We start from the raw sequence: 53126 nt of genomic DNA, 5'->3' as shown, positions 1-53126 counted from the left end.
TCAAGTCCGCTCGACTTGCATGTATTAGGCATGCCGCCAGCGTTCGTCCTGAGCCAGGATCAAACTCTCCAATAAAGATGAATTTCATCAGCGTCGTTAAACACTGTGAAACTCATCGGGGTATTGAAAAGAGCGATAAGCTCATTTTGAATCTGACGATTCATTGTAAATCAAAAGTTACTATCCATTTGTTCAGTTTTCAAGGAACTTGTTCACCTTATCTTGTGACAACTTACGTCAACCGGACAGGAAATTTATCATATCATGTCAACTTAATTTCTGTCAACAATCTTTTTCGTCACTCTTCAAAGCTACTCAATACCTTCCGTTTGAAGCGACAAGAAATAATATATCACGCTGTCATTCTTTTAGCAAGTGTTTTATTCAACTTTTTTCATATTCCAGTAAGAACGTTGTAAGTTGCTAGGAATGAAAGATTGAAATGGAGCGACATTTGGCTTTGCAAAGCAAAACAAAAGAAGAAACAGCTCGAACAAGAACGAATTTGAAGTAAGTGATCCAAAAACTTTATAATAAGGTATCTTTAATTAGAGGAAGTAGCCTAGGTTGATAAAAGTTCTAACTGTGCAACACCGGGATCACATTTTATAAACAACCTTCCTGCACTCGTTTTAGATCCGCTTTTGATTTTTTTGAAAATCGATCTATCATGATTCTACTTTTAGCCTACGATTTCGATTTCTAGTTCAAATCCATGACGCGAGGTGAAAACATTTGAAACAATGGTTAAAAGTGATGCGTAAAGGCTACGGCAAGAAGCTCGTTTCTATTCATGCCTGGAATGCCTGGATTGTTGTGGTTCTTGCCATTACGGGTCTCATATTAATTGGTGGCTTTTGGCGTGAAACTCTGGGTATCGGACGTGTTTGGTTAAAATGGTTACATATTGCCGTGGGCATTGCTATGCTTGCGCCTGTCGTGTATTACTTATTTTTGGCCGGCAAGCATTGGAAGCAACTTCGCAATAAGCCATGGCAAAAGGCAAATACCATCATCGTTCTTGCACTTCTGATTGGATGGCTATTATCTGGCATCGTCTTATGGCAGTTCAAGCTTGTGGGGCCACGATGGTCCAATGCCGCACTTCTGATTCACGATTTACTCACATGGGTTGGTTTACCTTATATTATCTATCACTCCATCACACGTACGCGCTGGTTAAAAGACTCTACACGCCGTACGATCCATAATGAACCATCCATACAGAAACCAAGTGTGGAAAAAGCCGAAAGTCCCTATTCCAAGGAAGAGGAATCAGACACGGATAACAGACCAGCAGCCTCATCTGTTCTCCATGCACACAAAGACTCTAATAGAAATAACGTCCCAAACATAGAGAAACCGCAACCTGTATACACCCGTCGAGCCTTCATCCGTTCTGCTGTGGGTATAGGACTCGCCGTTACTCTTGGACCTACATTTGTATCATGGGTAGGTAAAAACCTCAAGTTTGATAACAGCATAGACAGCATGCTTGAGACTGACCCCAATCGGATGGTTCCACTTCCGCAACCTTTATCTTCTTCATCTCCTCCAATTGGCGGGGGCGCCGAGGGACATTTTCGTGTATATACGGTAACCCCCATTCCATCATTCTCTAATGCAAACTGGTCATTTCGGGTAGATGGTCTTGTAGAACGTGCTCAGATCTGGAATTGGGAACAGTTCGTCAAGCTTGCACGCACCGTGCAAGTCAGTGATTTCCACTGCGTTACTGGCTGGTCCGTGTACAAGAATACATGGGAAGGCATTCCTCTGAAGCATGTTCTGGAGAATGCCGGTATAAAGCCTGGAGCGCACAGCGTCAAATTTTATTCCGGAGACGGGGTATATACCGATGCGATCACACTAGAGCAGGCACAAATGGATGATATTATGATTGCGGTCATGCATGACGGCAAACCTATCCCTGCGGATCTTGGTGGACCTGTACGACTCGTTATTCCGCAGATGTACGCCTACAAATCGGTCAAGTGGTTGAACCGTATTGAAGTCATCGACAGCGAGCATATCGGGTATTGGGAAGAACGGGGATACGACAAAGATGCATGGTTATCCGGTGCTTCTCAGCGTTTTCCAAATATAACGGGTTCATAACAGATCTCCAGCGTATACAAAAGAAGCCTCCTGACACGACATTTGCGTGTTTTTGGAGGCCTCTTTCTTTACAAGCTACTTGTATCAAGTACCTAATTAATGCCTATGACACGTGCTGACGCAAAACTGTAGATATTAACGTTCTACGGATTCAGCAGGCGTACCAATTCGTCCTCATCTTCAATAGTCGGAATACCGAGATCATGAGCTTTCGTTAATTTGCTGCCTGCCTTCTCTCCAGCTATGACAAGATCTGTTTTTTTCGATACACTCCCCGTGACCTTCGCACCAAGCGCTTCAAGTCTCTGCGTTGCTTCTTCACGCGTCAATTGATGCAGTGTTCCTGTAAGCACGACCGTTTTACCACTAAAGAAAGAATCCTCCACCACAACCGCTGGCGCTTCTGGTGCCTGTGCTTTCACACCCAAATTCAGCATTTTCTCAATAGCAGCCTGTGTGAACGGATCGGCAAAGAAATTCACGATGCTCTCCGCAACAATCCCACCTACATCGGGGAGTTCAACCAGTTCCTCCACAGTAGCATTCATGATGGCATGCAGATCACGGTAATGATCGGCGAGCATACGCGTGGTGGATTTTCCAGTGTTGGGGATACCCAAGGAATACAGGAAAGAAGCCAGGTCCCGATCTTTACTCTGCTCGAGCGCTGCGAGAAGGTTATTCGCTTTCTTTTCGCCAAATCGCTCCAGCTTCACGAGATCATCGAACTGCAATGTATATAGATCAGCTGGTTCACGCACGTTCAATTCATCATATAGCTGAATCGCTGTTTTCTCACTGAAGGTCTCAATGTCCATCGCGTCTCTGGAGGCAAAATGCGAGATACGAGCAACCGTCTGCGGTTTGCATGCCAGCTTGTTATTACAGAACAAGTGCGCTCCGCGTTGCTCTAACGGGAATCCACATGCCGGGCATTGCTCTGGATAGATGATCTCTTCTCCGTCATTCTCCTCAGTCACTTTGCCGAGAATCTCAGGAATAACATCATTGGAACGACGAATAAAGACACGTGAACCCAGCGCAAATTTCAGATTTTTACGTTCAATATCACCCACATTGTTCAGCGTGCAGTTCTGCACGGTCACTCCAGCGAGTTCAACGGCTTCTACCCGCGCCAGCGGCGTCACTTTACCCGTCCTGCCAACATTCCACACGACTTCGTTCAGTACGGTTGTTGTCTCTTCCGCTTCGAACTTATAGGCAACTGCCCAGCGCGGGAACTTATCCGTGTAGCCTAACACTTCACGAGTTCGCATGTCCGTGAGCTTAATGACCGCTCCATCAATCAGGTAATCCAGTTGCCCCCGATTTTCCTGAATTGCTTCGAGTTGCTCCATAACGTCATCAAATTCTTGGAAATAGGTGAGTGAAGGATTAACTTTAAAACGGTTCTCACGCAAGAAGTCCATCATTTCCTGATGGTTGGCAAACTGGATATCATCCGAGTATCCAATGTTATAAAAATAAGCATTCAACCGACGCTCAGCTGTCGTTTTCGGATTCAGGTTACGCAGCGCTCCTGCGGCTGCATTCCGTGCATTTTTGAGCGGCTCGGCAGCCGTTTCATTATATCGGTTCAGTACAGAAAGGTTCATAATGCCCTCGCCCTGCACTTCAATCGTACCTCCGGTATAAGGAATTTTAAGCGGAACAGATTTGATGGTTTTCACTTGTGCCAAAATACCTTCGCCCACCGTTCCGTTTCCGCGCGTAGAAGCCTGCACCAACTCACCGTTGGTATAGGTCAGGTTCAAGGTCAGTCCATCAAACTTCAGCTCAATGACATAACCCGGTTCAGGCAACGGATTATTCGGGTTTTTGCTGTTATAGTCATTCACCAGCTTTAATACACGTGTATTCCAATTGCGAAGCTGTTCAATGTTCTGCGCTTTGTCCAAACTCCATAATGGGGATAAATGACGATGCGGGGTGAATCCCTTGAGCAGTTCGCCCCCTACACGTTGTGTGGGAGAATCCGGCAACACCATACCGCTCTCCTGCTCCAGCGTAACCAGTTCATCGTATAGAAGGTCATACTCCTTATCACTGATCTGCGGCTGATCCATCGTGTAGTACTGATAGTTGTGCTGGTTCAGCTCGGTAACGAGTTGCTCCATCCGGTGCATCGGGTCCATATTGGGCCATCCCTCCGTATATTTAATATATGTAGAACGAACATGCCTATTGTAATCGAGAGACATGGCAGAATCGATGTTCATGTCAGTCCAGTATCATACAATAGGCCGTTTATTCTTATTCCACTTTGGTAATCGGGGCAAATCCAGCGAGTAGACGTTTCACTCCGACTGGAGCCGGGAATGCAATCTGCAGTTCGGTATCATTACCACTGCCTTTTACTGCAACGATGGTACCTGTCCCCCATTTGCCGTGTTGCACTTTGTCGCCTGCCTTAAATCCTGCCGCACTTTCGGATGAGGCCGATTTTGAAGCCGATGTTGGTGCCGCAAAGGTTGGACGGGATGTACTCGTAGTTACCCGGGACGTTGGCCCAGATGAAGCTGTTGCGGATGAACCACTTCGGCTTTGTTGCTCAAACAGCTTGGACGCACTTGCAGCGCCGCCGAAATTGCTTCCACCACTGGAGCCTAAACCACGTCCTCCATATGAACCTCCGCCTGTGCTGGTTCCTCGGCGGTAACGGTCGCGTGCAATGGAAGTATCCTCCTTCAGCTCATCCGGGATTTCATCCAGGAAACGGGATGGCGGATTGGCCGTTGTACGCCCAAACAAGGTCCGCATCTGCGCACACGAGAGAAATAACTGCTCCTCAGCCCGTGTAATCCCCACGTAAGCCAGACGACGTTCCTCCTCCAGCTCTTCATTATCCATAAAAGCACGGCTGTGAGGGAAGACCCCTTCCTCCATACCTACGATAAAGACAACAGGGAACTCCAGACCTTTGGCACTGTGCATCGTCATCAACGTGACCGCATCGCTCTGATCCTCTTCGTCATCGTTCATGCTGTCGATGTCTGCAATGAGTGCCAGATCGGTGAGAAACGAAACAAGCGTTTTGTCTTCATTATTTTTCTCAAACTCCATCGTTACCGACAGGAACTCTTCAATATTCTCCAGTCTTGCGCGAGATTCAATGGTGTTTTCCTTCTGCATCTCGTCACGATACTGGCTCATCTCCAGAATCTTCTCGGTCAGTTCAGTCACGGACAGATATTCAACCATCTGGTGCAGAGCTGCGATCATATCATAGAACTCCACCAGTGCATTACGCGTGCGACCAGCGAAACCGAGATCATCAACCACTTGCAGTACACGGAAAATGGAAACCCCGCGTTCTCCAGCCGCTGCAGCCAGCTTAGCTACTGTCGTATCTCCGATGCTGCGCTTCGGCACATTAATAATCCGGGTCAAACTGATATCATCATCCGGGTTGGACAACAGACGCAGATAAGCCAAAATATCCTTGATCTCTTTCCGATCATAGAACTTGATGCCGCCGACAATCTGATACGGAATATCAGACTTGATCAAAATTTCCTCGATAACCCGGGACTGAGCATTGGTACGATACAGAATCGCATGTTGCTGATAGGATTTGCCGTTCTTCACATTTTTACTAATCTCGGAGGTTACAAAATACCCCTCATCATGCTCGGAATCGGCACGATACACCTTGATCTTTGATCCGCCTTCTTTGTCCGTCCACAGCTTCTTCGGCTTGCGGCCCGTATTCAGGCCGATGACTTCATTCGCTGCATTCAGGATGTTGGAAGTAGAACGATAATTCTGCTCGAGCAGGATCGTCTGCGCTTCCGGGTAATCTTTTTCAAAGTTAAGGATGTTGGTAATATCCGCCCCACGCCAGCGATAGATCGACTGGTCACTATCCCCTACGACGCAGATACGGTGGTGGCTGTCAGCCAGCATACGGCACAACATGTACTGTGCACGGTTCGTATCCTGATACTCATCGACATGAATGTATTGGAATTTCTTTTGGTAAAAATCAAGCACTTCCGGCACTTCTTTGAACAGTTGAATCGTGGCCATAATCAGATCGTCGAAGTCGAGTGAGTTGTTGGCTCTGAGACGTTTCTGATACATCGTATATACCTTCGCTACAATGCCTTCAAAATAATCGCCCGCCTGTTTCTCGTATTGCTCCGGACTAATCAGTTCATTTTTGGCCGTGCTCATCATCGCCTGAACAGCTTTGGGTTCGAACTTTTTCGTATCGATGTTCTGATCTTTCATACAGCTACGAATAACGGATAACTGGTCGGATGAATCCAAAATACTAAAGTTGGATGTAAAACCGATCCGTTCAATGTCACGGCGCAAGATGCGCACACACATGGAGTGAAACGTGGATACCCAAATATCGCGGCCCTGAGATCCGCCTACCAGTTGGGATACCCGATCCTGCATCTCCCGAGCAGCTTTATTCGTAAACGTAATCGCCAAAATTCCCCACGGGGGTGCTTTCCGTGTTGCGATCAGATAGGCAATCCGGTGTGTCAGCACCCGGGTTTTGCCCGAGCCCGCGCCAGCCATAATAAGCAGCGGTCCATCCGTTGCCTCAACAGCTTGCCGCTGAGGAGTGTTCAGCCGTGCTACGGCGTCATGTATATTTACAGGTTGCATGCATGCATGCTCCTTTCGTTAGTTGGTCATATAAGAGTACTATGGGTTACACAGGTCACTCCGAGTGCAGTAGCATCTTCCGATCGTCGTTATCCCCAGATTTTTTGATCCCCTTTGACAAAGGGAAAATCCGGTGATAAATACGAACACTTCGTTTCTCCAGATCGCTTCCGCACTCTCCGTTCATGTGTAAACGTAGTCGCCTTATACTTTGTGGGTAGGTAAGAATATCTAGAAAACTGTAATGAATCTTCAGTTTTATAAAGATTTCACTTCTTCAGATTACTCCGTATCTTCCGTTTCTGTGTATACATAGATCATTAAGAGATATTAGGCACCTGAAAGCATTATTACTTGAATGAAATTAAATCAATAAAAGCCAAAGTTCTATTTTAACAGATTCTACGGGGAATATGGGAGAATGGTAAACTAAACCGGTCAGGTGTCACTTCGATCGCCTTTCACAGCTTGTACCGTTTCCAATGCTTGACTCAAATGGCTGTACACAATATTACCAACAACAATGGTATCCGCAACTTGGGCAGCTTGTCCTGCTTTCTCTGCTGTATCGATTCCACCGCCATAAATGAGATGCGATCGCTCCAATTGTCTATGTGTCTCGCCAACCAGCTCCATATCCCCGAAAGTTCCGCTGTACTCCATATATATAATGGGCAGGTTCAGTAACCGTTCTCCAGCTTGAGCGTAAGCAACCGCAGCCTCTGTCGTCAGTTCCGTATCTGCTCCGGTTAACCTCGCCACAGTCGAGTCCGCATGAAGCACAATATACCCCTCGGTAATCAGCAAATCCCAAGGGATCAAATAGCCATAACGCTCGATAGCCTGCTGGTGCTGTCCAATCATCCATCTGCTGTCCGCTGTGTTCAGCACCATCGGGATCAGATACCCGTCAAACCCAGGCACAACTGCCTCCAGATCGGATACTTCCAACACACACGGCAGTTCATAGCGACGCACCCGGGACATCAGATCTACCGTATTATCATACGTAATACCTGATGATCCACCCACGATAATCGCATCCGTTCCAGACATGCATACCTGATCCAATGCCTCATCGGTAATTTCCCTGTCGGGGTCGAGCTTAAATACGTGTCTCCACTGCTTAATCATGTCTATCAACGAACATTCCTCCAGAGGTTCTTCTGCATCCTAAAAAGCTTGTAAACTAAGTCTAAGTCAGCAGACAGTAGGTGTCAATGTTCGTATAAAAGGCGAACAGAAAAAACACAGACTTTTTTGCTGTATCCATCCCTAAAAAGTCTATGTCTTAAAATTTGATTCTCTTACAAATGTTTTTTAGCATATATTGAGTCTCTTCTGGGTTTTGAATGATTTAAGGTTTCCAAGCAAACCTTGTATTCATATCTTCCATTTCCTGCTCTGTCAGGACATCGGAGTACACCCCATACACACCCCATTTTTCATAATTGACCGCCTGCTGGGTATCATTAATGGTATGCACATAGGTGACTGCCCCAGCCTTCTTCAGCTTAGCGACAAAGTTCTGGTTTACTTTATATTCCGGCATCGTTACAGCATCAATATCGTTATTTTGCACAAAATCAACAACTTGGCTCTCTGTATCTTGTGTAGCGTATAACGTGTAGATAATGGACGGGAAGTTGTAAACCTCCTTTACTTTTTCAAGCATAGGTTCATTATAAATCTGTACCACCACTCGACTTAGAGCTGATGAATCATGTTTCTTCGCTGCATTAACCAATGATCGAAGCACTTGCTGGATATCTTCGTCCTTCTGCTCTTTGGTATCCGTTACAATATACATATCCGGGTACTTGGATAACACTTTCATAATTCCATCGGCATCCATTGGCTGGTACATGCCAAGAATCGGTGTGTTCATGAATTCATCGTGTGTAAGCGCCCCGGCCTGCTTATGCTCTGGCAACTCTTCATCCTGTCCCAGCATTTTGCTCATATTAGCCGTCCACTCATGTCTGGCTACAGCTACGCGATCCGAAGTGAGCATGAAATCTATTTCGAATACCCGTGTACCTTTTTCATAATTGGCAATCATCGCTTCATACGCGTTGGTGTAAGGCTGTTCCCGAATACTGCCCATCGCATGGGCGATTAATCGGTAGTTTGCAAATCCATCACGTTGCTCCTCACTTTGACTGTCATGTGCCCAAAAGAGTGTACCTACGGTAACGAGCAACAGTGTCAAAACGGCGGCAATACGTTTCATATCATTTACACATCCTTTGCAGACGTATTAGTCAAAGTAGTTTACAAGTATCACAAATTAATTATTGCTGTTCACTTACTATTAACGACGGTACATGTTGTGTAACATTACTTTTTGGTAACTAACTACCCGAATCAAGCAGGGGCAAAACAAAAAAGCCGCCCTAGGGCGACTTTCAATGGTGTGAGACAAGGATCAGATAAGGGAAGCCAGAGAGATCATTCAATTCATCTGTCGTTATCTGGTGCCCCTTCTCATATCTACATGAAAACTCAATATGCATTTTTCAAACCATTGCGAATGGTTTCCCATATAATTTTAATATCAAATAATAAAGACCAGTTCTCAATATAAAAAATATCCTGTTCAATCCGATCCTCAATAGAGGTATCCCCTCGTAATCCCTTACTCTGCGCTAATCCCGTAATGCCTGGGCGAACATGATGTTTAATCATATACTTAGGAATTTCATCCCGAAACTGATTGACATAATACGGTCGCTCCGGTCTCGGACCCACCACGCTCATATGTCCTAACAACACATTGAAAAATTGAGGCAACTCATCTAAACTCGTACGCCTTATAAACGTTCCAAAGGCGGTACGACGTGGATCATTTTGAGTTGACCATCCTGTGTCTTCCAAACCTTCAGGCATCGCCTTCATAGAACGGAACTTATACATCATGAAGTTACGTCTGTTAAGTCCAACACGCTCCTGTTTAAAGATAACCGGCCCTGCCGAGGTCAAACGCACCCCCAACGCTACAATGAGCATAATAGGAGATGTGAAGATGATTGCCGCGAGCGAAAACACAATATCAAACGTACGTTTCATAAGACGATTAATGGTAATATCGAGCGGAATGTCACGCACATTAATCATCGGCATACCTGCAAAGTTATCAAAGTGAGGGCGTGCCGGTAGATAATCAAAGAAATCCGGAATAATTAGTGTGCGCACTCCAGCCTTCTCACACACATTGATAATATGCGAATATTTATCATGTGCATCCAGCGGCAAAGCCAGAATTACCTCATCTACATAGTGTGTAGACAAAAATTCTTCAAGTTCGTCGATTTTCCCTAGAATCGGGCTGTATCTCTTCTGTTCCACTTGATTCCAATGTCGGTAATCATCCAGAAAGCCCGTAACTTCATACCCGAGTTCAGGATAACTTTTGAGATTGTCATAGAAACGTTTCCCAAGTGAACCTGCTCCAAGGATCAGCACAAACTGACGGTTGAAGCCTTTTTTGCGCAAATGTTTTAATTGTAACTTCACCATGTAACGATAAATCAATGTGAAGGACACATTACCGATTATATACATCGCGAGATATGCGCGCGAGATATTTACTTCTTTGAAAAAGAACATTAGACTGAGCAACATGAAGAAGGCTATACCGTGAGATTGGACAATTTTCCAAAGTTCATCAACAAAGCGCTTTTTGCGTTTAGGTACATAAAGTGAAGATAACAAACCTGCCAATATAGCAAGTACCGCGTATACTAGGCTCCACATCAAGTACTTTTCTATAGGTAGCGGGTTCTGATTTATCAAGAGATCACTTTCAAATTTCAACCACCACGCCAGCAAAAATGAAAGCTGAATAACGCCAAAGTCAGATGCGATATACAATTGAGTTAAAAACCGTTGATTACGCCGAATCATGATTTCACCTCGGATGATACTTCGTTTTCCGTTCTCGTCGGTGTAACAGTTCTCTTCGAACGAGAAGGCAGAGATACCCAGTTACGCAGGAGGGATAACGTAAACTTTAAAGAAATGCCCATCCATACGGCTCCGTTCATCAGTGGATTATATTTCTTAGCGTAGTGCTTGCGGTGAAACACCCACATTGCTCTATGAAACTCATACGTAATTTTCAAAGGTTTGCGACGGGCACTACCACCCTTATAATGCACAATATATGTACGCGGATAGTAATAAATGCCCCACCCTGCCTCTTTAATACGATAACACCAGTCGATATCTTCACCATACATAAAAAACGTCTCGTCCAATCCACCAATCTGCTCAATGGTCTCACGACGTACCAACATAAATGCACCAACCAGACAATCTACTGGATATTCATCGTCTGGACTAAGATGCCCCAATTGATATTGATTAAACTTCGGCCGATCCGGAAAAAGCCGTGAAAGCCCAAACGCGTAGTAGAATGACGCAGATGGTGTGGGAAATCCTCTTTTGCAGGCTTTATCCAGTGAGCCGTCCGGAAGAATGACTTTACAACCGGAGGCCCCCATTTTGGGATGGCGATCCATAAAATAGACCATCGTATGGAGCGTATCTGGCTGAACGACCGTGTCAGAATTTAGGAGCAGAATGTAGCGTCCGCTGGCAACTTCCATTGCTTGATTGTTGGCTACAGCAAAGCCTGTGTTGGCAGAGTTAGCGATCATCCGCACATTCGGATAAGCATGTTGAATAGCCCCAACCGAATCGTCTCGCGAAGCATTATCTACGACAATAATCTCATATTGGTAAGAGGTCTGAGACGCATAAACTGAGGCCAAACAATCCAGGGTCAGTTGGCGTGTATTGTAGTTAACGATGATGATGCTAACGTCAACCTTATCATTTTTATTTATATGTGATACTTCGTTTGGTGAAGCATCAGTTGTATGAATCATTTTGAAAACTCCTGACTTCGTCTCATGTTTAACTATTGAAAGTATAGCATATGTTGGCATCAGAAGGGACTTAAAGTAGATTCAAGTTGCAACTTCAAACCTTCTTCATTACATATATGAGTTTGAGAACAAGGTTGTCCAGAGAGGCTTGACGGTAGAATGGCATATTCAGGACATACTTTATCCGATTAATAAAGCTATCTTCTAATCCATTCAAAAAATGTTTAATGTCTTTTGATTGAGTTGAAGTTAGATACCGTCCATATATGTCATCAAATAACCTTGCTTGCTCACTTAATTTGAGGCTTCCTACATTTATAAATCGATCAAATCTTCTTTTCCATTTTGTACTCCATCCTTCATTGCTACCTCCCATAACGTTCTCCTGATGCTGCCGATACAGAATGGAAGGCTCTTCATCAAAGATCACCTCTCCAAAAGTACTAACGTAAAGGTAAATCCAACGATCATGCATAAGGATACTTGTGAGATCAGAGGGTAAATTAGCCATGAGATGCTCAAATGCTACTGGATTCAGAACCATGGTACAACCCACACAACAATTTTCAACCAACGCGTTATACATACTGAGTGGTTTAGGGGGAAGCTTAGGCCATATGTTCAAATGGTTCAATTCCTGATCTACCATTTGAGTAGAAGAACAATACATCAGCGGAATATCAGATGACCTTGATTGAAGTTGTTCCACAGCCCTGCTGAGTTTGTAAGGCTGCCACACATCGTCCTGATCACAAAAGGCGTAAAAATCATATTTCGGCTGCGTTAAACACATCAGTTCAAAGAAGCTTCCGATTACACCTACATTCTCACCTTCAAAAATATGGATTCCGATCTCCTGGGGAATAGATCCAGCAAATTTACGGATTTTCAGGAGAGTTCCATCGGAAGAGCCATCATCCCGGATGTAAATATCCATCTCGATGTGGCGTTGTGCGATCAAACTTTCAAGTTGTTCCTCAATATACTTTGCACCGTTATATGTAGAAAGCATGACACATACTTTAGATTGGTTCACTCTGCACCTCAAATTTAAACTTTTCTTTTTATTATATACGAAAACTCCCGCCCGGAAATACAAGAGCGAGAGTTCATTATTGAGTACTAGATTTGTTTTGGTTATGACATAGAACGGATAAAATCACGTAAACCTTCCCGCCAAGGGCGGAGATCTGTCAAACCGTTAGTACGAATCGACAAGTGATCCATTACTGAATTAACAGGTCTAGGAGCCGGCCTTGGAAACTGCTCTGTTGTGCAAGGTTCCAATTCAGCTTGAATGGAAACCCCGACAACAGTTTGAGCTTCCTCAAATATAGCTTGGGTAAACTCATACCAGGTACAATCTCCACGATTAGAAGCATGATATATCCCATACATCTCTGTTCCCATTAGTTCGATAAGGAACAAAGCCAAGTCCACAGTATATGTGGGCGACCCTTTTTGATCATGAACAACCTGAAGTTTCGGTTTCTCCTGACCCAGCTTCAACATGGTTTTGACGAAATTATTACCGTGAAGGCCATACACCCAAGAGGTTCGTACTACAAACCATTTAGAGCACAATGATTGTACCAGCCACTCTCCGGCTCGTTTGGATTTGCCATACACACTTTGAGGATTTGTATCATCGTATTCCTGATAAGGAGTAGTCGATTGACCATCGAAGACGTAATCTGTACTGATGTAAATCAGCTTGGCTCCGACTTTCTCTGCAGCTACAGCCACGTTACGTGTGCCTACTGCATTCACCTTGTATGCACCATCCGTATCGGTCTCTGCTGCATCCACCGCAGTATACGCTGCACAATGTATAATGACCTCTGGATGATATGAAGATATAACCTCGTTACATTGAGCTTGATTGGTGATATCCATCTGATCCCGGTCACAAGCGAGAACGTCATGCCCCTCTTTTTCTAAAAGAAGCACAACATCCTTTCCAAGCTGGCCGCTTGCACCCGTTACGAGAACCTTCATGCCTTATCGTCTCCCAAACGAGCTCCATACTGCTTCTCATAGTACTCCTGATAAGCACCAGATTGAATACGTGTCCACCAATCCTTGTTATCCAAATACCACTGAATTGTTTCCTTAATTCCTGTCTCGAAGTTATGCTTAGGCTTCCAGCCAAGTTCGGTCATCGTTTTGGTTGGATCGATGCCATAACGCCGGTCATGTCCCAGACGATCCTGTACATATTGGATTAAAGACTCAGGTTTTCCTAACTGCTCCAAGATGGTCTTCACAATGTGTATGTTCGTCCGCTCGTTGTTACCGCCGATATTATAGACTTCACCGTTACGTCCCTTGTGAATAACAAGATCAATCGCACTGCAATGATCCTCTACATAAAGCCAATCCCGAATGTTCAAGCCATCTCCGTATACAGGTAGAGCTTCATCATTCAATGCCCGTGAGATCATAAGCGGAATGAGCTTCTCCGGGAACTGAAGCGGGCCATAATTGTTAGAGCAACGCGTAATGTTTACAGGCAAACCAAAGGTTTCGTGGTAAGCACGCACCAGCATATCTCCTCCTGCTTTGGAAGCAGAGTAAGGGCTGTTAGGTTGAAGAGGAGTATCCTCTGTAAACAAACCGGTTGGACCTAAAGATCCATACACCTCATCCGTCGATACTTGAACGAATTTGGTGATATTGTGTTTTTTAGCCGCTTCAAGCAGTGCCTGGGTTCCATTCACATTCGTACGTACAAAAACGTCCGGCTCCATGATGCTGCGATCCACGTGTGATTCTGCTGCGAAACTAACGACTACATCTACACCCTGGCCTATCAAACGATCCATCTGGGCAGCATCCGTAATATCTGCTTTGATAAAGGTATGTCGTTTGTTACCCTCAAGAGATTTTAAATTCTCTAAATTACCCGCATAGGTAAGTGCATCTACATTGACGATTTCATAGTCCGGGTACTGCTCAAGCATATACATAACAAAATTACTTCCAATAAATCCGGCGCCGCCGGTAACGAGCAGTTTCATGGGATGGGAACCTCCTAATTACTTCACTTCAAAAATTAAAATTGATCTCCGCGTCCTTCAGCAATGGATGCCTCTGATCCTTATCGGACAAGACAGGATTGGACGTAGGCCAATCAATTCCAAGTGCCGGATCACTCCATAATATGCCGCGATCATGCTCCGGGGAATAGTATTCGTCTACTTTGTACAAGACTTGGGTGTCTGGAACCAAAGTACAAAAACCGTGAGCAAACCCTTTTGGAACCAACAATTGACGATGATTATGCTCGCTGAGAATAAAACCTTCCCATTGACCAAACGTTGGGGACCCTTTACGAATATCTACGATAACATCGTAGATCGCGCCGGAAAGGACACGGATTAACTTGGTTTGAGCTTTCGGATTAAGCTGGTAATGTAGTCCACGAAGTACCCCGGGTTGAGCAGACAAAGATTGGTTATCTTGAATAAAGTCATAGTGAATCCCATTTTGTTTCATGACGTTATCGTTATAACTTTCCATGAAAAAGCCACGGTGATCACCGTGAACTACCGGTTCTAGTAACACAGCAGCCTGCAATTTGGCGGAAGTCACTTTCATTATTTGAACTCCCCTTTTACTATAATTTTAGCTTTCCAAACTCTTCTTCAAAAATAATATTATGCGCTAACTCATTTGCTTTAGCTAGAGAAGTATGCGTCCCAGCATCGGTCCACCAGCCCTCCAATATATCGAAGGTCAATTGTCCCTTTTGGATATATACATTATTGACGTCTGTTATCTCGAGCTCTCCACGTGCGGATGGTTCCAACGATTTTATAATATTGAAAACCTGACTATCGAACATATATATGCCGGTTACAGCATAGTTGCTTTTAGGTTGTTGCGGTTTTTCTTCGATCGATTTAATACGCGAACCTTCAATCTCAGGAACTCCAAATCGTTGGGGATCAGCAACACTTTGAATCAGAATTTTAGCCCCTATACCTTGATTACGAAAATTTTCAACATATGGGGTAACATTATCGGAAAACACATTATCCCCTAAAATTACCATCATTTGATCATCACCTACAAAATGCTCGGCAAGATCAAGAGCTTGAGCAATTCCACCAGCTTCATCCTGTACTTTATATGTGAAATTAACTCCCATTTCTCTACCACTTCCTAAGAGACTAACTACATCGCCCATGTGTTCTTTGCCTGTGACAATTAAAATGTCATGGATTTTAACTTCTTTTAGCTTATGCACTGCGTGAAAGATCATGGGATATTTACCTACAGGTAAAAGATGCTTATTAGTGACCTTTGTTAAAGGATACAAACGGGAGCCCGTTCCTCCTGCAAGAATTATACCTTTCATAAAAAAACCCCCTCACTAGTTAGCTGACTATGTTGATTTAAAAGTCCAGTATTTATTTGAAACAAAATTAAAAAATGGTACTATTATAATTGCTATAAATTGACCAATCATGTATTGACCACCAATATAATACTGAAAAATAAAAAGTATTGTTAAATTAATTAACAAACCAGCCAAAGAAACATAAGAATAACGAATAAATGAAGATTTCACATTCCTTGTATTAAAAGTAAACTTAATGTTGAGAAAATAAGAGACTATTAATGACAACGTGAATCCAATCGCAGATGATACTAGAGGGTTATAATGATAGAATTCAACCAGAAGCAGCAAGCTTCCGGTGTGTATAATTGTCCCCAAAACTCCTATAAGACCAAAACTGAAAATCTGGACAACCAAGTTTTTATCAATTTTTATCTTCATTATTTTCACAATACTTCCTAACTTTACTTTCTAATAAAGCGTTTCTCTGAACTAATTCTTTTAGAGTTGAATGCATAACATTAATCTGTTGACTTTGTCTAAGTAACAAAAACAAAATAAAAATCATAGATATTAAAAATAATAGAGAGGGAGGATAACTAATCCCTATTATTCGAGAAAAATAATCAACTATACTTGGGAATAAAGAAAGAGTCAAGAGGAATAATGAACCCACCATCCATAGCATACTTTCTTTTTCAGAAAACAAGTTTTTCTTAACACGAATGTATACATAAATAACCAGTAAAAGTCCTAAACTTAGAAAAAATATTTTTGCAATCATCTTACAGACTCCTTAAATTTATTATTATCTTTTGAAAGTCTTTGAGATTTCAGCAAAACAAACACAATCGCATAAAACATCTTAATCATATATTTAACGGGCTTAATGATACCACTATGCATACTTTCTCCAAATTCTCTATTCCTCATCCTAACTTGATATTCGGAAACTCTAAAGCCTCTTAATAACATATCAATAATCAAATTTGCATCGGGATATTCAGGATAATTGTTCATTAATGCATAATTTTGAAAAACAGACTTTCTTAAAACCTGAAACCCGGAAGTAGGATCGGTAATATCAACTTTGCAAACACTTCTTATAATTACTTTGAAAAAATTTGTGCCCATTTTCCTAAAAAAACTATGATTATAATCGTTTTCCTTCTTGAATCTTGATCCAATCACAATATCTGCATTTTCTTCAATTAATACATTAATAAGCGCTTTTGCCTCAGATGCTATGTGCTGCCCATCTCCATCAAATTGAATAACAATGTCGTAGCTGTTCTCTACGGCAAATTTAAATCCAGTCTGTAATGCACCAGAATATCCCAAGTTAACTGGAAGCGAAATAAGATTTACTCCCTTAACATTTTGGACTACTTCACGTGTCCTGTCTTTGGAACAATCATCAATAACCAGTATATCCGCACCAACTAAGTCTTCTTTTACTTCCTGAAGCACTTTAAGGATATTCTTTTCTTCATTATAAGCTGGTATTATAATTAATGTTTTAGTCATGGTTTTACCGCCTTCTAACTCACTATTTTGGCAATTTCGAAATTGCTATACGTTAGTCTCAGTCCCTCGTCTATTGTAGAACTTGGTTTCCAATTTAGATCTTCTAAAACCTTAGAATTATCCATATAACTGTGAGTAATATCTCCCATACGAGAATCGCAGTATACTGGTTCTAATGAAGAGTCCGCGATGCTTGCTAATTTATAGTACAAATCATTTATTGAAATAGGTGTATTTGTGCTAATATTGAAAATTTGGTTATTCCCCTTTGTCATAACTTGCATGTTAGCATCTACAACATCTTTAACATATATAAAATCTCTGGTTTGACTACCATCACCAAATATTTTAGAAGGAATTCCTCTGAGGAAGTTATCAATAAATATTGAAACCACCCCCCCTTCACCATGGGTAACTTGTCGTTCACCATAAACATTAGAATATCTGAGTATTGAGTAATCAAGATCACAAGAATCAGAAAACATTTTTATATAATATTCTGGAGTAAATTTGGAAATCCCATAGAAGGAAATAGGTATACTTGGGGAAACTTCTTTTATTGGAAGATCATAATTTTCGCCATATATAGCAGCAGAAGAAGAATATATTATTTTTGTTACACCAGAATTTTTACATGCTTGAAGAACATTTATAGAGCCTAATATATTTATTTCAGCATCCAAGTATGGATTATTAAGTGAAGTTTGTACATCGATTTGTGCAGCTAAATGGTATACAACTTCTGGTCTAAAGTTCATAAATACTTTTTCTAGATTTTTATCCCTTATATCAATTTTCATCAATTCGGCACTTTTATTCAAATTTTCTTCACTCTCAGGATAGAATAACGCATCTATTACTAGAACATCATGGTTCTCACTAATTAATCTGTCTACCAAATGCGATCCGATGAATCCACATCCTCCAGTAACGATAATTCTCAAAGTATTTCCTCCTTTAGATATGATTCATCAAACATTTGCGAACTCAGAAGTCAATTCTTAAAAGGTATAGTCAACTATATTTTGAAATGCAGTGTGGCATATATTCTAGTAAAGCGCATGATTATGGGTTTAAATTTACACCAACTTAATTTTCAAAAAATTATAATTCCCAATTGTTAATTCCTTCTAATGCGTCATATATAATAAAAATGGCGTAATTTTGAATAGCCCATCGGAAAAATATTACAAATAATTATTGCTATTCAAATGAGAAGATCACAATTTATTAAGATATCTTTCTTGGAGTCTTATAATAACATACATAACTCTCCAAACCATAAACTTCACTTCACTAATGATGTTAAATCGTTGTGATCTTCTAACTGGAGCGTCACAAAACTTAATTAAATTAGACACTGCCGAGGACCATGTAAAAACTTCAAGATTCTCTTCTGGATAGACTCTCTGTTTCCCTATGTTAATCATTTCAATAATTCTTTTAGATATCTCATCTATATTCTTTTCAGATACAACTGATCCTAGATTATATTTTTTTATAGTTTCTGCAAAGACATCGCCTTCGGAAGCAAGAATTGGGAGCTCGCACCACACATAATCAAGCAATCTAGTTCTATAAGAAAACCTAGTTTCCAAATGATTCTCGTGAAGAGAGACCCCAATGTCCGCTTCGAGGAGATAGTCACTCCGCTGATCGTAATCAACCCAATCATTGAAATAAACAGTATCTTCTAAATTTAAATCTTTTGTAAGGTTTATCAATTGGCTCAACTTTCTTGGTGTTCCTCCACTCGGAGGTTTAACCCCCATAAAGAAGCACTTAATATCATTACGACTACGCTTTACTCTAGCCATAGCTTGAATTAAAGATTCGGGATCTAACCAGTCCCAAATTCCTCCCCCCCACAGAACAACTTTATCGTTTTCACTTATAATTGGACATTTCCCTTTGATCACTTTATGCTGAGTTTTTCTCGGTTTCTCATTAGGTATCCCAAATGGAACAGTTCCTATTAATTCTTTAATGTCTTTGTTGATACTTGCATATAATTTAGGAGTAAGTCGTTTAGCAGAAATCATACCTAACCAATAATCCTTTTGTTTCTCGGAAGCACAATAAAAAAAGTCGCCTCTTTGAATCTGCTCTTCAATAACTGCCATAGTTGTTTTATATTTCAGATTCGCTATATATCCATGCTTTTCAAAACTTTCAAGGTTCTCTAGATTAAATGGATCATACAGGTCAATTGCAACTGCTTTGTTAAAATATTTAATGAAAGGATATTTCCAAATGGAAAGCCCTTGTAATAAAACGACATCACACTTCAACAAACTGTTCCACAAATTTATTCCTGTTAGTTTTTTCACAACAAAGCCCTCACCCTGTATGAAATCACTATTTGGAACTAACACTGTTACTCTTCTTTTTTCATGTGAAAGGTTTTTAGCTATCTCCCAATACCTAATTGCTGGACCAGACATTTTGTTTTTTATTGGAGAAGGAGAAATTATTAGAATATCTTTCATATATTATATTTTCCCGCTTATTTTTTTGAACCAATTTGAGTTTTTGTAAGTTGAAAATTCCCTTGTTATATCTTCATATTTTTCATTTTGTTTTTGTAAAGTATCTTTTAACATATTAATCTGATCTTTCAAAGTTTCATTTTCTAAAACGATACTCTCTAGCTTTTTGGAATCCTCATCTGTTGTTTTGATCATTAATTTTAGTTTAGTATTGTCATCTATTTGAGACTCGAGTTTTTTTCGAGAATTTTCGAGTTCATTTTCTAATAATTTGAATTCGGAATCTTTCCTATGAACCAAAGATTCAAGTTGCTCAGAGTAATCAATTTGCATTTTCAAAGAATCTTTTTGGTGATTAATGATATTCTGAAGTTCTAAAACTTTAGTTTCTATCTGACTCTTCTCCTTCAAAATTTCCTCATAGCGATTCTCTTCAGATAACACTTTTGAATAAAGAATAAATTGATAAGTGTCTGCTTCTGAATTATTTCTGTAGACATAATTAATAATCTCATCAGGATAGCTTTCAATATCTATAGAAAACTCCGAAAATTGAGGATATATCTTTACACGATCAACAATTTTAATAAAATAGCCTGATTCTTCGAAAAGTTGTACTATTGATTTTTTCGTATAGAATTTTAAATGTGTATTATCAAGCAAGCCAATATTTTGATAATTATAGTCTCCTTTTAGTAAATTAAATACTATCGAAGAATGAGCCATGTTGGGGATCGATGCGATTACCTGGCCATTAATATTCAACAAATCTTTGCATTTTTCCAATATTACTTTTGGATGCTTCAGATGCTCCAGCACGTCAGCAAATAATATATAATCATACTTCCCCCAGCTCTTTAAAAAACTAAAATCAATTTTCTCAATGTCTCCAATTAGCATTTCGTTACAGTATACTTGAGCTTTCAAGGCATCATCTTCATTGATTTCAACACAATCAATGACACAACCTTTCTCTTCTCGAAGTATTTTGGTCATATAACCGGATGCACAACCAATTTCAAGAACCCTTGAATTACCACTAATAAGCTTAATAATTTTTGATGCAGAAGTTTCTTTTGTTAAATCAACTTCATAGTCATACTTTGACATTCACTTCACTTCCCATTCATGCTTTAGTAGTACGACCCCTTCACCTTTGTAAGAGCTACTAATTATATTAAAGGAACCGGTATCTGCTTTATAATCCATACGACCAACTGCCTCTCTTTCAAAGAAGCCAACGTGAATAGTATAGGTTCCTGGGAATAAATTCAAATCACTATAGTGAATGAATAGTTCGTTTTCGCCTAAATTTGGTTTAATAGTTATACTGTCAAGTTTTGTGTTAAGTCCGCATATACTAGAGCCATCTGCCCCGAAAATAGCAACCCCTGCAACAATTTCATCGACAGATTTTAATAGCTCATAATTAACAGAGATGGTCATACTATCGTTGACTTCAAACTGTTGTTTAACATTTCTAGTTTTATATTCATAACAATTAGTTTCAACAATCTTCAACATTAATTCTTCAGACGTAGAAGTAGATTCGGTTTTATTGGAAACATTTGAATTTATATCTTTTTTCAGTTTCATATAGTCTTCAAAATGCGGCACTACTTGTACAGGATCACCTTGTTCAAATATATTGCCTTCCTTGATCCAAACTACATAATCACAAATATTTTTCACTGAATAAGTGTCATGAGATACATATATTATGGTTTTACCACTTTCTTTAAATTCTTTTATTTTTTCAATACATTTTAATTGAAAATATAAATCTCCCACTGCTAATGCTTCATCGACAATAAGTATGTCAGGGTTTACATTGATAGCAGAAGCAAAGGCAAGTCTTACATACATACCAGATGAGTAAGTTTTTACGGGTTTATCAATAAACTCTCCTATTTCTGCAAATCCCTCTATAATAGGCATTCTAACATCCATTTCAGCTCTAGTGAAGCCTTGGATGGCACCATTCATGTATACATTTTCTCTCCCAGTAAATTCGGGGTTAAAGCCCGCCCCAAGTTCCAAGAGCGCAGAGATTTTCCCTTCCACACTAACTACTCCAGTAGTTGGTTTTAGAATGCCACATATAAGTTGTAATAATGTGCTCTTTCCACTTCCATTCTCGCCAATTAATCCGATAGTTTGACCTCGAGGAATTCTCAAATTGACATTTTTTAAAACTGTAAATTTTTCTGAATATTCCCTATCTTCAAATAAAAGTTCCTTGAGTCTATTTATAGGATTAGCATAAGTTTGAAATTCTTTCCCTACATTAGATAATTCAACTGCATAATTATTCATATATAGCCCCTTTATTTTCTACTTTTGATTTGAATTAAATGAGTAAGCACCTTTTTCCCTATAACCATAACACCTTTGTTCTTTCTAAGATAATTTAACAATCTCCAACCTAATGTGTTGTATATGGCCTGAAGTTGCAGATCCTTGTATTGTAATTCTCTTTCCAGATGAATGTTATTTTGATTCAAAACAACTAGGCTTTCATACAATTCCTTATTTAATGTTGTTTTTTCAACTTGGGCTATCTCTCTAACTTCATCATTAATATTCTCTTTATAAATTCTCCTATAACTCGAGATCATATTCACTATAGTTGTTACTTTAAGATTATTTGAAACATAATCCTTAACATTCGAATACATATCATAGTCTTTACTAATTTCCAACAACTTGTTAAATAAATTATCACTCGATAAATTCTTAACAAGCCAGCCACTTTTGTTATCTTCTACCCTTGAGCCTAATGCTCCGCGATCATTAACAATTACTGGGATCCCTCCTGCCCAAGTTTCAGATAGAGTATAAGAAAAAGTTTCTGGTACCACAGACAGTAAACAAACAATATCAATCTGATATTGTTTTAAAAGCATTGATAAATTATTACGGTTGTATCCACCTATTTTATACACTGTTCCATTACTATATTCATCCAACAAACGATCTTGAATATCGCCTATAAGGAACCAATTTATCGCGATATCGCGGTTATTCTTAGCTAAAACTTCTCTTATGATATCGCTTCCTTTGTGTTTCGCGAAATTACCAACAAAAGCAACATTAATAAACCCTCTATCTGTAAAACTTTTGTTCGATACAGAATCCCTATTTTTGTCCTCTTCTTCTGTAACAACTATTCCATGCTCAGTAATTTTGAAGGGAATATTTAGTTTATTAATTTGATATTCCTTCTCAAAATATACTTTTACCGATTCAGAAGGATAGATCATCAAACTAATGAATTGTAAATTTTTCAATACCTCGTTACGCCATTGTTGTCTAAATGCCGTGCCGTAACCCATCTTTGATTGCAGGCAACTATTGCATTTTTCAATTGAAATATCATCGTAGCAGTATTCACCATTGTGATCCATTAATAGAATAGACGGACAAATTAGATGATAATCATGCGCAGTGTAAACTAAAGGAATGTTTAAATTATTAGCTATACCAAAAATATCATACGTATGCCTTTGTAGATGATGTACATGAATTAAATCTATAGACAAACCCTTTATTATAATATTCAGAATCTTTGCATAGTCGGCTTGATAAAAAGTGTGTGCCTCGATTGGATATTCAATAAAAAAATTATAATTCATTGTGACGTTATTACTGAATTTTTTAAGCAACACCCGTGTTCCATGTGTAGTCAATGTGTAAAACTCATATTCTTCCAACCCGTCTATTATATCTTTAACATGCATTTCAGTCCCACCGCGTTTGAACAACCAATCTTCATCAACAGTGTTGTGAGTCAATAATAGAATCCTTTTTTTAGGTATCTTTGAATATGCCGGTAGTTGTTTTTTTATATTTTCTACCAACGGAAAAACCATGTTTGACGCCAGAAAACTATTAACTCTATCAAAATAGTATGGATATTTCTTTCGTAAAACTTCCGAATTTCGAACGATTAAAGTTTCTTTATCATCTTTGAATGACATTGATCCTTTATGGTACACAAAGGTCGCATCATCAAGCACGTTAATATAGCCGTATTCAGTTGCTCGGCAACAAAAATCATTTTCTTCACCGTAACCTTTTGAATATGATTCATCGTCAAAAAGTCCAATCTCATCTAGAACTGAACGTTTAATATACATACAAAAACCAACAGCAGTGGGCAACTGTGGATATTTTCTCATAGATATGTCTTCTATCATTTCAGCAAATCTATTAATTGTAAATCCATTTGGAACCTCATTATCTTCACCGAAATTAGGCACGGAACAAATGGTACCATTATTTGTGAAAGGAGTGACAGTTGCTATTCTTTCATTTGAATAAGCACATTGGACAAGTTTCGATAGCCAATTTTCTGTAACAATAGTGTCGCTATTAAGCAAAATCACATCATTGTTAGAAATACTCATTCCTTTATTAACTGTTTTCACAAATCCTAGATTCGTATCATTAGAAACTTTCACTATATTAGAAAAATTCAAACTCTCTAAATAATGTTCTATTCTATTGTCTGGGCTGCAATCGTTAATAAGAAATAGTCTGAACTCATGCTCGGCTGTATTTAAAAATAGCGAATCAACACATTCAACCAAATCTTCAAACGCATTATATATAGGTATGATTATATCAACTGGACTGTTACTACGAATCATTTAAAAACACCGCTTTCCATTAAACTAAATATTAATGAGTATTTTTCCATTTTCAAATTTAGTGTTTGGATTCAAATATCTATCTTCTTCAAAACCGACTAGCAACTCTTTTCCATGTGGGGCTAATTGTCCATCGTTATCATAATCCATGTTTGAAGTAACAAACTCAAAATAAGGATTATAAATATTTCCAATATTTTCTGTGATTAAGTAAAGATTAAATCCATCAAAATCATGGAGGGACAAATTTTCAAGCATATAATTCTTAAATAAGGTAGATCTTACAGAAAAACAGTTTGAAGATGCAAATGTGACATTCTGCACCCTTCTTATCCTCCCCAAATACCCGAATTCATCCTTATTATCATTGAAGTTAGGATAAATCTTACAACCATTCTCAATAAAGGAACCCGAGTAACTTATTTTACCTGATTGTGACACTATTTTCCCAGAAACACAGCCAACATCATCTCGTTCTGAGTAAACTAGAAGTCCTTCTAGCCAGTTAGAATTTTGAGCAGCAATAGTATCTTTAATAAACACAAAGCTCTCTATATGTTCAAAATTGATGAGGTATTTATACATTTCAACAAAAAGCTTATTGTAACTGTAAGTTATATTTTTTATTCCCATTAAATCAATTGGGTCTGTAGAAAAAACAATAATATCATACTCTATGTCCGTATTTAACGACTCAATATCCCTAATTCTTTCTTGGATCAAACTTTTATTATTTGATAATGCGATTAAAAAAATCGCGATTGGATTTTTTTTGTTTAATCTCAGCAATGGACGATAATTCCCTCTTATAAATGGATCCTCTTCAACTCCAGAACAATTATGACCTCTTCGTAATAGAGACTGATAGAGCGCTATTCTTCCTCTATCATAAGCATAGCTCTTACTATTAACTTCTACAGCAGTTGAACCCGGTATCATTCTCCAATGGTAAAGAATTTTAGGTATATGATAAACACGATTTGTCTTCTCAGTAAATCTAAGTATTAGATCATAATCTTGGGCACCTTCGAACCCTACACGAAACCCACCTATTTCTTCAACAATTCTCCTTCTGTAAACACCTAGATGCCCAACATACATAAATGAAAACAAAAGTTCAGAATTCCAGTGTGTTTTGAAAGCAGGTTGCATCCTTTCAGATTCCATTGATAATTTATCTTCATCAGAATAGATTAAATCTATCATATTATCATGATTCAACACTGTTACAACTTCTAGGAGAGCATTCTCATGAATTTCATCATCGTGGTCTAACAGTGCAATAAATTCTCCAGTCGACAATTCGAAAGCCTCATTAGAAGTAATAGATATATGAGAATTTTTTTCTAAAAATTTAACTTTTATTTTCTCACTTTCTTTCATAAGGAGATATTCTCTAATCAGCTTGTTACTCGAACAATCATCAACAATGCACAACTCCCAATTGCTGTACCTTTGTTTCTCTACAGATTCTACTGCTTTCATAAGCCAATTAACATCTACATTATATACTGGCATCAATACAGAAATTTTAGGTTGATAAGAGAACTTACTGCTTATCATCGTTCTTTTTTCTTCATGTTTCTTTCTCCACGCATTATAGCTGTCTATATTCTCCATAGAATTATGCAATACCTTATTGTGAATCAATCTAGAAATTTTACTAAATACAAAGCCGAATTTCACCATTTATTTACTCCTACATACGTTTATTTGTTAATATATAAGTTCTTTATTGAAAACCTTTGATTGGTCTGAACTGGATCAATTCTAATAGAAATCATTGGCTTCAAGGATGCTTCAATCGGTATTTTTAAAGTCACCACGTTATCCCCGTTATGAACTAATGTTTTTAAAGAATGGATTTCATTAAAAGAAGAGTTGTCTTTATCGAGATAGAAAACCTGAACAGTGTCATCCTGTAAGACAGTTATATCAAAATTAATAGTAGTTACAGGCCCGTCATCTAAAGGTATAATTATTGAGGGATCATTATTCTCTCCCTCACCCGTTATTGAACTTTCACTGACTTTTATGTCTCTTATGTTTTGATAATTTGCTGTATTTAACTTTATACTCTTTTCAACATAGTTTATTTGAGTTGATGCATACCAAGCATACAATTTTGGATACACATTTGTATTATAGAAGAATACAATGAAAATCAACAAAATTAGGATAAAATACATTATTTTCCTCATGAACTAGACCCCACCTTTTCTCTGAAAAAAAACATCCCGCAGAACATAGAGAGCAAACACACCAAAGGAAGTCCGTATCTATGATTCACTAAGAAAGGTAAATATATTAATGTGTGATAAATAAATATTAATGTCACAGGGTTCACTAAAACCTGTTTTATATTTCTTACAAGCATTTCATATAACCCCAGCACTACGATAATTATCACACCCAGCATATTTAATAACCTAAGTGCCGATTTCCCAAAACCCAAATTGTGGTAATAATCAACAATATTATTAAAAGGAAAATACCAATAATGATTATTCCCAACGAGCAATCGTCCTATTTTTTTTACATCCCAGTAAACATACCCAAATAGATGATCTCTGATATTGTTTATTGCCACTTCCTTTAAACGATCATCACCTTCAGATTGAAGATGTGTATACGGTGCTGTTATCTCATAGGTAGAATACTCCTTGCCCCGATACGGCGGCTCGTCTCCTTCCGTATCAGCCCTTGAACCTAGAAACAAAACGGCGCCTGAGCCATTGTTTATAGCAAATCGGTCAAACAAAATATAGTTTTTAAGAATAAATGGACCGACTACTACACCGAAAGAAATTAATAATACCACTAAACCCCTAATTATCTTTCTGTTGCTCTTAAATACTAAATACATGACTAGAAGCAGAAAAAATGGGGCCAGTAAAAATGTTGATCTTGTTAATGTCGCGAGTGCCATGAATAAACCAGCATACACATATAACTTTACACCGTCTTGGCTAATAGCTAGCAACGACCAGTAACTTGCCATAAGTATAAAGAAAATATATATTGGCTCAGTTAATAATGTTGGAGCAATTTCAATTAAGGGAAAGTAGAGAGCCATAAATAATGAAGAAAAAACTGCAACTTTATGATTAAACAATTTAATAGCAATTTTGTAGATTGGAACTATGCTGAAAGCTGCTACCAAAATATTGAATATCCTAATAAAAAGAATAGGTTGACTTGTTACTCCAGATAGTAAGTAAATATATATCGGATTTAAAGGTGCAGTCCACAAAGATTGTTCATCCAATAGTGCATAAAAAAAACCTTTTTGTTCTATTAATAAATAATTGTTATAGTATACATTTTCATCAGGATAAAAGCTCAATAGTCCCTCTGGGTTCAATGGTAGTGGAGTCATATAAAAATATACACAGCGAACAATAAGTGCCAAAAATACTATTAAAATCAATACCGTCTTGTTATTTAGCTTATGCTTAAAGTACATCCGCAAACCCATCCTTTAACTTATTGAAAATTTTAAGACCGAAGAAAATACTAATAAAAGCCCAACATGACATATAGAGAAACGATGAAACATTCATCTCACCTGTAGCCAGCACAATCAGTCTAAAATTATTAATGAAATGATATAATGGGTTTATTTCAAGAAAAAATCTATATTTTTCTGGTATTATATTAATCGGGTACACTATCGGAGTAAGATAAAACCACACATTAAGAAACACTGATAAAAACTGATTTATATCCCTCAAGTAAACATTTAGTGCAGCTAAAGCTAAAGACAGACCGAACATAAATACGCTTAGCAAAATTAGATAAGGAGCAATCAACAATATTCCCCAGCTAACCGAAACTCTAAAAATGATCAGCAACAATATTACTACCAGAAAAAAAACGATAAAAGTAAATAATCCTGTTAGTAAATATGAAAATACTGTCCACTTTGTGTTAAATATAGTTTTTTTTATTAAAGATGCATTGTCAATAAGAGAACCAGTAGATCTAACAATAACTTCATTAAAGTACATCCACGGTACAAGGCCACTCACAAGCCAAACAGAAAAATTGAGTCCACCAAATTCTGGTCCTAATTTTGCTTTGAGCACAAAAGAAAACACAAATGTATAGATAAGAATCATTGATATTGGTTGAATAAAGAACCATAATAACCCTAGCGCGGATCCAGAATACCTTTGTCTTATATCTCTAACAACCATATTTTTAATGAGATATTTGTTTTGTTGTAAAGAGTTCAAAAATCTTAACATTCTTAGTCTCCATTCAATCTTTAGTTTATTCGATTCTAATATTCAATTTTTTAATTTGGCTACATGTGATAACTGTCTCTTCTAACTAATGAAAAATATTGATCTTTGGTGTAACACATTCGATCCACATATGCTAAAATAATGTCGTATCTACCAGAAAAGGAGAATCAAACTTTGTCGAATCCAGTATACGGAAAACAATTGAAAACGTCGAGTAAAGTTACAGCCAATTCGGCATCGGTGCTCTTATGGTCATTGTTCATAGGACTTATCTTATTTTTACTCTGGTCAGCGTTCCAAGTTGCGTTATTTAATGGTCAATTGTTGCAATTTGAAGCACCCATTTATTGGGCTGTTGCCATTACGACCCTCCTATTTATATTATGGGTGGCAATCTACTTTAAACAGATGAAGTTAGAAACACAGCAAGATTGGCTCAAAGTAGCCGTTATACTACTCCCTCTTACCTATGTATTATCACTAATTAATGCGGCATCAGAATACTTGGCGAATAATATGATTCTCATCCAATGTATTTATGCCATGATTTTCGTGATGACGATGTACCTGCTTCAAAACAACAAAATCAATCATATCATACAATCTTCCTTAATAGGAATTGCATATGTTATTGTCGGATATGGTTTGTTAAATTGGCTAGGAGCCTTTAGTTTTGCAGGTAAACTAGTTGGATGGTTTTCCGCAGGCGTAATCAATGGTGTATACAACCAGGCGATCTGGAACGACTCCAACGGTGCGAGGCTTGCGTCCGTGTTTCAGTATCCCAATACATACGCAGCATTTCTAATGGCCTTTCTGTTTATTTCCATCTTCGGCATGATTCGTTCCAAAAGAATAGTCACACAACTGTTGCATGGCTTCATGCTTGTACCCATTATCCTGTCGTTGTTGCTTACACTCTCTCGTACAGGACTCGTCATGTTGCCTATCGTATTTGTTATCTTGTTACTTTTGCTTAAACCAGCCAAACAAATTCTATGGTTTATCTATTGTGCCGTATCGGCTATTGGCACTCTGTTGGTTCTAAACCCGATTAACACTGCAGGAATTGAACTTCAAAAGCAGTTCACAGGTTCTCTTGCAGCCAAGAGCTGGGCGATCCTTGTTGGAGCCTCGCTTGTTGTTGCGTTGTTGTGTTGGGCGATTCAACGCTCTGTAGCCCCTAGACTTGAAGCTAAGCTTGAATCTTGGTCAGCTCGAAAAGCATCCAGTGTGTGGATTCCGCTAGGTTCTGTAGTTCTAACCGTTGTGATTGCTGTGCTTTTGCTCGGTACGGGCGTACGTAACATTTTGCCGGACAGTATTAGCACACGACTTGAGAATATCAACTTCCAGCAGCACAGTGTGCTCGAGCGTATCACATTCTACAAAGATGCCACGAAACTATTTGCTGATTATCCTGTAATCGGGGCAGGTGGCGGAGCATGGACTGCACTGTATGAAAAATATCAGAACAATCCTTATGTCAGTGCTCAGGCACATAACTTTTTCATGCAATATCTTGTCGAAGTTGGCCTCGTTGGATTTTTAGTATTTATGGCGTTTATACTATATGTTTTCTATCAATATGTACGCTCGTATGTCAGACGGAATGAAGAGGATCGCGAATCACATTTCGTGTACTTTATTCTTTCCATGTCCATCCTCGTGCTGAGTCTTCTTGATTTCAACATGAGTTATGTCTTTATTGGAATGCTGGTATTCCTTGGTCTTGGAGGCATGAGTGCTGCGATTGAGCCTCAACCCACTCGTCGTTTGAAAATGGGAGAAGCTGCGGCACGGGGAGTGTACAGTACAGTTGCTGGAACAGCGATTATTGTGCTTCTCATTATCTCTGTTCGATTCTTACAGGCTAATCATTATGCCATTGAAGGTAATGAACTCGCACGAAGCAGTCAAGATTTCCGGCAAATCAAAGCTCCACTTGACAAGGATTTGTCCATCCGTAGCACACATCCGGACTCATTAATGCTTCTAGCGTCACTTTATCAACAAGGCTACACGCAAACGAAAGATGAGCAATTCTACACAGAAGCCGTGCAATTGTTGCAGCGTGGTCTCGAAGCAGAGCCATATAATAAAGGTATGGTAAAACAACTCATTGGCATATACGAATTGAAGGGTGAAAATGAGCAGGCGTACACACTACGAAAAGAATATGCAAGCAACTATATCTGGGATATGGATTGGTATGAGCAATTGATTAGCCGTTCATTCGATCTGGGGTATCAGGCACTGGGACAAGGGGATACTACAAAAAAGAATGCTTATTTCTCTTCGGGAATTGAGGCATACCAGCATGTAGTAGATGGAGTGGAGCACCTTAAAACTCTCCCTAAAGGACAGCTTCAAGGTCAGCCATTCCAGGTCACTCCAACGATGATTCTCAATGCTGGGAAAATGAAGTATATGTCCAACGACCTTCCAGGAGCTACCGCTGTACTTAAAACGGGAATTGCCGAAGATCTGACGGATGCGACAAATCGTGAAATTGCTCGTTGGTACCTCGCTTCGCTCAAACGAGAATTTAAAATGGACGAGGCTCTATATAATAAACTGATTGCCATCTCATCTAGTGAAGCAGACGAAATAAAACGAATCGCTGAATTAACTTTTAATTAGAATCATCCACACTTGTTGTTATGGTGTTATATAAAAAAGGTTTGCCTCATAAGGCAAACCTTTTTTTGTCCAGTTCTTAGTAGAAACGTTCTAAAGAAATAGCAGATTGATAACTTAAGTATAGGAACAAATTCATTAATCAGTCTGATACCACGATGTCTTTCAAATACTTCAGCAAATCCTCCCGCAGATCAGGTCGCTGGAGTGCATAGTGAATGGATGTTTCAATGAAACCTAGTTTCTCACCCACATCATGGCGCAAGCCATCAAAATGATACGCGAGAATCTGTCTTTGCTCATTCAGACGGGATAAAGCATCGGTCAACTGAATCTCTCCGCCTACACCGGCAGACTGCCTGCCCAAGATTTCGAAAATATCGGGAGTAAGAATGTAACGGCCCATGATCGCCAGATTCGAAGGAGAATCCTCCGTTTTCGGCTTTTCAATCAAACGACGTGCACGGAAGACACGTTCATCCGTACGAGTTAGCAACTCTCCATCGATAATACCGTAACGGGATACTTCACTCCAATCGACAGGTTGCACGCCGACAATCGGGGACTGCAGTTCGTCATAGACTTCCATCATCTGTTGCAAACAAGGCTTGTCAGATTCTACGATATCGTCCCCGAGCAGGACGGCAAAAGGCTCGTTACCAATGAACTTGCGAGCACACCAGATCGCGTGACCAAGTCCTTTCGGTTCCTTTTGCCGGATATAATGAATGTCAGCCATATCGGAAGGTTTACGCACTTCGTTCAGCAGATCCCACTTCTGTTTGTCTGCGAGATTCTGTTCAAGTTCAAAGGAATAATCAAAGTGGTCCTCGATCGCTCGTTTCCCTTTCCCTGTCACGATAATAATATCTTCAATCCCAGAGGCAACGGCTTCCTCAATAATATATTGAATGGTCGGCTTGTCCACGATGGGCAACATTTCTTTCGGCATGGCCTTGGTAGCAGGCAGAAACCGGGTTCCCAGTCCGGCGGCTGGAATAATCGCTTTGCGGATACGTATAGGAAACACTCCTTTGGCTGGATCAATAAGGTATAGATATAATAGGACAAATGGATTAAATAAACAATGAATCAGGTTAGCAAAAGTGGTGCATTTCTCTATACATTACCACAATTTATTGGCAATTGTTGTATAAAAATCAAGTTTGCCCTACACCATCAACAACTCGCGAATATCCTGCTCGGATAATGTCGTTGATCCTCCATCGCCCGGTTCAATCACCTCGGCAATCAAGTCCTTTTTCCGCTGTTGCAACTCCAGAATTTTTTCTTCAATAGTCCCCTCCGTCACTAGGCGGATCACCTGAACGACTTGTTTCTGCCCCATCCGATGGGCTCGTCCAATCGCCTGTTCCTCCACCGCGGGATTCCACCACAAATCATACAATATGACGGTATCGGCTCCCGTCAGGTTCAGCCCGGTTCCTCCGGCCTTGAGCGAGATCAGAAACAGTTCGGCTTCTCCCTCATTAAACCTGCGGCACATGTCCACACGACTCTGGGCAGGGGTTTGTCCATCCAGATAAAACAAGCTGTTCCCTTGTGCCGAAAGGGTCTGACGAATGAGATTAAGCATACTTGCAAACTGGGAGAAAATCAGAATACGTTTGCCAGCAGCCAGACAGTCTTGGACAGTCTCCAGCAGCTGCTCCATTTTCCCGGAATCCCCTTGATATCCGTCCACAAATAGTGCCGGGTGACAACATAACTGACGCAGGCGAGTGATACCGGCCAAAATTTTAATCCGATTTTTCTGGAAACCGTTATCTTCCATGTCCTTAGTGGTCTCATCCTGAAGCTGAGAGAGATACGCTGCATATAGCTTTTTCTGTTCCACCGTCAGCTCAGAGCGTTGTACTGTCTCAATCCGATCTGGCAATTCTTCCAATACATCTTTCTTCAAGCGACGGAGAATGAACGGACGTACCATGCGCGAGATGCGTTCTGGCGGCAAGTCACGAAATCTTCTGTAGCTCGGGAATAAACCCGGAAATACGGCTTCAAAAATAGACCACAGTTCATCCAGTGAATTCTCGACGGGTGTACCTGTGAGGGCAAAGCGGCGCGGCGCCTGAATCTGTTTGACGGCTTGCGCTGTCTGGGACGATGCATTTTTGACTGCCTGTGCCTCGTCCAGAATCAGGGTATGAAAAGTTCTTCCCAAATACGTATCCAGATCACGTCGTAGCAACGGATACGATGTCACGATGACATCCGCTTTGTCCATATCCGCCAGCATGCTGGCACGTTCATCTTTTTGCCCTGCGGCGATTAAGACGTTCAGATGCGGAGCAAACCGTGCAAACTCATTCGCCCAGTTGTAAGTTAGTGAAGCCGGTGCAACAACCAATACCGGCGGATGTGTCATTCGCGTGCGAATGGTCAGCCCGTCTTGTTGCGAGGTGTGCCATGCATCATCTATCGTTCCAGTGGCATTGGCCAAGTAAGCCTGCTGAGACCCATTCATGTTCCAATCATTAGAGATGGTATTGTCTGTATCAGCTGGCAACCCTGCCTCTTGTCCCTGTTCATACACAGGTCTCTCCCGTAACGAAGCTGTGATGTAGGCGATGCTTTGTAGCGTTTTGCCCAGTCCCATATCATCGGCCAGGATACCGCCAAATCGGTAATGTGCGAGCGTACGAAGCCACTGATACCCGCTCATCTGGTAATCCCGCAGCACAGGCGCCAGCATCTGTGGTAACGGAAAGTCCATCCGGTCAGGATCACGCAGATCATCAAGGAAACGTTTGAGCGAGCCTCCCCATTTCACATGACCGGAAACCTCATCTCTGCCCGGAAGTTGCAACGCTCTCACAGCAGGCAACCGGATATGGCTGCTCTGGATATCCTTTGCTTCCAGTCCAAGCGCGTCAGCCATGTGAGCGAAGCTGCTCGCGCCATCATTTTCAAGTGACAGAAAGACACCGCTTCGCAGGCGGAAGAAAGCTTTCTTTTCCACAATGCTGCGCATCAGTTCTTGCAACTCCTGCTCGTCGACTCCCTCCATCTCGAAGGAAATCTCCAGCCAGTCCAGTCCTCTTCCCAGGTCAGCGCGAACCTTCGGCGGTACCGGGTACGTTGGCATCATCGCTTTCACAGCATTCGGCATATAGATAGCGGCCAGCTTCTCAAGCTCGGGCAACAGGTGATACATCACATCATAGATGGCGTCCTCACGTTCGCTTGCCCAGACACTTCCCTCCCGCTCCAGAAAAGAACAATCCAGTCTCTCGATGAGATTGCGTTCCTTGAAGCGGTCGCGGATCAAGATGACTTTCTTTTCTTCCTCGTTAATCAAATACTCTGCCAATGGGTTAATGACCATGACGCCATAATCGAATTCCAGACGTGCTGTAATGCGTTCCCTGTAAAAGTCGATATACAGTTTCGGTGACAACTCGGGTTCGGCAATCTGTTCGCGCACACGGGAATCAATCGACAAATGCCCCAACGTCCGCAGTTCCGGTACAACATGCTGCACAAACTCATCCACCTGTTGTGCCGAGATATCAATGCTTTCTTTAATACCGTAGGATGTGAGCGCACGGTTCAGGTCCTCCAGACTTCTCATCTGCGTCGGTTCTAACATATAGAACTGCCCCTCGACGACTGCCGCATCATAGGCCGGAAGCAGGATCAACTCACGCAGTCCTGACACCTCCAGCTGATACCCTTCATTCGCCCCCTCCGCGATCCGGTAAAATAGTGGCAATGCTCCCTCGCTCAGGGTCAGTGGTCCGTTCGCTAGGCCCGTGCCCTCCATGCGGCTATCCGCTTGCATAAGCAACTCCAGCAGTGGCTTCCAGACAATTGGAGCGATCAGGATATCGCGACCGTCCGAAGCACCCAGATACCCCGAAATGGACTCACGGTATGCCTCTTCACTCTGTCTCATACGAATGAGCATGGAAAGAATAGCCTGATCTTCAGCCCTAAACACATGTAGCAGCGGATCATAATGAAACAGCTTGGTGAAGGACATGGGCTCGCCCTTTTCAATACAGTTCAGGAACTGCTTGACCTTCTGCACGACATAGAGCCGTTTGTTGCCCACTTTTAATTCAAGTGCCAGCTTGGCTCCACCTTTATGAACATGTACCAGTTTGCATATAAACTGTACCTGCAATTCTTCTCGCAGCATGGAGCGGGTAACCGGTGCTGTATATTTTTGCTCCCGTTCATGTGGCAATCTGCGATCCTTCGCAAACATGGATAAAATCTGGTCTGCCGTACGGTAGGACGGTTTATCCGCAGAGCGGCCCCAGCCTGAGGCTGAACTTGGGCGACCTGCCTGTGCAAAAGGGGAGGGAGACAACGTCTGCGGCTTGTGCTGCTGCGAATGATGCGGATGCTCCGATTGTTGACCTAGTGCTGTAGATATGGGAGATTCGATGCTCGCACGGTGGGACACCGCTGATAGTTCAGAGGGGACATGCCCGTTCTCGCCTGGTAACGCCGATGATCTACCCGATGAAGCCTTTGATGAAAAAGAGGAAGAACCTGCGGATTTGGATGGAGATGGCATTGAAGTTGAATAAGGCCGCTCCCATGTCTCTTCTTCGACCAATGTACCTACTTTTGAATTCGTTCCTCTGCCACCCGACAGTTCTGGTGTATCCTCACGTTCATGAATAGCAAGCAGGACAGCCGCGATATGTTTGCAATAGTCATAATAGTTGCCGTATGCAGGGCAGTTGCAGTTCGCTTCAATTTCTCCCGCATCGTCCAGATCCACCTTCACTTCGTAGGCTTCTGTCCCCCGAACAACGGCTTGATAATGACGACCGTCCTCACTTACAACGAGCTTGCCAATCCTCCCAGACTGTTGATATTCTTCGCCGTGTTTGAATGCCGTGACCCCGCACAGCAATTTAATATCCATCATTGAAAATGGAGCCACGCTTCACACCTCCTTGGTTGCCGATGCCGCTTATTATAGAAAAAACCCCAAGAGCTCCGTAAAGCAGAGATTGGGGTTGCTCCGTTTATTTCACCAATTGACCGCGTGTAACGCCCAGCTGGTTCGTTGCTTTCAGCGTCTTCCATACTTGTGTACCGCTGATCTCGCCGCGCAGTGCACGGTTGTACAGATCAATAACTTCCTTCACCTGCTCCGGTGTCTCTTCCAGAAACTCTACCCGGTAGCGGGATACACCTAGATCCATAAAGTTGGTCAGGTACTCTGCACCTGACTGCTCCACGGCGTTATATACCGTGTTACGGCAGCCTTCATCCACACGTACCGGGTGAGACATACCAATTCGGTCTTGCAGGGATGCCCGTTTTTCTTCGCAAGGACGTCCACAGTTCGTATAGTCCGTTCCTTCACTCATAAACGTACAGTATACACAGTGCTCCGTGTGGAACATCGGCAGATGCTGATGGATGACCACCTCGGTCTGACTTGTACGGGAGTTACCGAGCAAATCAACCATCTGCTGAATGTTCAGGTCATACGATGGTGTAATCCAGTCGCAACCTGCCTCAAGGAACAGTTCCACTGCCTTATGGTTGGCGATGTTCAAGGAGAAGTCCCCGATCAATTGCGGATGCTTCGCGTCCGGGTTCATTCTACGGTGACGCAGATAGAAGTAAAGCGCACCTGTATTACGAACGAGCACCGCATCCGGCTCCAAACGCAAGATATTGTTGTGATAGCCGTTTTCGCCAGGCATATGAATACGCGGCGTAGCCAGCGCGATTTTGCGGCCTGCGGCATGTACAGCTTCCACCGCTGCCGGGAACTGCTTGATGAACTCGAAGTCGGCGTAGATCATGCCGACGCCAGCTTCCAGCGCTGCCTCCACTTGTGGCAGGCTGCGGCACAGCGCGGTCAGCTCTGCTTGACCGCGAGCCACTGGCGATGCCGGTTGTACCGCATCGCCGTACACGTCCACCGCCCGTTTCACGTAGACGGGCGGTTTAGGGCGCTCGCCCGCGAGTTGTTCGACCGCCTGACGGCGAATATTGTTCAACTCGCGCATCGGGATGATGACGTCACCGTGCAGATTGACGTCCAGTTCCTCCAGCTGGAACACGGTGCCCCCGAGACGTCCGAATTGCTCCTCGAGCAATTCGTGGGTCATCGGACGTTTCTGGGCAATGTCCAGTTCCATCTCCGAATCCACGCGCACGGTTGTTCCCTTCTGCACGTCGGTCCACCACGTGCTGAGCGGTTGGCCCGGGCTGCCGATGACTTTCACTTTGACCGGGAAGACACGGTACGGCTTATCGGTCTCAAAGCTTTGACGCAGACGTTTGTCAAGCGCAGGATCATTGGTTTTCCATACCTTATCGCCGACTTTCACACGACGTAGATCCACATCACTGCGGCCTGGTACGATGTCCACGATCCAGCCTTCGCCGGCTTCGCCTTCGATCTTCACACCTTTGCGGCGTACATCATATACACGTCCGCCTTCTTCTTTTTTCGTTGGATCACCAGCATCAAACACAATGCCGTCTCCACGTTTCACGGGTGCATCCAGTTTCAGTACCACACCATCACGCAGCACTTGGTCTACACGACCAAGGTAAACGCCGCGGCTTTTCGGGAACGTCCCGTCTACGAGCTGTTTGTTGTTCGTGCCGTCCAGAAAACCATGTGTAAATCCACGCGAGAAGCTCTGTTGTAATTCACGAATCTCTTCCTTGCTTGCGCGTGTACTGTCACCGTCAAAATAACGGTCAATGGCTTTACGATATTTGCTAACTACGTTCGCCACGTACTCTGGCGTTTTGAGTCGACCTTCAATTTTGAAAGACGTTACGCCCGCTTCAATCAATTCCGGCATGATATCAATGGCTGCCAGATCTTTTGGCGATAACAGATACGCGACATCCCCCATCGGCTGGTGAACACCATCCACCATCAGATCGTACGGCAGACGGCACGCCTGCGCACATTCTCCACGGTTCGCGGAACGACCGCCCCACATTTCGGAAGTCAGACACTGACCCGAATAGGACACGCAGAGTGCACCATGCACGAATACTTCCATCGGAAGTTTCGCTTGATCACCAATCTTTTGGATCTGTTTCAGATTGTTTTCCCGTCCAAGTACGACACGCTCCATGTCAAACGGCTTGGTAAACTCTACCGCTTCAGGCGACGTAATCGTCATCTGCGTGGAACCGTGAATCGGGAAATCCGGTGAAATCTCACGAATCATTTTGACCAGACCCAGATCCTGTACGATTACAGCATCCACACCGGCATCTACGCAGGCATCGATGAGTTCTTTGGCATCTTTCAATTCATTTTCAAAGATCAATATATTAAAGGTCAGGAACCCTTTCACGCCATAACTGTGCAAAAACGCCATAATCTCCGGCAGCTCGTCCATACGGAAATTGTTCGCTCTAGCCCGTGCATTAAACTTTTCGACCCCGAAGAAAATCGCATCCGCCCCGTTGGCTACCGCCGAACGCATGCAATCCCAGTCCCCAGCAGGTGCCAGAAGCTCAACGTCTTCTCTTCGTATTGTTGCTGTTTTCATGTAGATCCTCCCCATACCGGCCTACGCCGGTGTTCTTCCCTTGGTACCTGTATTTCGGTACGCCTGCATTGCTGTCAACGTCAAGTATCGCTATATCTATACATTATGTCTGTATTGCCTGAAATCCAAGCCTACAGTCTCTCTATTTCTCAAATCAGCAGTAATAACTCCTGAACTAGTATAGTGTACCACTTCTGCACCGACTCTTCTACGGTTTCCTGAAAAAACCGTTTGTCATTTTCATCATTTTTCCATAGGCATTCCACTCATCCTCATCACATTTCCTCTTCCCCCATCCATTTTGAAATCATAGCCAAAGAAAAACCGGAAGGTTCTTTAACCCTCCGGCAATTTCTACACATCTATATTCTTATTTAATAAAAGTAAATGAGTTCACTGCTTTTTCCAGCATGGCTGCCTGGACTTGCGTGCGGTTCGCATCGTTCAGACCATTCGTGATCGTATACGTGATTCCATCCTTTTCAAACACAATCTGACGACCTGTATACGGCACACCCTTATCCACTTCATGGTACGTGAAGGAGAATGCAGGTACACCTGCAAAAGTCAGTTCCTCGCTGCGGATCAGATTGAAGTTTTTTCGCGTTTTGGCTGCCTCTGTATATGCCTCTCTCAGCTGACTAACCGTCATCTCAATCGACTTGTCCTCTGTAGCTGCAATGGAAAAGTTGCCTCCCGTGAAGGTATAAACGACAGGTGAGCTTTCAAACCGATCACTATACGGCGTCCAGTAGCGCGGAATATCCACGCTGTAATGATAGTTTTTGGACGTACGCGTGATCGTTTTCATTTTATCTGTCAGATATGGATCTTCATCCAGCTGACCGAAATTATCTTTTACCGTGTCAAAATCAATCTCCACACTCTTCATAATCCGTTCAAACCATGCCCGGTCCACGGCCTGTCCTTCAGGGAACGTATATTCCGCGTAGTAACGATACCCGTTCTTCTGCAAAAGTACGTCAAACTCGGTCTGCCATCCTGATCCAAAGTTATAACGGAATTCATTCACCTCGGCCGTTTCACCCGAGATTTCCGTTGTAAACGAGCCTACTTGCTGATAACTCTCCGCTGTAAAGGTTTCACGCATCCACTTCTCGAGCTGGTCACTCCAGTCCTTCACCGTTGCACCGGACTTGGCTGAAGTCACTCGAAGCTGCAAATAAGCACCGTCTTTATCTTTATAAACCATATTATTATTGTCCATGGACCAGCCCGCTGGAACCATTAATTCAATTCCGTAATCATCATTCCATGCCGAGCGCATGCCTTCCTCCACCGTGGAAAGATCCTTAATGGTTCGATCTGACTGTGAATAGCTTGGTTCAAATGAATTGAGTAATGAAGCATGTTTGCCCAGATCTTTATAATTCATCGCCTCGTAATCCGCCAAGTAGACATCATATTGACGACCTTCATAAATATATTGGCGCAACTCCCATAACACGCCATCCGCATCTTTGACGACAACTCTTGCATAAGGTTTGTTCCCTTTAGATACCGCTTCACGGTCCAGTACCGTATCTCCTGCCTGTTTGGCCACCTGCACGAGTTGTGTCAGCAAGTCATCCGCGTCCAATACTACATTCTGGTCACTCACATACACTTCGAGATAATAACTTTCATCCGCAGCGCCAAAGGTCATCATCCGTTCCTGTTCATTCGTTTGCAACACCAGAAGATCGGCTGGATAATGAATCGACCAGCCATAATAGCTGTTGCCAATTCTCGTTTTCCCTTTGTCCAGATCAATGCCGCCCTCATCCACGCCCTCACCCGCTTGCAGCAAACGAATGACGATATCTCCCGAACTGCTCGGCGCAAGCGTCGCACCGATTCCTGCCGCAACCGGGCGAAGAGGCACCATTAATACACCATTCACCATTTTGGGTGCAGTGCCCATCTCCACTTTGACTCCGTCAATCCATGCGATGGAACTGTCTATTCTCAAAGCCACAACGTGCGGACCTTCCTTGATTTTGATGACATCGTTTTTCTCCAGTCGAACTTCACTGCCAAAGGCTTTTTTGAATACACCGACAGGCACTAGTGTCACGCCTTTAACCGTGAGCGGTTTGGTGATGTTTTGTTTCTTGCCATTAATAAAAGCACTTGTACTTCCTGCTTTGACACGCAGCTCATTGGTAATCAAATTATCCGTTGCCCATACTGGCAGAGCTGTGCCTGCCAGCAACATTCCCGCTAATACACCCGTGCTCAGCACGCGTAACACTGACTTCTTCATTCCGTTCATTCGTCCTCTCTCGATTCGGGTTGCTTGCCGGGCTTTATTGTTCTTCATCCGTTGGAAGCGATTCGTCGGACTGCCCCTCAAGCGAAGCTCGATCCACAAGTGTTAATGTGCGGGTAACAATGTCGCCGTCCGTTTGCACCAGCAACTTTACCTTTTGTCCAGGTAAGTAGGCTTTGAGCAGCTCATTGATATCGACTACCGACGATACACGTTTGCCCGCGACGCTGTAGATGGCATCTCCTTCCTTGATCTTGGCTTTCTTCGCTTCCGGACTCAGTACGCCCGTAACCGTCAACGGGTCTTCCGCAGGCAGACCTACAATGGCCGACCAGCTCTCTTCCAGCTGTAATCCGAGACTTGCCCGTTTGATCGTTCCATATTTAAAAAATTGATTGATGACAAAGTTCACGGTGTCTACAGGAATAGAGAACCCCATGCTCTCGATGCCCACTGCAGAAAATTTCATGGAGTTAATACCGACGACTTCTCCCTTCAAGTTAACAAGCGGTCCTCCGCTGTTCCCGGGATTAATCGCCGTGTCTGTTTGAATTAAGCGGTAGGACGCTTCCACGCCACGGTTCAGACCACTGATCACGCCAACTGTAGCTGAGTTACGCAATGAAAAGGAGATTGGCGTACCGATCGCAATCACGGTTTCACCCACAGCCACTTGCGAAGCTTTAGCAAAGACCGCAGGTTTGAGTGCTTTGGCGTTAATTTTAATCAGCGCAAGGTCACTTAACGGATCACTGAATGTTTCTGTAATGTTATATGTATTCCCATCTGTCGTCACAACGACCGGATCGACCAACTGATCAACCACATGAGCATTCGTCACAATCCATCCATTAGCGCGAATGATAACTCCTGTACCATGTGCCAGATTATAACGATCGTTTGCCGATCCATTCTGGTTTTCCGTCGTTTTGCCTATAATTCCTACCACAGACGGTGATACCTTTTCAATCACTTTAGGAATGGCTTCGCTTCCCTTATACGAATACGTTCCTGATTTAGCATTGTATTGTCCACTACCGCCGAACATCTTCACCAAATCTTTCGTATCTACATACACCTGACCGTCGATTTCCTTGGCTTGCATGCCTGACTTCGATGCCGCTGCACCAGCTGTCGCTGCCATCACACCGATGGAGAGCACAACAACCATCATCATGGCTGTTGCCCGTTTTATTATCCTTTTCATGACTTCACCTGACCCTCTCTACTCTTTACATCCTTCTTGCGCGACTGGACAGCCGATCCCTGGCTGAATCTATCTTCTCTCTCATCTGCAATATCGGTATCCCTCAATGTATCATACAAATTCTGGCTATACAATCGTTTTAATTTTCGATATTTTTCGACACAATTTGACTCTCCCAGCTTTCTCCCTTCGGAGAATACAGGCATGAAAAAACACCTTCCATATTCATCATGGAAAGTGTTCGAAATCGCTATTGCTTGGTCGTATTTGTTTGCATCTTAGTATTGCTAGTAAAGCGTATTTTCTTTGTTGTAGATTAGCATCATAATCAGTACAACATAGTACCTCTAATCTAGGTAAGTCTTCTATACCTTTTTTAGTAAAGGATACCTGTTTATACTTTTCCTACTGTTCATACTTGATATGTTACCGCTCTTCCTTACGATGCTGTTCAATCTCTGGTACCTCTTGCCGGTAATGTCTCCGTTAACCAAACCAACCTGTGATCATCGCGTAGTCTGTCATCAAAAATACAAGCAGACTGACAATAGTAAACCCGATGGCAAACAAATTTTTCTTCGGTGCACGAAGCAGACGAACCAGTCCAATAAAAATCAGGATGGTAAACAAGATTACAAAAATATCAAATGCATTAAAATTCGATGTACTCGCCGTGGCAGCCTCTGCAAGCAGCATGGATAGACAGACCTCCTCACCATAGTTGAACAACTAACACATACCCTAAACTCTTCCTCTATGTTATCTGTACCCTGTTAGTAATGCAAGCCCTATCATCCAGAAAAATGAAAAAAATCCAGATTGACCGATTCGCTCGCAAAAGCTTACCCGGTCTAATATGTAAACACTTTCATCAAACATTCTTAATAACAGCTAATGGATGACAGACACGGGTAGCAACAAGATGTAAAAAGAGCCAGGGGTAGGTGACAGAGCCAGTTACCTCAACCTCCCAGCTCTAACGGTCACCAGGGAGCTTATTTGGGCGATTATCACCTGTATCAAAATCTAACGATCATGAGAAACGCTATTTCACTCACAATCGTCGAAAAACAGCCTATTTCTCGCTTTTTCGATGAAATAACGTCGCTGGTGATCGTTAGAATTCTGATTCACCTTATTTTGCTCAAATAAGCTCACCTGTGATCGTTAGATACTTAGCGCAATAATTCATACAATTAATACACCAACTTACTCCTTAATGCTCCTTAATGCTTCTCAACGATTCTTAACACTTCTCAAAATCCCCTTAATTTTTATAACGCCTCTCACTTCTCCCCAATAAAGTTACAACTTCGTGGAATCATTTCATTTTTTTAAACACACATTGCAATTTCCCTCAAACTATCCTCTTCTTTAACATCAAAAAAACCTTCCTTACCCTAGAAAAGGTGGTGGACTATCATCCACAGCCTATTTGCCAGGTAAAGAAGGCTTACATTTTTATTCCAACTCAGTATCTAATTAAGCAGTCCTAAAGCACAGCACCGCGCTCTGGTGTCGCGTGCCGTGCAAAAAATCTCACAACTCCACGGTGTAGAGTGTCACACACGCCATAGAGCATCTGCGTAATTGACTATAAGTAATTCAATTTACAGATTTGCTACGCTCTTACTCTTACGCTGACTACTCCGCCAGTTGCAGAGCTCTGCTCCGCTCTGTATCGCGCTCCAGTACAGGTTTTAGATACTTACCCGTATAGGATTCCTGCACTTTAATAATATCCTCTGGTGTTCCTGTTGCTACAATTGTACCGCCGCCGCTTCCACCTTCTGGACCCAGGTCAACAATATAATCGGCTGTTTTGATGACATCCAGATTATGCTCAATGACAAGCACAGACTCTCCTGAATCGACGAGGCGATGCAAGACGTTCAGCAGTCGGTCGATATCATCGACGTGCAGACCAGTCGTAGGCTCATCCAGAATATAGATCGTCTTGCCAGTACTACGTCGATACAGCTCGGAAGCAAGCTTCACACGCTGTGCTTCACCACCGGACAGTGTTGTTGCAGGTTGACCGAGATTGATGTAACCAAGGCCTACATCAAGCAACGTTTGCATTTTGCGATGAATTTTTGGAATGTTCTCGAAAAACTGAGTTGCATCCTCTACGGTCATTTCAAGCACATCTGCAATATTTTTGTTTTTGTACTTCACTTCAAGTGTTTCGCGGTTGTAACGTTTGCCTTTGCAAACCTCACACGGCACATACACATCCGGCAAGAAGTGCATCTCAATTTTTATAATTCCGTCTCCACGGCAGGCTTCACAGCGTCCACCTTTGATATTAAAGCTAAACCGGCCTTTTTTATATCCGCGTACTTTTGCTTCATTGGTCTGTGCAAACAGGTCACGAATGTCGTCAAATACACCGGTATAGGTTGCCGGATTGGAACGTGGAGTTCGTCCGATCGGGGACTGATCGATATCGATAACTTTATCGATATGCTCCAGACCACGAATCTCCTTGTGTTGCCCTGGACGTACTCGTGCACGATTCAAATCACGTGCCAGCGTTTTATACAAAATTTCGTTGATCAGTGTAGATTTACCTGAACCGGACACTCCTGTTACAGCGGTAAACACACCCACCGGAATCTTTACATTCAGATTTTTCAGGTTGTTCTCTTTGGCTCCGCGCACTTCGAGCCAGCGGTCGCCGACACTTCGGCGTTCAGTACGAATCGGAATAAACTTCTTGCCACTGAGGTACTGACCTGTCAACGAATTCTCGTCATTCATAATCTCCTCAGGTGTACCTTGAGACATCACTGTTCCGCCGTGAATACCTGCACCTGGACCAATGTCGATAATATAGTCCGCCGCCATCATCGTATCTTCATCGTGTTCGACAACAATCAATGTGTTCCCGATATCCCGCATATGTGCGAGCGTGGAGATCAGACGATCATTATCCCGTTGATGCAGTCCAATACTTGGCTCGTCCAAAATGTAGAGCACGCCCATCAGGCTGGAGCCAATTTGAGTTGCTAGTCTGATCCGTTGTGCTTCACCACCGGACAACGTTCCAGCAGCACGGCTTAGCGTCAGGTAATCCAGACCCACGTTAACGAGGAAACCCAAACGACTGTTAATTTCTTTTAGGATCAGTTTGGCGATGGTCTGCTCTTTCTCGGTCAACTGCAACGACTCAAAGAAACGCCCAGCTTCACCTATGGACAAACTAGTCACATAAGCCATGTTGTGGTCATTAATGGTTACAGCAAGACTCTCTCGTTTCAAACGCTGCCCTTTACATGTACTACAAGGCTTGGCACTCATGTATCCTTCAATGAACTCACGTATACCTTCAGAACCTGTTTCGCGATAACGACGCTCCAGATTATTAACGATCCCTTCGAACGTAACTAAGGCCTCTTTGCGTTGCCCGAAGTCATTTTCATAACGGAAACGAATCTTCTCTGATCCTGTGCCTTGCAACAGTTTGTTCATCTGGTCAGCAGGCAGATCCTCTACAGGGACATCCTGAGGGATGTTGAAATGTTCGCATACGGATTTTAGAAACTGCGGATAATACGTGGACGTCCCTCCTGTCCAGGCATCAAACGCTCCTTCTTCAATTGACTTACTTCGATCCGGCACAAGCAGGTCCGGGTCTACAATCATTTTGACACCCAAACCATCACAATCCGGACACGCACCAAATGGACTATTAAAAGAGAACATCCGCGGCGCCAGCTCATCAATACTGAATCCACACACCGGACAAGCAAAGTTGGAACTGAAGCGCAGTTCTTCTTCACCGATAATATCGACGAGCAACTGCCCGCCGGACAAGTTAAGTGCCGTCTCAATGGAATCTGCCAAGCGAGCTTGGACATCTTCCTTCACAACGATCCGGTCAACGACAACATCAATGGTATGTTTTTTATTTTTCTCCAGCTGGATGTCCTCTGACAGGTCGCGCAGTTCTCCATTGACCCGAACACGAACAAAACCTTGTTTCGACACATCAGCAAAAACACTTTTGTGCTCCCCTTTGCGTCCCGCAACAATTGGAGCCAGAATCTGCAACCGGGTACGTTCAGGGTATTGCATGATACGATCGACCATCTGTTCTACGGTTTGGGATGTAATTTCAATCCCGTGATCTGGACAATGCGGATGACCGACACGAGCAAACAGGAGACGCAGATAATCATAAATTTCAGTAACGGTTCCTACAGTGGAACGTGGGTTACGACTTGTTGTTTTCTGATCTATTGAGATCGCAGGTGACAAACCCTCAATCGAATCGACATCCGGTTTTTCCATCTGACCCAAAAACTGACGTGCATAGGCTGACAGTGATTCTACATAACGCCGTTGTCCTTCGGCATATATCGTATCAAACGCTAGCGAGGACTTGCCTGATCCGCTCAAACCAGTCAATACGACAAAGCGGTCACGCGGAATGGTAATATCGATGTTTTTCAAGTTATGCGCTCGTGCGCCTTTGATGACAATGTTCTCGCTCGCCAATGGTATTCATCCTCTCATTGCTTTTCTATTTATATAAGTTGAACTATTGATTATTTACACGTGTACACTCCAATGGCAGAATAACCTGGAGAGTAGCTGTTATCCCCAGATTTTTTTGATCTCTTTTTATTAAGGGGAAAAATCTGTTGATAAGCTTACGCTTCCGATGTAGCTTTCTTATTAGAAAGCTTTGAGGCGAACGCTCCGCTTTTTCAGGTTTTTTTCTGTCCTCTCCGTTTCTGTGTAAATGATTAATTCAACTTACATATAAACCTCTTAACCAAAATCGTCATTTATATCAGTATAGACCTGATTTTGCAATTTCAACATGTCTTATTATCGGGTCAACGGATACATTTATTTACTTGAATTTACTCAATAAGAGAACGGCCAAACTGGCCGTTCTCTTATCATCCATGTTCAATCAACGAAGCTTACTCTATCGAATTCCTCTATTCTGCTCGCAGCTCCAGCAGTGCATCACGAAGCTCGGCTGCACGCTCAAACTGCAAGTTTTTGGCTGCGTCTTTCATCTCTGCTTCCAAACGCTGGATCAGCGATTGGCGCTCCTTCTTCGACATCTTCTCGGCGGCGCCAGTCAGATACTCGTTTTTGGATTCGGCAACCTTCGTTGCCTCAATGACATCACGCACTTTTTTGCGAATCGTCTGCGGTGTGATGCCATGTTTCTCATTGTATTCCATCTGAATGGTACGGCGTCTCTCCGTCTCTTTTATCGCTTTATCCATGGAATCTGTCACTTTGTCGCCATACAAAATAACTTTACCCTCACTGTTCCTTGCGGCACGCCCAATCGTCTGAATCAGGGAACGCTCGGAACGCAGGAAACCTTCCTTATCCGCATCCAGAATAGCAACGAGTGAAACCTCCGGCAAATCCAGACCTTCCCGGAGCAAGTTAATTCCAATCAATACATGGAAGGTACCCAGCCTCAGATCACGCAGAATCGACATCCGTTCCAGTGTTTTAATCTCTGAGTGCAGATATCTAACCTTAATGCCAACTTCCTTCAGGTAATCCGTCAGGTCTTCCGACATCTTCTTGGTCAGCGTAGTGATCAGCACCCGCTCGTCTTTGGCAATCCGGTCGTTAATCTCTGCAATCAGATCATCAATCTGTCCTTTCGTCGGACGCAGCTCAATAACAGGATCAAGCAGGCCAGTAGGACGAATGATCTGCTGAACCATCGTATCGGTATGCTCAATTTCGTAAGGTCCCGGTGTCGCCGATACATAGATGATCTGGTTCATCTTTTCTTCAAACTCTTCAAACTTAAGCGGACGGTTATCCAGTGCAGAAGGCAAACGGAAACCGTGATCCACTAGTACAGTCTTCCTCGCTTGGTCACCATTGTACATCGCGCGGATCTGCGGCAATGTGACGTGAGACTCATCCACCACGATCAACATATCATCCGGGAAATAATCCATTAGTGTATATGGTGTATCCCCGCGTTCACGGAAGGTCAGCGGTCCGGAATAGTTCTCGATCCCCGAACAGAATCCGACTTCCTTCATCATCTCGATATCGTAACGTGTACGCTGCTCCAGTCGCTGCGCTTCCAGCAACTTGCCTTGCTCACGCAATACTTCAAGCCTTTCTTCCAATTCACGTTCTATATTCACCAGCGCCACACGCATCGTTTCTTCTTGAGTTACGAAGTGAGATGCCGGGAAAATAGCAATATGCTCTCGCTCACCGATTAATTCACCGGTTAAGACGTCTATCTCGGTAATTTTCTCGATCTCGTCCCCAAACAGCTCTACACGAATGGCATGTTCACCCTTGGAGGCAGGGAAAATCTCAATAACATCGCCACGGACACGGAACGTACCACGTACAAAGTTAATATCATTCCGCTGATACTGTATCTCTACAAGACGGGACAGAATCTGATTGCGTGGCTTCTCCATCCCTACTCGCAGAGACAACAACATACTGGAGTAGTCATGAGGTGATCCCAAACCATATATACAGGATACGCTCGCTACGATAATGACATCACGACGTTCGAACAACGAACTGGTCGCGGCATGCCGCAGCTTATCAATCTCTTCATTAATGCTCGAATCCTTCTCGATATACGTATCTGAGGAAGGAATATAGGCTTCTGGCTGGTAGTAGTCGTAATAACTGACAAAATACTCAACCATATTATTTGGAAAAAATTCTTTGAACTCACTCGCCAGCTGTGCTGCCAGTGTCTTATTGTGCGCAATAATCAACGTGGGCCGCTGCAATTTGGCAATGGTCTGTGCAATAGTAAACGTCTTGCCCGTACCCGTTGCACCCAAAAGCGTCTGGTATCTCTTCCCTTCCTGAACACCCTTTACCAATTCTTTAATGGCTGCAGGCTGATCACCCTGGGGAGAAAACTCTGACTCGATTTCGAACGTTTTGTCGCTCATGATAATATCGCTCATTGCCGTATCTCACCCTATCGTCTAAAATAATAGTCACTATATATTGTCGAAGTTCCCCGAATTTCCAGTTGGGAAAACTTATAGTAATAGGAATATTTGTTCCCGTTCAATTATACCTTGTTCGTTTTAGTGATGCAAACGTGAAATGAAGATAGGAGTGGGTTAATTTATGGATATTGCGACACTTATCGGTATAATTGCCGGAATTGCCGCAGTTATCAGCGGTTTTTTGTGGGAAGGCGGTCAACTGTCTGGCCTGTTGCAAAAAACGGCTGCTCTAATCGTGTTCGGCGGCACCATTGCTGCCGTTGTAGCCAGCTTCCCTGCACATCGTTTGCGAACGATCCCTGCTGCTTTACGCATGGCGTTTGGACGTCGTGCTCAGGATTCCAAACAATGGGTTGAAGAACTGATCGAAATGTCATCCATTGCCCGCAGATCCGGTGTGCTTGCTCTGGAACGCAGAGTCGTGGATCATCCCCATCCCTTTTTGCAAGATGGCATCCAGATGGTTGTCGACGGTACAGACCCGGATGTTGTTCGGCAGATTCTAGAGATGGAAATTGATTCTGTAGAGCAGAAGCATGAGAGTTATGCCAAAATATTTGAATCTGCCGGCGGTTATGCCCCAACAATGGGGATCATCGGAACCGTAATGGGACTTATCCAGGTACTCGGAAGCTTAACCGATCCAACCGGACTCGGACCAGCCATTGCCGTTGCCTTTACAGCTACTCTCTATGGGGTTGCCAGTGCTAATCTCATCTTTTTACCTATCGCCTCCAAAATCAAATCCAGAGGTGCTGACGAGGTGCAAGAAATGGAGATGATGCTCGAAGGAGTGCTTGCCATTCAAAATGGTGAAAATCCACAGCTCGTTCGCAAACGACTAGAGTCTTTTACACTCTCACATCGTCAGGTCTTGCAATCTCCGCTCGCAAAGGAGGGATTAGATGAGTCGTCGCAGTAAACGTCGTGCCAAACGCGAAGCTGCTGACCATCGGGATCGCTGGATGATTACCTATGCGGATCTCATTACGTTGTTGCTGATTTTTTTTGTGATCATGTACGCCATGAGCAATCTGGATACCGGTAAATATGACGTCGTGACCCAGTCCCTTCAAAGCACTTTTAATAAATCGGACTCCATTCTTGAACTGGGGAACGGACTCGGCGAGACACCAGGTCAAACCATCACCAAGAACCCCTCATCCCAAGTTCAGGGAAGCTCAGAGGATGATGAGAATTCATCATCCGATTCGGGCAAAGATACCCCGGATGACAACGACCGTCCCCTCACGGAACGGGAAGAACAATTCAGGACTCAGGAGCAGGAATTACAAAATCTGTTTAATGTGATTACCCAATATATCGAAGATAATAAACTGGATAATCAAATTTTCGTGGCGGACAAACCGCAAGGTATCTCCATTACGCTCAGTGACCGTTTTCTGTTTGATCAAGGACAAGCTGCCTTGAAAAAGGATGCTGCGCCTACACTTAGCAAACTCGCCAGTTTATTTCGTAATCTTCAAATGGTGGTCAGTATTGAGGGGCACACGGATAACATTCCGATCGGAGCCAATTCCACGTACAAGGATAACTGGGAGCTTTCCGGTGAGCGAGCCTTATCGGTACTTCGCTTTTTCCTGGATCAGGAGAAGCTTGATCCAGACCACTTCCAATACGCAGGGTATGCGGATACCAGACCAACCGGAGACAATACAACAGCCGCTGGAAGACAGAAGAACCGCCGGGTTGAAATTACGGTACTTCGCCAATTACAGCCATAGTCAGTTGCAAAAAAATACAAGCCAGATTTCGATCTCTATGACCGACTATACGAACTAATGATATAAAAAAACAACACAGTAAAAAGCACGTTATACCGCATTCATCTCGGCAGACGTGCTTTTTCTAGTGCATCTTCAACTGCTCTTGCTCTTGCCCCCACGTTAACTCTTAACCCTTACTCCCTCTATCTCTTCTCCTTTTCATTGTTAATCTCATCAATAATTACGCCGCCACCAATTTACGCATCCGTCCCCGGTTGATTGGGACGAAGAATCACGGAACCGACAGCCAGCAGAATCACAGCCATAGCGAACAGAATCAGTAATGGCAAGGTGATGTCGGCCAACTCACCTCCGGCAGAGATCGTTTCGACTGCCTGAATCGTCCATTTTTGCGGCACGAAGTTCGCCAGCTTCTGCATATACTCCGGCATGATGGATAACGGCCAGAAGCAGCCACCAATCATACAAGTGGGTACAATGATGAGTGAGTTCAACATACTTGCATTTTTCGATTCACGAATCAAGCCGCTCACAGCACTAGCTAATCCCATCGATACCAGCATAAATGCTCCAAGAATCAGAAAGTGAATACCAAACGGAATCCCTGCATCATAATGCAGCACCCATCGGCTTATGCCGAGCACGAGCGTAATCTGGATGACTCCAATCGCAAGACTACCCAGAAAATTTCCTAGCGCGATCTCATATGACCTAACTGGAGCGGTATACATGCGAGCCATCGTACGCTGCTTTCGATCATCCATAATAACAGCCACCGCACTCGTTAACAGTCCCATCATGAACATAATCGTGAATCCGGTCACGTTATTTAAACCTGGCTTTGGATACAGCTGTAAATGTAATGCTTCTCCAGATAGATGATGTCTCCCAATCTCTTGCAGGAGCTGTGCGAGTTTATCATCCTGACTCTTAGCGTCAGCGTTAGCAGGCGACAAGGAAGAAGATGTTTGTACCGCAACAGCAGATTGTTTCAACCCATCAGCAACCCCTTCGGCGGCTGCCCGAAGGATGTATGAGCTTTCGCTGACACGCATTTCAATCCACTGGATCTCTGCGGGTTTGCCCTGTAACAACGATTGGGTGTAATTGGCGGGAATCACAATTCCCATGCTTCCTTTTTGCCGAACGATATCAGACTTCACTTCCGCCTCGTTACTCACAGCTTTGAAGCTGTAATCCTCCGTGCGAGCGAGCTCGTTGATCATCCATGATCCTGCAATCCCCTCATCCATATTGACATAAGAAACAACCGCACGGCTTGCCTGATCACTTCCAAAAAGAGCAACTGCACCTGTCACAACAAGACATGGCAGCAGTAAAAATGCAACAAACCCACGTTTACGCCCCAGTGTTCTCCGAATCATTAGCCAAGCGATATGCAGACTATTCATAACGGTATCCAACCTTTCTGTATATCACTGCGGCAGCGGCTGCGAGCACTGCACATACAGCCCCGAGCATTAAAATATTGTGCATGATCTCTCGCATAGTTGCATCCAGCATCATACTAAGAAAACTTTGAAGCGCCCAATGATTTACGGTGAATTCGCTAATGCGCTGTACAAAATCGATAGCGATCGGAGTAAATCCGCCGCTAATAAAAGTCATTACGATGATGATACCCTGCATTAACGCATTAGCCGAGGCGGCGTTTTTACTAACCAATGCTACAATAATGCCCAAGGTCATTGACGCCAGTGTAATAAGTATACAGATCAGTACAATTAACCAAGGATGACCACCCCAATTCACGCCAAATAACAGGTTGGTCATGACGATAATAATACTCGCTTGTAAAAAGGC

37 protein-coding genes and 1 rRNA gene (1 of these 38 only partly in view) are annotated in these 53126 nt (G+C 42.6%); 4 read left to right on the top strand and 34 right to left on the bottom strand.

The window, feature by feature from the left end:
* Positions 1-75 (bottom strand): 16S ribosomal RNA (locus tag EC604_RS17720); the annotation flags it as partial.
* A 660-nt stretch (positions 76-735) separates the two neighbouring features.
* Between EC604_RS17720 and EC604_RS17715 the strand changes: the two genes are divergently transcribed.
* Positions 736-2118, top strand: a complete 1383-nt coding sequence (locus EC604_RS17715; protein WP_123065420.1) for a molybdopterin-dependent oxidoreductase — start codon at positions 736-738, stop codon at positions 2116-2118.
* Between the two features lie 143 nt (positions 2119-2261).
* On the opposite strand, the gene ligA is transcribed toward EC604_RS17715, so the two are convergent.
* The 23 genes from ligA to EC604_RS17600 all read right to left on the bottom strand — a co-directional run bounded on the left by ligA (position 2262) and on the right by EC604_RS17600 (position 28917).
* Entirely contained in the window at positions 2262-4274 is a 2013-nt protein-coding gene (gene ligA, locus EC604_RS17710) for an NAD-dependent DNA ligase LigA (RefSeq protein ID WP_123065419.1), read from the bottom strand.
* Between the two features lie 118 nt (positions 4275-4392).
* On the bottom strand, positions 4393-6762 hold the full coding sequence (gene pcrA / locus EC604_RS17705) for a DNA helicase PcrA (protein ID WP_123065418.1): 2370 nt from the start codon (positions 6760-6762) through the stop codon (positions 4393-4395).
* Positions 6763-7200: 438 nt separating this feature from the next.
* Complete coding sequence (locus EC604_RS17700) at positions 7201-7905, bottom strand: heptaprenylglyceryl phosphate synthase (RefSeq protein ID WP_123065417.1); 705 nt, start codon at positions 7903-7905, stop codon at positions 7201-7203.
* Between the two features lie 214 nt (positions 7906-8119).
* Positions 8120-8995, bottom strand: a complete 876-nt coding sequence (locus tag EC604_RS17695) for a phosphatidylinositol-specific phospholipase C/glycerophosphodiester phosphodiesterase family protein (protein WP_123065416.1) — start codon at positions 8993-8995, stop codon at positions 8120-8122.
* 272 nt (positions 8996-9267) lie between these two features.
* Positions 9268-10668, bottom strand: a complete 1401-nt coding sequence (locus EC604_RS17690; protein ID WP_123065415.1) for an undecaprenyl-phosphate glucose phosphotransferase — start codon at positions 10666-10668, stop codon at positions 9268-9270.
* The gene (locus tag EC604_RS17685) at positions 10665-11654 is read right to left on the bottom strand and encodes a glycosyltransferase family 2 protein (RefSeq protein WP_123065414.1); all 990 of its coding nucleotides are present in this window, start codon (positions 11652-11654) and stop codon (positions 10665-10667) included. The genes EC604_RS17690 and EC604_RS17685 overlap by 4 nt, the downstream gene beginning before the upstream one ends.
* A 94-nt stretch (positions 11655-11748) precedes the next feature.
* Positions 11749-12690 carry a glycosyltransferase family 2 protein gene (locus EC604_RS17680; protein ID WP_123065413.1) on the bottom strand — a complete coding sequence of 314 codons (942 nt, stop codon included), beginning with the start codon at positions 12688-12690 and terminating at the stop codon, positions 11749-11751.
* Positions 12691-12791: 101 nt separating this feature from the next.
* The gene (gene rfbD, locus EC604_RS17675; protein WP_123065412.1) at positions 12792-13652 is read right to left on the bottom strand and encodes a dTDP-4-dehydrorhamnose reductase; all 861 of its coding nucleotides are present in this window, start codon (positions 13650-13652) and stop codon (positions 12792-12794) included.
* Entirely contained in the window at positions 13649-14674 is a 1026-nt protein-coding gene (gene rfbB, locus EC604_RS17670; RefSeq protein WP_123065411.1) for a dTDP-glucose 4,6-dehydratase, read from the bottom strand. Before rfbB ends, rfbD begins: the two co-directional genes overlap by 4 nt.
* Positions 14675-14702: 28 nt before the next feature.
* A complete protein-coding gene (gene rfbC, locus EC604_RS17665) occupies positions 14703-15254 on the bottom strand; it encodes a dTDP-4-dehydrorhamnose 3,5-epimerase (protein WP_123065410.1) in 552 nt (183 codons plus the stop codon).
* Positions 15255-15273: 19 nt separating this feature from the next.
* Positions 15274-16017 (bottom strand): sugar phosphate nucleotidyltransferase, encoded by a 744-nt coding sequence (locus EC604_RS17660; protein WP_123065409.1) that lies wholly within the window; start codon positions 16015-16017, stop codon positions 15274-15276.
* A 27-nt stretch (positions 16018-16044) separates the two neighbouring features.
* Positions 16045-16440, bottom strand: a complete 396-nt coding sequence (locus tag EC604_RS31060) for a GtrA family protein (protein WP_123065408.1) — start codon at positions 16438-16440, stop codon at positions 16045-16047.
* Positions 16424-16783, bottom strand: coding sequence for a DUF2304 domain-containing protein (locus EC604_RS17650; RefSeq protein ID WP_123065407.1), 360 nt, complete (start codon positions 16781-16783; stop codon positions 16424-16426). Before EC604_RS17650 ends, EC604_RS31060 begins: the two co-directional genes overlap by 17 nt.
* Entirely contained in the window at positions 16780-17526 is a 747-nt protein-coding gene (locus EC604_RS17645) for a glycosyltransferase family 2 protein (protein WP_123065406.1), read from the bottom strand. The genes EC604_RS17650 and EC604_RS17645 overlap by 4 nt, the downstream gene beginning before the upstream one ends.
* Positions 17527-17540: 14 nt before the next feature.
* The gene (locus EC604_RS17640) at positions 17541-18470 is read right to left on the bottom strand and encodes an NAD-dependent epimerase/dehydratase family protein (protein ID WP_123065405.1); all 930 of its coding nucleotides are present in this window, start codon (positions 18468-18470) and stop codon (positions 17541-17543) included.
* Between the two features lie 276 nt (positions 18471-18746).
* Positions 18747-20015 (bottom strand): glycosyltransferase family 4 protein, encoded by a 1269-nt coding sequence (locus EC604_RS17635; protein ID WP_123065404.1) that lies wholly within the window; start codon positions 20013-20015, stop codon positions 18747-18749.
* Positions 20016-20018: 3 nt separating this feature from the next.
* Entirely contained in the window at positions 20019-21125 is a 1107-nt protein-coding gene (locus EC604_RS17630) for a class I SAM-dependent methyltransferase (RefSeq protein ID WP_123065403.1), read from the bottom strand.
* Positions 21126-22331, bottom strand: a complete 1206-nt coding sequence (locus tag EC604_RS17625) for an ABC transporter ATP-binding protein (protein ID WP_123065402.1) — start codon at positions 22329-22331, stop codon at positions 21126-21128.
* Between the two features lie 11 nt (positions 22332-22342).
* Positions 22343-24667 carry a glycosyltransferase gene (locus EC604_RS17620; protein ID WP_123065401.1) on the bottom strand — a complete coding sequence of 775 codons (2325 nt, stop codon included), beginning with the start codon at positions 24665-24667 and terminating at the stop codon, positions 22343-22345.
* A gap of 24 nt (positions 24668-24691) precedes the next feature.
* Complete coding sequence (locus EC604_RS17615) at positions 24692-26356, bottom strand: glycosyltransferase family 2 protein (protein ID WP_123065400.1); 1665 nt, start codon at positions 26354-26356, stop codon at positions 24692-24694.
* Between the two features lie 20 nt (positions 26357-26376).
* Positions 26377-26868 (bottom strand): hypothetical protein, encoded by a 492-nt coding sequence (locus tag EC604_RS17610; RefSeq protein WP_123065399.1) that lies wholly within the window; start codon positions 26866-26868, stop codon positions 26377-26379.
* On the bottom strand, positions 26865-28133 hold the full coding sequence (locus tag EC604_RS17605) for an ArnT family glycosyltransferase (RefSeq protein ID WP_161556969.1): 1269 nt from the start codon (positions 28131-28133) through the stop codon (positions 26865-26867). Before EC604_RS17605 ends, EC604_RS17610 begins: the two co-directional genes overlap by 4 nt.
* Complete coding sequence (locus tag EC604_RS17600) at positions 28123-28917, bottom strand: ABC transporter permease (protein WP_123065397.1); 795 nt, start codon at positions 28915-28917, stop codon at positions 28123-28125. The genes EC604_RS17605 and EC604_RS17600 overlap by 11 nt, the downstream gene beginning before the upstream one ends.
* 174 nt (positions 28918-29091) lie before the next feature.
* Here EC604_RS17600 and EC604_RS17595 point away from each other — a divergent pair, with 174 nt between their 5' ends.
* The gene (locus EC604_RS17595) at positions 29092-31560 is read left to right on the top strand and encodes an O-antigen ligase family protein (RefSeq protein ID WP_123065396.1); all 2469 of its coding nucleotides are present in this window, start codon (positions 29092-29094) and stop codon (positions 31558-31560) included.
* A gap of 139 nt (positions 31561-31699) precedes the next feature.
* Here EC604_RS17595 and galU read toward each other — a convergent pair whose 3' ends face one another.
* From galU to uvrB, 8 genes are all read right to left on the bottom strand, one after another.
* Positions 31700-32578: a UTP--glucose-1-phosphate uridylyltransferase GalU gene (gene galU, locus EC604_RS17590; protein WP_123065436.1), complete on the bottom strand. Its 879-nt coding sequence runs from the start codon at positions 32576-32578 to the stop codon at positions 31700-31702.
* Positions 32579-32728: 150 nt separating this feature from the next.
* Positions 32729-36481 carry a DEAD/DEAH box helicase gene (locus tag EC604_RS17585; protein ID WP_123065395.1) on the bottom strand — a complete coding sequence of 1251 codons (3753 nt, stop codon included), beginning with the start codon at positions 36479-36481 and terminating at the stop codon, positions 32729-32731.
* Positions 36482-36566: 85 nt separating this feature from the next.
* Complete coding sequence (locus tag EC604_RS17580; protein WP_123065394.1) at positions 36567-39080, bottom strand: U32 family peptidase; 2514 nt, start codon at positions 39078-39080, stop codon at positions 36567-36569.
* 370 nt (positions 39081-39450) lie between these two features.
* Positions 39451-41403: a stalk domain-containing protein gene (locus tag EC604_RS17575; RefSeq protein ID WP_123065393.1), complete on the bottom strand. Its 1953-nt coding sequence runs from the start codon at positions 41401-41403 to the stop codon at positions 39451-39453.
* Positions 41390-42559: a S1C family serine protease gene (locus tag EC604_RS17570; protein ID WP_123065392.1), complete on the bottom strand. Its 1170-nt coding sequence runs from the start codon at positions 42557-42559 to the stop codon at positions 41390-41392. The genes EC604_RS17575 and EC604_RS17570 overlap by 14 nt, the downstream gene beginning before the upstream one ends.
* A 486-nt stretch (positions 42560-43045) precedes the next feature.
* Positions 43046-43255 (bottom strand): hypothetical protein, encoded by a 210-nt coding sequence (locus EC604_RS17560; protein ID WP_123065390.1) that lies wholly within the window; start codon positions 43253-43255, stop codon positions 43046-43048.
* Between the two features lie 948 nt (positions 43256-44203).
* Positions 44204-47062: an excinuclease ABC subunit UvrA gene (gene uvrA, locus EC604_RS17555; RefSeq protein ID WP_123065389.1), complete on the bottom strand. Its 2859-nt coding sequence runs from the start codon at positions 47060-47062 to the stop codon at positions 44204-44206.
* Positions 47063-47514: 452 nt separating this feature from the next.
* A complete protein-coding gene (uvrB, locus tag EC604_RS17550; protein WP_123065388.1) occupies positions 47515-49506 on the bottom strand; it encodes an excinuclease ABC subunit UvrB in 1992 nt (663 codons plus the stop codon).
* A gap of 169 nt (positions 49507-49675) precedes the next feature.
* Between uvrB and EC604_RS17545 the strand changes: the two genes are divergently transcribed.
* Both EC604_RS17545 and EC604_RS17540 read left to right on the top strand, forming a co-directional pair.
* On the top strand, positions 49676-50476 hold the full coding sequence (locus EC604_RS17545) for a flagellar motor protein (protein WP_123065387.1): 801 nt from the start codon (positions 49676-49678) through the stop codon (positions 50474-50476).
* Positions 50460-51299: a flagellar motor protein MotB gene (locus EC604_RS17540; RefSeq protein ID WP_123065386.1), complete on the top strand. Its 840-nt coding sequence runs from the start codon at positions 50460-50462 to the stop codon at positions 51297-51299. The genes EC604_RS17545 and EC604_RS17540 overlap by 17 nt, the downstream gene beginning before the upstream one ends.
* A gap of 239 nt (positions 51300-51538) precedes the next feature.
* Here the strand turns inward: EC604_RS17540 and EC604_RS17535 are convergent, their stop codons facing one another.
* The gene (locus EC604_RS17535; RefSeq protein ID WP_240036982.1) at positions 51539-52726 is read right to left on the bottom strand and encodes an ABC transporter permease; all 1188 of its coding nucleotides are present in this window, start codon (positions 52724-52726) and stop codon (positions 51539-51541) included.
* Positions 52707-53126: the 3' portion of an ABC transporter permease gene (locus EC604_RS17530; RefSeq protein WP_123065384.1), read on the bottom strand. The gene runs 771 nt beyond the window's last position; 420 of the gene's 1191 nt are visible here — the last part of the coding sequence; its start codon lies off the right edge, out of view — the gene reads right to left on this strand; its stop codon occupies positions 52707-52709. The genes EC604_RS17535 and EC604_RS17530 overlap by 20 nt, the downstream gene beginning before the upstream one ends.

Source organism: Paenibacillus amylolyticus, assembly GCF_003719335.1.
Taxonomy (GTDB): Bacteria; Bacillota; Bacilli; order Paenibacillales; family Paenibacillaceae; genus Paenibacillus; species Paenibacillus amylolyticus_D.
This window is presented reverse-complemented; position numbering and strand designations above follow the sequence as displayed.

Excerpts from the sequence above, each read along its gene's own strand:
- ligA (WP_123065419.1), bottom strand. The coding sequence starts at position 4,274 with ATGGACCCGATGCACCGGATGGAGCAACTCGTTACCGAGCTGAACCAG.
- pcrA (WP_123065418.1), bottom strand. The coding sequence starts at position 6,762 with ATGCAACCTGTAAATATACATGACGCCGTAGCACGGCTGAACACTCCT.
- EC604_RS17695 (WP_123065416.1), bottom strand. The coding sequence starts at position 8,995 with ATGAAACGTATTGCCGCCGTTTTGACACTGTTGCTCGTTACCGTAGGT.
- EC604_RS17690 (WP_123065415.1), bottom strand. The coding sequence starts at position 10,668 with ATGATTCGGCGTAATCAACGGTTTTTAACTCAATTGTATATCGCATCT.
- EC604_RS17685 (WP_123065414.1), bottom strand. The coding sequence starts at position 11,654 with ATGATTCATACAACTGATGCTTCACCAAACGAAGTATCACATATAAAT.
- rfbD (WP_123065412.1), bottom strand. The coding sequence starts at position 13,652 with ATGAAGGTTCTCGTAACGGGTGCAAGCGGCCAGCTTGGAAAGGATGTT.
- rfbB (WP_123065411.1), bottom strand. The coding sequence starts at position 14,674 with ATGAAACTGCTCGTTACCGGCGGCGCCGGATTTATTGGAAGTAATTTT.
- rfbC (WP_123065410.1), bottom strand. The coding sequence starts at position 15,254 with ATGAAAGTGACTTCCGCCAAATTGCAGGCTGCTGTGTTACTAGAACCG.
- EC604_RS17660 (WP_123065409.1), bottom strand. The coding sequence starts at position 16,017 with ATGAAAGGTATAATTCTTGCAGGAGGAACGGGCTCCCGTTTGTATCCT.
- EC604_RS31060 (WP_123065408.1), bottom strand. The coding sequence starts at position 16,440 with ATGAAGATAAAAATTGATAAAAACTTGGTTGTCCAGATTTTCAGTTTT.
- EC604_RS17650 (WP_123065407.1), bottom strand. The coding sequence starts at position 16,783 with ATGATTGCAAAAATATTTTTTCTAAGTTTAGGACTTTTACTGGTTATT.
- EC604_RS17645 (WP_123065406.1), bottom strand. The coding sequence starts at position 17,526 with ATGACTAAAACATTAATTATAATACCAGCTTATAATGAAGAAAAGAAT.
- EC604_RS17635 (WP_123065404.1), bottom strand. The coding sequence starts at position 20,015 with ATGAAAGATATTCTAATAATTTCTCCTTCTCCAATAAAAAACAAAATG.
- EC604_RS17630 (WP_123065403.1), bottom strand. The coding sequence starts at position 21,125 with ATGTCAAAGTATGACTATGAAGTTGATTTAACAAAAGAAACTTCTGCA.
- EC604_RS17625 (WP_123065402.1), bottom strand. The coding sequence starts at position 22,331 with ATGAATAATTATGCAGTTGAATTATCTAATGTAGGGAAAGAATTTCAA.
- EC604_RS17620 (WP_123065401.1), bottom strand. The coding sequence starts at position 24,667 with ATGATTCGTAGTAACAGTCCAGTTGATATAATCATACCTATATATAAT.
- EC604_RS17615 (WP_123065400.1), bottom strand. The coding sequence starts at position 26,356 with ATGGTGAAATTCGGCTTTGTATTTAGTAAAATTTCTAGATTGATTCAC.
- EC604_RS17610 (WP_123065399.1), bottom strand. The coding sequence starts at position 26,868 with ATGAGGAAAATAATGTATTTTATCCTAATTTTGTTGATTTTCATTGTA.
- EC604_RS17605 (WP_161556969.1), bottom strand. The coding sequence starts at position 28,133 with ATGTACTTTAAGCATAAGCTAAATAACAAGACGGTATTGATTTTAATA.
- EC604_RS17600 (WP_123065397.1), bottom strand. The coding sequence starts at position 28,917 with ATGTTAAGATTTTTGAACTCTTTACAACAAAACAAATATCTCATTAAA.
- EC604_RS17580 (WP_123065394.1), bottom strand. The coding sequence starts at position 39,080 with ATGAAAACAGCAACAATACGAAGAGAAGACGTTGAGCTTCTGGCACCT.
- EC604_RS17575 (WP_123065393.1), bottom strand. The coding sequence starts at position 41,403 with ATGAAGAACAATAAAGCCCGGCAAGCAACCCGAATCGAGAGAGGACGA.
- EC604_RS17570 (WP_123065392.1), bottom strand. The coding sequence starts at position 42,559 with ATGAAAAGGATAATAAAACGGGCAACAGCCATGATGATGGTTGTTGTG.
- EC604_RS17560 (WP_123065390.1), bottom strand. The coding sequence starts at position 43,255 with ATGCTGCTTGCAGAGGCTGCCACGGCGAGTACATCGAATTTTAATGCA.
- uvrB (WP_123065388.1), bottom strand. The coding sequence starts at position 49,506 with ATGAGCGATATTATCATGAGCGACAAAACGTTCGAAATCGAGTCAGAG.
- EC604_RS17545 (WP_123065387.1), top strand. The coding sequence starts at position 49,676 with ATGGATATTGCGACACTTATCGGTATAATTGCCGGAATTGCCGCAGTT.
- EC604_RS17540 (WP_123065386.1), top strand. The coding sequence starts at position 50,460 with ATGAGTCGTCGCAGTAAACGTCGTGCCAAACGCGAAGCTGCTGACCAT.